49 protein-coding genes (1 of these 49 cut by a window edge) are annotated in these 57671 nt (G+C 51.0%); 34 read left to right on the forward strand and 15 right to left on the reverse strand.

The features are described 5' to 3' along the window. The first annotated feature begins 257 nt into the window (after positions 1 to 257). Complete coding sequence (mltA, locus tag OGV85_RS20130; protein WP_003034021.1) at positions 258 to 1355, forward strand: murein transglycosylase A; 1098 nt, start codon at positions 258 to 260, stop codon at positions 1353 to 1355. Between the two features lie 134 nt (positions 1356 to 1489). Next, positions 1490 to 2296 (forward strand): tRNA cyclic N6-threonylcarbamoyladenosine(37) synthase TcdA, encoded by an 807-nt coding sequence (tcdA, locus tag OGV85_RS20135; RefSeq protein WP_003034022.1) that lies wholly within the window; start codon positions 1490 to 1492, stop codon positions 2294 to 2296. A 77-nt stretch (positions 2297 to 2373) separates the two neighbouring features. Here the strand turns inward: tcdA and csdE are convergent, their stop codons facing one another. Next, positions 2374 to 2820, reverse strand: a complete 447-nt coding sequence (gene csdE, locus OGV85_RS20140) for a cysteine desulfurase sulfur acceptor subunit CsdE (RefSeq protein ID WP_003034025.1) — start codon at positions 2818 to 2820, stop codon at positions 2374 to 2376. Next, complete coding sequence (gene csdA / locus OGV85_RS20145) at positions 2820 to 4025, reverse strand: cysteine desulfurase CsdA (RefSeq protein WP_061548005.1); 1206 nt, start codon at positions 4023 to 4025, stop codon at positions 2820 to 2822. The genes csdE and csdA overlap by 1 nt, the downstream gene beginning before the upstream one ends. Positions 4026 to 4217: 192 nt before the next feature. Between csdA and OGV85_RS20150 the strand changes: the two genes are divergently transcribed. The 4 genes from OGV85_RS20150 (at position 4218) to rlmM (ending at position 7233) form a co-directional block, all read left to right on the forward strand. After that, positions 4218 to 4445 carry a YgdI/YgdR family lipoprotein gene (locus OGV85_RS20150; protein WP_003840386.1) on the forward strand — a complete coding sequence of 76 codons (228 nt, stop codon included), beginning with the start codon at positions 4218 to 4220 and terminating at the stop codon, positions 4443 to 4445. A 363-nt stretch (positions 4446 to 4808) separates the two neighbouring features. Next, entirely contained in the window at positions 4809 to 5726 is a 918-nt protein-coding gene (gcvA, locus tag OGV85_RS20155) for a glycine cleavage system transcriptional regulator GcvA (RefSeq protein WP_003034035.1), read from the forward strand. Positions 5727 to 5744: 18 nt separating this feature from the next. Then, positions 5745 to 6140, forward strand: a complete 396-nt coding sequence (locus tag OGV85_RS20160; protein WP_003034037.1) for a DUF423 domain-containing protein — start codon at positions 5745 to 5747, stop codon at positions 6138 to 6140. Continuing rightward, positions 6133 to 7233: a 23S rRNA (cytidine(2498)-2'-O)-methyltransferase RlmM gene (gene rlmM, locus OGV85_RS20165; protein ID WP_003034040.1), complete on the forward strand. Its 1101-nt coding sequence runs from the start codon at positions 6133 to 6135 to the stop codon at positions 7231 to 7233. Before OGV85_RS20160 ends, rlmM begins: the two co-directional genes overlap by 8 nt. Before the next feature lie 35 nt (positions 7234 to 7268). Here rlmM and fucR read toward each other — a convergent pair whose 3' ends face one another. The 4 genes from fucR to fucI all read right to left on the reverse strand — a co-directional run bounded on the left by fucR (position 7269) and on the right by fucI (position 11795). Continuing rightward, entirely contained in the window at positions 7269 to 7997 is a 729-nt protein-coding gene (gene fucR / locus OGV85_RS20170) for an L-fucose operon activator (protein ID WP_003034043.1), read from the reverse strand. Positions 7998 to 8054: 57 nt separating this feature from the next. After that, on the reverse strand, positions 8055 to 8477 hold the full coding sequence (gene fucU, locus OGV85_RS20175) for an L-fucose mutarotase (RefSeq protein ID WP_003034046.1): 423 nt from the start codon (positions 8475 to 8477) through the stop codon (positions 8055 to 8057). A gap of 1 nt (position 8478) precedes the next feature. Next, positions 8479 to 9897 carry an L-fuculokinase gene (gene fucK / locus OGV85_RS20180; RefSeq protein ID WP_061548004.1) on the reverse strand — a complete coding sequence of 473 codons (1419 nt, stop codon included), beginning with the start codon at positions 9895 to 9897 and terminating at the stop codon, positions 8479 to 8481. Positions 9898 to 10019: 122 nt separating this feature from the next. Then, positions 10020 to 11795 (reverse strand): L-fucose isomerase, encoded by a 1776-nt coding sequence (gene fucI / locus OGV85_RS20185; protein WP_061548003.1) that lies wholly within the window; start codon positions 11793 to 11795, stop codon positions 10020 to 10022. Between the two features lie 464 nt (positions 11796 to 12259). Here fucI and OGV85_RS20190 point away from each other — a divergent pair, with 464 nt between their 5' ends. From OGV85_RS20190 to fucO, 7 genes are all read left to right on the forward strand, one after another. Beyond that, the gene (locus OGV85_RS20190) at positions 12260 to 13759 is read left to right on the forward strand and encodes a sugar ABC transporter ATP-binding protein (protein ID WP_003034052.1); all 1500 of its coding nucleotides are present in this window, start codon (positions 12260 to 12262) and stop codon (positions 13757 to 13759) included. 3 nt (positions 13760 to 13762) lie between these two features. Then, complete coding sequence (locus tag OGV85_RS20195; RefSeq protein ID WP_003034055.1) at positions 13763 to 14746, forward strand: ABC transporter permease; 984 nt, start codon at positions 13763 to 13765, stop codon at positions 14744 to 14746. A 73-nt stretch (positions 14747 to 14819) separates the two neighbouring features. Next, positions 14820 to 15770: an ABC transporter substrate-binding protein gene (locus tag OGV85_RS20200; protein WP_003034057.1), complete on the forward strand. Its 951-nt coding sequence runs from the start codon at positions 14820 to 14822 to the stop codon at positions 15768 to 15770. A 53-nt stretch (positions 15771 to 15823) separates the two neighbouring features. Beyond that, entirely contained in the window at positions 15824 to 17404 is a 1581-nt protein-coding gene (locus OGV85_RS20205) for an FGGY-family carbohydrate kinase (RefSeq protein WP_061548002.1), read from the forward strand. Between the two features lie 66 nt (positions 17405 to 17470). Next, the gene (locus OGV85_RS20210; RefSeq protein WP_003034060.1) at positions 17471 to 18469 is read left to right on the forward strand and encodes a LacI family DNA-binding transcriptional regulator; all 999 of its coding nucleotides are present in this window, start codon (positions 17471 to 17473) and stop codon (positions 18467 to 18469) included. A gap of 141 nt (positions 18470 to 18610) precedes the next feature. Continuing rightward, positions 18611 to 19258 carry an L-fuculose-phosphate aldolase gene (fucA, locus tag OGV85_RS20215; protein ID WP_003034062.1) on the forward strand — a complete coding sequence of 216 codons (648 nt, stop codon included), beginning with the start codon at positions 18611 to 18613 and terminating at the stop codon, positions 19256 to 19258. Positions 19259 to 19285: 27 nt separating this feature from the next. Continuing rightward, positions 19286 to 20434 carry a lactaldehyde reductase gene (fucO, locus tag OGV85_RS20220; RefSeq protein WP_061548001.1) on the forward strand — a complete coding sequence of 383 codons (1149 nt, stop codon included), beginning with the start codon at positions 19286 to 19288 and terminating at the stop codon, positions 20432 to 20434. A 76-nt stretch (positions 20435 to 20510) separates the two neighbouring features. On the opposite strand, the gene xni is transcribed toward fucO, so the two are convergent. From xni to queF, 5 genes are all read right to left on the reverse strand, one after another. Next, a complete protein-coding gene (gene xni, locus OGV85_RS20225) occupies positions 20511 to 21266 on the reverse strand; it encodes a flap endonuclease Xni (RefSeq protein ID WP_061548000.1) in 756 nt (251 codons plus the stop codon). A 166-nt stretch (positions 21267 to 21432) separates the two neighbouring features. Next, positions 21433 to 22800: an L-serine ammonia-lyase gene (locus OGV85_RS20230; protein ID WP_003034070.1), complete on the reverse strand. Its 1368-nt coding sequence runs from the start codon at positions 22798 to 22800 to the stop codon at positions 21433 to 21435. 53 nt (positions 22801 to 22853) lie between these two features. After that, positions 22854 to 24143: an HAAAP family serine/threonine permease gene (locus OGV85_RS20235; RefSeq protein ID WP_003034073.1), complete on the reverse strand. Its 1290-nt coding sequence runs from the start codon at positions 24141 to 24143 to the stop codon at positions 22854 to 22856. 560 nt (positions 24144 to 24703) lie between these two features. After that, a complete protein-coding gene (ppnN, locus tag OGV85_RS20240; RefSeq protein ID WP_003034076.1) occupies positions 24704 to 26068 on the reverse strand; it encodes a nucleotide 5'-monophosphate nucleosidase PpnN in 1365 nt (454 codons plus the stop codon). A gap of 112 nt (positions 26069 to 26180) precedes the next feature. Continuing rightward, entirely contained in the window at positions 26181 to 27029 is an 849-nt protein-coding gene (gene queF / locus OGV85_RS20245) for an NADPH-dependent 7-cyano-7-deazaguanine reductase QueF (RefSeq protein WP_003034084.1), read from the reverse strand. A 68-nt stretch (positions 27030 to 27097) separates the two neighbouring features. Here queF and syd point away from each other — a divergent pair, with 68 nt between their 5' ends. The 12 genes from syd (at position 27098) to OGV85_RS20305 (ending at position 39467) form a co-directional block, all read left to right on the forward strand. Then, positions 27098 to 27643 carry a SecY-interacting protein gene (gene syd, locus OGV85_RS20250; RefSeq protein ID WP_003034087.1) on the forward strand — a complete coding sequence of 182 codons (546 nt, stop codon included), beginning with the start codon at positions 27098 to 27100 and terminating at the stop codon, positions 27641 to 27643. 634 nt (positions 27644 to 28277) lie between these two features. Then, complete coding sequence (locus OGV85_RS20255; RefSeq protein WP_003034091.1) at positions 28278 to 28607, forward strand: YqcC family protein; 330 nt, start codon at positions 28278 to 28280, stop codon at positions 28605 to 28607. Next, on the forward strand, positions 28607 to 29389 hold the full coding sequence (gene truC / locus OGV85_RS20260) for a tRNA pseudouridine(65) synthase TruC (RefSeq protein ID WP_003034092.1): 783 nt from the start codon (positions 28607 to 28609) through the stop codon (positions 29387 to 29389). The genes OGV85_RS20255 and truC overlap by 1 nt, the downstream gene beginning before the upstream one ends. Before the next feature lie 19 nt (positions 29390 to 29408). Continuing rightward, entirely contained in the window at positions 29409 to 29858 is a 450-nt protein-coding gene (locus OGV85_RS20265) for a flavodoxin (protein WP_003034096.1), read from the forward strand. Positions 29859 to 30182: 324 nt separating this feature from the next. Continuing rightward, entirely contained in the window at positions 30183 to 31868 is a 1686-nt protein-coding gene (locus OGV85_RS20270; protein WP_181522696.1) for a DUF8093 domain-containing protein, read from the forward strand. Beyond that, on the forward strand, positions 31837 to 32253 hold the full coding sequence (locus tag OGV85_RS20275; RefSeq protein WP_061547665.1) for a hypothetical protein: 417 nt from the start codon (positions 31837 to 31839) through the stop codon (positions 32251 to 32253). Before OGV85_RS20270 ends, OGV85_RS20275 begins: the two co-directional genes overlap by 32 nt. Before the next feature lie 489 nt (positions 32254 to 32742). Further along, complete coding sequence (locus tag OGV85_RS20280) at positions 32743 to 33267, forward strand: hypothetical protein (protein ID WP_231877180.1); 525 nt, start codon at positions 32743 to 32745, stop codon at positions 33265 to 33267. Continuing rightward, entirely contained in the window at positions 33245 to 33661 is a 417-nt protein-coding gene (locus OGV85_RS20285; protein WP_061547664.1) for a hypothetical protein, read from the forward strand. The genes OGV85_RS20280 and OGV85_RS20285 overlap by 23 nt, the downstream gene beginning before the upstream one ends. A 525-nt stretch (positions 33662 to 34186) precedes the next feature. Continuing rightward, on the forward strand, positions 34187 to 35539 hold the full coding sequence (gudP, locus tag OGV85_RS20290) for a galactarate/glucarate/glycerate transporter GudP (RefSeq protein WP_003034105.1): 1353 nt from the start codon (positions 34187 to 34189) through the stop codon (positions 35537 to 35539). Positions 35540 to 35541: 2 nt separating this feature from the next. Further along, positions 35542 to 36882, forward strand: a complete 1341-nt coding sequence (locus OGV85_RS20295; protein ID WP_061547663.1) for an enolase C-terminal domain-like protein — start codon at positions 35542 to 35544, stop codon at positions 36880 to 36882. 20 nt (positions 36883 to 36902) lie between these two features. Then, entirely contained in the window at positions 36903 to 38243 is a 1341-nt protein-coding gene (gene gudD / locus OGV85_RS20300) for a glucarate dehydratase (RefSeq protein WP_003034111.1), read from the forward strand. An 81-nt stretch (positions 38244 to 38324) separates the two neighbouring features. Then, on the forward strand, positions 38325 to 39467 hold the full coding sequence (locus OGV85_RS20305) for a glycerate kinase (RefSeq protein ID WP_003034114.1): 1143 nt from the start codon (positions 38325 to 38327) through the stop codon (positions 39465 to 39467). A gap of 43 nt (positions 39468 to 39510) precedes the next feature. Here the strand turns inward: OGV85_RS20305 and barA are convergent, their stop codons facing one another. Beyond that, positions 39511 to 42267, reverse strand: a complete 2757-nt coding sequence (barA, locus tag OGV85_RS20310; RefSeq protein WP_003840349.1) for a two-component sensor histidine kinase BarA — start codon at positions 42265 to 42267, stop codon at positions 39511 to 39513. 57 nt (positions 42268 to 42324) lie between these two features. Here barA and rlmD point away from each other — a divergent pair, with 57 nt between their 5' ends. The 5 genes from rlmD (at position 42325) to eno (ending at position 50121) form a co-directional block, all read left to right on the forward strand. Beyond that, complete coding sequence (gene rlmD / locus OGV85_RS20315) at positions 42325 to 43623, forward strand: 23S rRNA (uracil(1939)-C(5))-methyltransferase RlmD (protein ID WP_061547662.1); 1299 nt, start codon at positions 42325 to 42327, stop codon at positions 43621 to 43623. A gap of 100 nt (positions 43624 to 43723) precedes the next feature. Beyond that, positions 43724 to 45958: a GTP diphosphokinase gene (gene relA / locus OGV85_RS20320; protein ID WP_003034123.1), complete on the forward strand. Its 2235-nt coding sequence runs from the start codon at positions 43724 to 43726 to the stop codon at positions 45956 to 45958. A gap of 123 nt (positions 45959 to 46081) precedes the next feature. Continuing rightward, on the forward strand, positions 46082 to 46873 hold the full coding sequence (gene mazG / locus OGV85_RS20325) for a nucleoside triphosphate pyrophosphohydrolase (RefSeq protein WP_061547661.1): 792 nt from the start codon (positions 46082 to 46084) through the stop codon (positions 46871 to 46873). Positions 46874 to 47097: 224 nt separating this feature from the next. Continuing rightward, on the forward strand, positions 47098 to 48735 hold the full coding sequence (gene pyrG / locus OGV85_RS20330; protein WP_003034127.1) for a glutamine hydrolyzing CTP synthase: 1638 nt from the start codon (positions 47098 to 47100) through the stop codon (positions 48733 to 48735). 87 nt (positions 48736 to 48822) lie between these two features. Next, a complete protein-coding gene (gene eno / locus OGV85_RS20335) occupies positions 48823 to 50121 on the forward strand; it encodes a phosphopyruvate hydratase (RefSeq protein WP_003034129.1) in 1299 nt (432 codons plus the stop codon). Between the two features lie 55 nt (positions 50122 to 50176). Here the strand turns inward: eno and OGV85_RS20340 are convergent, their stop codons facing one another. Further along, the gene (locus tag OGV85_RS20340) at positions 50177 to 51001 is read right to left on the reverse strand and encodes a MurR/RpiR family transcriptional regulator (RefSeq protein ID WP_003034131.1); all 825 of its coding nucleotides are present in this window, start codon (positions 50999 to 51001) and stop codon (positions 50177 to 50179) included. A gap of 165 nt (positions 51002 to 51166) precedes the next feature. Here OGV85_RS20340 and OGV85_RS20345 point away from each other — a divergent pair, with 165 nt between their 5' ends. The 3 genes from OGV85_RS20345 to queE all read left to right on the forward strand — a co-directional run bounded on the left by OGV85_RS20345 (position 51167) and on the right by queE (position 54155). Beyond that, the gene (locus OGV85_RS20345) at positions 51167 to 52723 is read left to right on the forward strand and encodes a PTS transporter subunit EIIC (RefSeq protein ID WP_286553903.1); all 1557 of its coding nucleotides are present in this window, start codon (positions 51167 to 51169) and stop codon (positions 52721 to 52723) included. Then, on the forward strand, positions 52723 to 53412 hold the full coding sequence (locus OGV85_RS20350) for an N-acetylmannosamine-6-phosphate 2-epimerase (RefSeq protein ID WP_048218506.1): 690 nt from the start codon (positions 52723 to 52725) through the stop codon (positions 53410 to 53412). Before OGV85_RS20345 ends, OGV85_RS20350 begins: the two co-directional genes overlap by 1 nt. A 71-nt stretch (positions 53413 to 53483) precedes the next feature. Then, positions 53484 to 54155 carry a 7-carboxy-7-deazaguanine synthase QueE gene (gene queE / locus OGV85_RS20355; protein WP_003034139.1) on the forward strand — a complete coding sequence of 224 codons (672 nt, stop codon included), beginning with the start codon at positions 53484 to 53486 and terminating at the stop codon, positions 54153 to 54155. A 39-nt stretch (positions 54156 to 54194) separates the two neighbouring features. On the opposite strand, the gene OGV85_RS20360 is transcribed toward queE, so the two are convergent. Both OGV85_RS20360 and OGV85_RS20365 read right to left on the reverse strand, forming a co-directional pair. Continuing rightward, positions 54195 to 55673 carry an FGGY-family carbohydrate kinase gene (locus OGV85_RS20360; protein WP_061547660.1) on the reverse strand — a complete coding sequence of 493 codons (1479 nt, stop codon included), beginning with the start codon at positions 55671 to 55673 and terminating at the stop codon, positions 54195 to 54197. 27 nt (positions 55674 to 55700) lie between these two features. Then, positions 55701 to 56999, reverse strand: a complete 1299-nt coding sequence (locus OGV85_RS20365; protein WP_061547659.1) for an MFS transporter — start codon at positions 56997 to 56999, stop codon at positions 55701 to 55703. 317 nt (positions 57000 to 57316) lie between these two features. On the opposite strand from OGV85_RS20365, the gene OGV85_RS20370 reads away from it, so the two are divergent. Further along, a protein-coding gene (locus tag OGV85_RS20370; protein WP_016154226.1) for an SDR family oxidoreductase crosses the window boundary here: on the forward strand, positions 57317 to 57671 show its 5' end (the start). 431 nt of this gene lie beyond the right edge of the window; the window shows 355 of its 786 coding nt (coding positions 1-355); its start codon is at positions 57317 to 57319; the stop codon falls past the right edge of the window.

Consider the following 57671-nt stretch of genomic DNA (forward strand, 5'->3'; position numbering starts at 1 on the left):
GACGACCTTCGGGTTATGAGCCCGACGAGCTACCAGGCTGCTCCACCCCGCGTCCGTGGATGCGCACTATACTCTGCTCGTATTTTCATGCAACCCTTTTTTCACCTTGATCACGTTTTTAGGGTGAAAATGAACAAAAACAACGCATTCTGGATTATTTTTTGCTCAAAATTTGCGTTCGGGTATGTATACGCATTTCATTAGGTTCGGGGGTTTGTTATCTTCGTCTCGCATTCAGGCAACATAAGACGAGAACAATGAAAGGACGTTGGGCAAAATATCTTCTGGCGGGAGCTGTAGTCGCGATGCTCGCCGCGTGTTCCTCAAAACCCACCGATCGTGGGCAGCAGTATAAAGACGGGAAATTTACCCAGCCTTTCTCACTGGTGAACCAGCCTGATGCGGTTGGCGCACCAATCAATGCCGGTGATTTCGCCGAGCAGGTTAATCAAATTCGTAGCGCTTCGCCACGTTTGTACGGTAACCAGAGCAACGTCTACAACGCTATCCAGCAATGGTTACGCGCGGGCGGTGATACGCGCAGTATGCGTCAGTTTGGTATTGATGCATGGCAAATGGAAGGGGCTGATAACTACGGTAACGTCCAGTTTACCGGTTACTACACGCCGGTTATCCAGGCACGGCATACGCGCCAGGGCGAGTTTCAGTATCCTATCTATCGTATGCCGCCAAAACGTGGGCGCTTACCATCCCGTGCCGAGATCTACGCGGGTGCGCTAAGCGACAATTATATTCTGGCATACAGCAACTCCCTGATGGATAACTTCATTATGGATGTTCAGGGCAGTGGTTACATCGATTTTGGCGATGGCAGCCCGCTCAACTTCTTTAGCTATTCCGGGAAAAACGGCCACGCCTATCGCAGTATCGGTAAAGTGCTTATCGACCGTGGCGAAGTGAAAAAAGAAGATATGTCGATGCAGGCTATTCGTCATTGGGGTGAAACGCACAGCGAAGCCGAAGTGCGTGAGCTGCTGGAGCAGAACCCATCGTTTGTCTTCTTTAAACCACAATCTTTTGCTCCGGTGAAAGGGGCCAGCGCGGTACCGTTGATTGGCCGCGCATCCGTGGCTTCTGACCGCAGTATCATTCCTGCGGGCACAACGTTACTGGCGGAAGTCCCGTTACTGGACAATAACGGCAAGTTTACCGGCCAGTACGAACTGCGTCTGATGGTGGCGTTGGATGTGGGCGGGGCGATAAAAGGGCAGCACTTCGACATCTATCAGGGTATTGGCGCAGACGCCGGACACCGTGCCGGGTGGTATAATCATTACGGTCGCGTATGGGTACTAAAAACAGCGCCGGGTGCGGGTAACGTGTTCAGCGGTTAATTGCCGGATGGCGCTTCGCTTATCAAGCCTGAATTATTGAGTAGGCCTGATAAGGCGTAGCCACCATCAGGCAGTGATGCAGTCATCAAGGGCGGTATTTGTCCGCCCTTTTTGTTTTCTATATCTGAGGTTCTATGTCTGTGGTTATAAGTGATGCCTGGCGTCAGCGTTTTGGCGGTACGGCGCGTCTGTATGGCGAAAATGCGCTGCAACTGTTTGCTCAATCGCACGTTTGCGTGGTTGGGATTGGCGGAGTGGGGTCATGGGCGGCGGAAGCGCTGGCGCGAACCGGCATTGGCGCCATCACGCTCATCGATATGGATGATGTGTGTGTCACCAATACTAACCGCCAGATCCATGCTTTACGCGATAACGTCGGCCTGGCAAAAGCTGAAGTGATGGCTGAACGTATCCGCCAGATTAACCCGGAGTGCCGGGTGAACGTGGTCGATGATTTTGTCACGCCGGATAACGTTGCTGAATATATGAGTGTGGGATTTTCGTATGTCATTGATGCGATTGATAGCGTGCGCCCAAAAGCGGCACTGATCGCGTACTGTCGGCGTAACAAAATTCCTCTGGTGACCACCGGTGGTGCGGGCGGACAGATCGATCCTACGCAGATTCAGGTCGTTGATTTGGCAAAAACCATCCAGGATCCGTTGGCGGCCAAGCTACGTGAGCGGCTGAAAAGCGATTTTGGCGTGGTGAAAAACAGCAAAGGCAAGCTGGGCGTGGACTGTGTGTTCTCGACCGAAGCGCTGGTGTACCCGCAGGCAGATGGCTCGGTGTGTGCGATGAAAGCGACGGCGGAAGGGCCGAAACGTATGGATTGCGCATCCGGGTTTGGCGCGGCCACGATGGTGACCGCCACCTTTGGTTTTGTTGCCGTCTCCCATGCGCTGAAGAAGATGATGGCCAAAGCGGCGCGCCAGCCCTGATTGTATTGGATGGCGCTATGCTTATCCGACCTACGGTTTGTGCGGTGTTATAAGCCGGATAAGACGTATTAGCGCCGTCATCCGGCTTTCTGAGCAACCTCAAGAATCGCCTCGTTAAGAGCATGTAGCCCCTGGCTACGCGAGGCGCTAAGCTGCGCGCGTAAACCCAGCTCGTCAAATAATTCCATTGGTGAATGCGCCAGTAACTCGGCGGCCGTTTTACCTTCGACCGCGGTGAGTAATACCGCCAACAGCCCGCGTACTATTCGACCTTCGCTGTCACCAAAGAAATGCAGAGTGCCATTCGCATGAAGAGTATGCCCCAGCCAGACGCGGTTTTCACAGCCCGCGATTTCTTTGGCCTGTGCTTTTAGCGCATCCGGAAGTGCCGGCAACTGCTTACCCAGCAGTATCAGCTGACGATATTTATCTTCCCACTGAGTGAGCGGGATAAAGGTATTGCGTAACGTCTCTTCGGTTACGGTTGTGCCAAACGGGTGTCCGGCGAACAAAGGGCTTGTCATTAATCCACCAATATTTCCAGCGCGCGGTCGACGGCTGCGACCAACGCATCCACATCGCTTTGTGTATTATAAGGGGCAAATGAGGCGCGTAGTGTCCCGGATACGCCCAGTTCTGCCAGTAGCGGTTGCGCGCAGTGTTGCCCCGCGCGCAGCGCAATGCCATATTCGGCCAATAGCGTAACCATATCGCTGTGATGAACACCCGAGAAATCAAAGGATAACAGACTGGAATTCTGGCAGCGGAAGGACCGAAAGCCGGGGCGTTTCGCCAGCGCATCTTCTGCCAGCGTCGCCAGACCCCGGCTCCAGTTTTCGGCCTGTGCAACGTCGACGTCCGCCAGCCATTCGAGCGCTGCGCTTAGCCCGATAACGCCAGCAACGTTAGGCGTACCGGCCTCCAGCTTCCATGGGGCTGCCTGGGTGGTGAAACCGTCGAAGCTGACTTCGCTAATCATCTTTCCGCCGCCGAGCCACGGTGACATAGCTTCCAGTAATTCAAGCTTACCGTACAGCACGCCAATACCGGTTGGGCCATACAGCTTGTGGCCCGAGAACGCATAGAAATCAATATCTAACTGTTGTACGTCGGCAGGAAAATGGACAATCCCCTGGGCACCATCAACCATCACCACCATGCCAGCCGCATGGGCGAGCGTGATGGCGCGGGCCAGATCCGGGCAGCCACCGGTGACGTTCGACATTTGCCCGAGTGCCAGAATGCGGCTGCGCGGGGTAATAAGTTGCGTAAGGCGCTCAACGTCTGGCAATAAATCGGGGGTGAGTGGGAGTTTGACGACCTTAGCCCCCGTTTGCTCCGCGACCATCAGCCAGGGCACGAGGTTGGCGTGATGTTCCGCTGCGCTAACGATAATCTCATCACCCGGCTGAAGGCGTGGACGCGCATAGCTTTGGGCAACCATGTTGATCGCTTCCGTTGTGCCGCGGGTCCAGACGATGGTTTTGTCATCCGGCGCATTAATCAGGCTTGCGACTTTTTCTCGCGCGGCTTCATAGCGTGCGGTCAGGCGCTGGGCTTCAGCAAACTGGCTGCGATGGACGTTTCCGGCGCTCAGGCTATAAAACTGGTGGGTAGCCTCAATCACCGCCTGTGGCTTCAGCGCCGTAGCAGCGCTGTCGAGATAGACGCCAGCATCGTTGAGTGCGGGAAATTGTGCGCGAAACTGCGCGGGGTTAAAAGCGTTCATGGTATTCCTCAGTTCAGTAAACCGATCGTGGCGCAAAAAGGGCATTGATACAAGGGTTGCGCTAACCATCGGAATACTCTGGATATCCTGGCAAAGCCCGCTCAGTGTCTTATGCTAAATAGCGTTAGGTGAACAATTTTGCCTGTTACGGAGTGTGTTTTTAATAGCATAAATCGCTTTAAGGAGAAGAAGATGAAAAAGACTGCCGCCATAATTTCTGCCTGTATGCTGACTTTTGCCCTGAGCGCCTGTTCCGGTTCGAATTACGTGATGCACACCAACGATGGTCGATCAATCGTAGCTGACGGTAAGCCACAGACCGATAATGAAACGGGGATGATTTCGTATAAAGACGCTAACGGCAACAAACAGCAGATTAACCGCACTGACGTGAAAGAGATGGTAGAACTGGATAACTAACCGGTCATCCATCGACAAAGAGTCGGACAAAAAAAAGCACCGCAATTTGGCGGTGCTACATTAATCACTATGGACAGACAGGGTAAATGTACAGGAAGTGAAAAAGGGTAGCTTTGCTACCATGGTCTGAATCGCAGACCAATTGCAAACACAACAACACAACATCACAACCGTAAGCCAAAAGCCCACCAGAACACGCATTCCGATAAAACTTTTCGTTCCGGCTTCAGGAAGTGCCGCCACTATAGGTATTTGCTGGTAGAACCTCAACGGACAATTTATAATGGCTCAGATAAAAAAAACTAATAGGTTACAGCCTGTTAGTCAATTGTTAAATTCATTTAACATCAAAGCCTAAAAGTCATGTCAAAACGATTACCACCCTTAAATGCGTTGCGTGTTTTTGATGCTGCAGCGCGTCATTTGAGCTTTACTCGCGCAGCAGAAGAGCTTTTTGTGACGCAGGCCGCAGTAAGTCATCAAATCAAGTCTCTTGAGGATTTCCTGGGGCTGAAGCTGTTTCGTCGACGCAATCGATCTTTGCTGTTAACGGAAGAAGGTCAAAGCTACTTCCTCGACATCAAAGAGATTTTTTCGCAATTAACCGACGCGACGCGTAAACTTCAGGCACGTAGTGCAAAAGGTGCACTTACCGTCAGTTTATTGCCCAGTTTTGCGATCCAATGGCTGGTGCCCAGACTCTCTAGCTTTAACTCAGCTTATCCGGGAATCGATGTCAGGATCCAGGCGGTGGACCGTCAGGAAGACAAACTGGCGGACGATGTAGATGTGGCGATTTTCTACGGACGCGGCAACTGGCCGGGTCTGCGCGTTGAAAAATTGTACGCAGAATATTTATTGCCGGTCTGCTCGCCGCTATTACTCACCGGTGATAAACCGTTGAAGACGCCCGACGATCTGGCTAAACACACATTATTGCACGATGCGTCGCGCCGTGACTGGCAAGCCTATACGCGCCAGCTTGGCCTGAATCATATCAACGTACAGCAGGGACCTATCTTCAGCCATAGCGCCATGGTGCTACAGGCTGCTATCCACGGACAGGGGATTGCGCTGGCGAATAACGTCATGGCGCAGTCCGAAATAGAAGCCGGGCGTCTGGTCTGTCCGTTTAACGATGTTCTGGTCAGCAAAAACGCATTTTATCTGGTTTGTCATGACAGTCAGGCAGAACTGGGTAAAATAGCCGCCTTCCGTCAGTGGATTTTGGCTAAAGCGGCCACGGAACAAGAAAAATTCCGCTTTCGTTATGAACAATAATTTACGTAGGGTATTCACATGACCAGCCGTTTTATGCTGATTTTTGCCGCCGTAAGTGGCTTTATCTTTGTGGCGTTGGGTGCCTTTGGGGCACATGTTCTGAGTAAAACCCTCGGTGTCGTTGAGATGGGGTGGATCCAGACTGGCCTTGAGTATCAAGCGTTCCATACGTTGGCTATCTTTGGCCTGGCCGTCGCCATGCAGCGACGCATTAGCATTTGGTTTTACTGGAGTAGCGTGTTTCTGGCATTAGGAACGGTGCTGTTTAGCGGCAGCCTGTATTGCCTTGCACTCTCTCATTTACGCCTGTGGGCGTTTGTTACCCCCGTCGGCGGTTTCAGCTTCCTTGTGGGCTGGGCGCTGATGTTAGTGGGTGCTATTAGATTGAAACGTAAGGGCGTTAGCCATGAATAAGGTTGTGTTGTTGTGTCGCCCGGGTTTTGAAAAAGAGTGCGCCGCAGAAATTACGGATAAAGCAGGGCGCCGGGAAATCTTCGGTTTTGCCCGCGTGAAAGACAATGCGGGTTACGTCATCTTCGAATGCTATCAGCAGGATGATGCCGAAAAGCTAGTGAAAGAGCTGCCGTTTAGCTCACTGATTTTTGCCCGTCAAATGTTTGTGGTGGGCGAACTGCTGCAATATTTACCGCCGGAAGACCGCATTACGCCGATCGTTGGCATGCTGCAGGGCGTGGTGGAAAAGGGTGGCGATCTGCGTGTCGAAGTCGCCGACACCAATGAAAGCAAAGAGCTGGTTAAGTTCTGCCGTAAATTTACCGTACCGCTGCGCGCGGCGCTGCGTGAAGCGGGCGTACTGGCAAAATATGAAACGCCGAAACGTCCGGTGGTTCATGTTTTCTTTATCGCCCCTGGCTGTTGTTATACCGGTTATTCCTGGCCTGACAATAACTCACCGTTCTACATGGGTATTCCGCGACTGAAATTCCCGGCCGATGCGCCGAGCCGCTCAACGCTGAAACTGGAAGAAGCGCTGCACGTGTTTATCCCTGCCGATGAATGGGATGAGCGTCTGGCGAACGGAATGTATGCGGTGGATTTAGGGGCCTGCCCGGGCGGATGGACCTATCAGCTGGTTAAACGCAACATGTGGGTTTACTCCGTGGATAACGGTCCAATGGCACAAAGCCTGATGGATACCGGACAGGTCACCTGGCTGCGTGAAGACGGATTTAAATACCGTCCGAATCGCAACAATATTTCGTGGATGGTCTGCGATATGGTGGAGAAGCCGGCGAAGGTCGCCGCGCTGATGGCACAATGGCTGGTCAACGGCTGGTGTCGTGAGACGATATTCAACCTCAAGCTGCCGATGAAAAAACGCTACGAAGAGGTATCACAGAACCTGGCTTACATTCAGGCCCAGCTTGATGAACATGGCGTAAATGCCCAAATTCAGGCGCGTCAGCTGTATCATGACCGTGAAGAAGTAACCGTTCACGTACGTCGTCTGTGGGCGGCCGTCGGCGGTCGTCGCGACGAGCGATAAGGCTACAATCCTGGTCGGATGGCGGCGAAATCGCCCTATTCGGCCTGGATTGATTCAATCAGCTGTGTATCTGAAACAATATGCGTCACATCATCCAGATGCCCAATTCTGGCCTCTCCCGAACGATTAAATTTACTTTTATCGATCAACAATAAAGATTGCGATGCGCGCTTAAGCAGAATGGATTTGAAGTCTGCGTTGGTTGCATTTGAGTCCCAGAGCGCACCGTCGCTATTGATCCCTTCGCAGGAAAAAATAAACAGGTCAATATCGAGGGATTTAAGCTGCGAGATAAGCGAGGGATTAACGTAGCAACCGTATTTGCGCTCAAGGCGACCGCCGGAGCTGATAAGCTGAATGTGTTCACGTTTAGCCAATTCCTGGCAGATGGGCTGGCTGTTGGTAAAAACGTGAATGTTGATGTCCGGTAGCTGTCGCGCCAGGTACCAGCAGGTTGAGCTGGCGTCTAAAGCTATCACCATACCTTCTTCGATCCATGCCAGCGCTTCGCGGGCAATATTTGCTTTGTGGGCATAGTGGCTTTTTAGTCGAATATGAAACGGGTCGCCACTGTCCTGATTTTCCCGATGAATAGCCTTGGCCCGCCCGTGATTGCGTAGCACCTTGCCCTGGGTTTGTAATTCACTGAGATCGCGGCGGATGGTCTCTTTGCTAACGTTTAGCTGCAAAGACAGGGCTTCAGTTGTCAGGCTTTTGTGGTGGGTAAGCAGATCTACGATTGCCTGCTGGCGCGCCGCTTTCATGTTCAGATCCTCATCTGATGATAAATGCCCGTACCAGACGGGCATTCTGACCAGAGATTACGGCGTTACCCCTTTTTTTAAAAGAATATTCCCGTACTTTGCCCGCTCTCCTGTGATAACGATCGCAAACGCCTTTTGCGCTCGTTCGTAAAAGGCATAACGGTCAATACGCGTGATGTCTGGACAGGGGGCCTGCAATGAAAGCGCCTGTCGATAGCGAGCCTCGACGTCAGGATCGAGAGAGTCGCCTTCTACTGCGGCCATCATCACCAGCGGTGGGGCGTAGCTGTCCAGTTCAAAAAGCGGAATAATCGCCTGCAGCAGGTCACTGACCAGCAGACCGTCGGCGCGAATCACCTGCGGTCCCATGCTATGAGCCGGAAAATGAGCATCGGAAAAGATAATCTCATCGCCGTGACCCATTTCAGCCAGCACCTTCAGCAGGTCGGGGGAAATTAAGGGGGATATTGTTTTGAGCATGTTACTCGACTCCTGTCAGTTCGGATTCGGTTTGCGGATAGAAGTAACGGTACTGGTAGCGCACCTGTGCACGGGCCTGTTCCGGTGAGGTAAATTCTCTAATGCCTGACCAGGCAAACATCGCGGCGCCTGCGACGGTGGTTTCGGCGTCATCCAGCACTTTGACAGGGATCCCGAGAACATTAGCTTTAATCTGGTTCCACAATGCGTTACGGCTTCCCCCGCCAACCAATAACAATTCAGAGGCCTGGAAATGACCAATTTTTTCCAGCGTGTGTAAATTCCGCTGCAACTGTTCTGTCAGTCCTTCCAGTGCGGCGCGATAAAAATGCCCGCGGGTGGTATTGAGCGTAACCCCTTGCCAGCCCGCATTCTGAGAGGTCAGCAGGTCGCAGTGCATCTTGACGCCTTCTGCGCCAGCAGGAATGGACCGGGCTTCGTCAATCAGCGTCTGCCAGGGCGATTCGGCAGTCCAAAACAGCTTACGCACCCATTCAAGCACGCCGGAAGCCAGCCACTGCATGCCGGGATTATACAGCCCGGCATGACTGTCTAATTCACAAGTGGAACCCGCATAATGGCTGAGCAGAGAGGTGTCCACCTGTGCGCTGCGTACCATCAGAATTTCCCATGTACCGGAAGAGAGCACCGGTTCGTCTGGCTGAGCTCCCGCGCCAAAGAGCGCAAACTGCGTGTCGTGCCCGGCAGATATCACAGGAATACCCACTGGTAGCCCGAGCAGGCTGGCGGCCTCGTGTTGCAGTACCCCAATCTGTTCGCCCGCTTCCACCAGACGTGGAAACAGTCGGCGCGGTATGCCGGTCGCCTGCAAAATGTCATCACTGAAATCGCGCTGCTGGATGTTCAGCATCTGGCTGGTGCCCGCCATGGTGATATCTGTGGTGAACTCGCCGGTTAAACGGTGGTTGATAAGCGATGAGATAAACAGCCAGGCGTGCGCCTGTTCCAGTAATTGTGGATGGTTTTCTTTCAGCCACACCAGTTTATACAGCGTGTTAAAGCTAAACGCGCCGACGCCGGAGATTTCCTGCAACTGCTGCGGTGACATGTAGCGATGGATATTTTCCATTACTGCTGCGGTTCGCGGGCACTTCCAACTGATTACCGGATATAACTGCCTGCCGTGTTGATCGACCAGCGCACCGTCTACGCCGAAGGTGGTGACGGCGATCCCGCAGATACGGCAATTGGCCAGTTGCGTGGAGAGCCGCTGACAGCAGCCGGCGAAGCGTTGCAAAATGGCTTCCAGCGACCACTGATGCCAGATACTGTTCTCCGCGGCAATATCACTGGCGTTGGGCGTAGAGGCGCGGGCGATAATTTTTCCCTGACGGTCAACGGCTATGGCCCGCACGTTGGTCGCGCCACAGTCGAGGACCAGGATAACCTCTTGTTTCATAATTGCTCCTGGGAGATTACCTATTGCCGGATGGCGGCTTCGCCTTATCCAGCCTACAAAACCGTGCGCTTCGTAGGCCTGATAAGACGCGTAAGCGCCACCATCAGGCAATTGCTCGATGTTTAACGCTTATACAGCGGACCGTAGTTCTGGCAGGCACGATAATCCTGGCCTTCCGTATCCATTCCGTGGGCTGCCCAGGCTGAAGGACGGTAAATTTTCTCGTCTTCCACGTTGTGCATGCAAACCGGGATACGCAGCATGGCGGCCAGAGTGATAAAGTCTGCGCCCACGTGACCAATTGTCAGCACTCCGTGGTTTGCGCCCCAGTTAGCCATAACCGAATAGACATCGCTGAACGGGCCTTTACCGGTTAAGCGCGGGGCAAACCAGGTGGTCGGCCAGGTAGAGTTGGTGCGCGCATCGAGCTGGTCATGCATATCTTCCGGTAATTCCACGCTCCAGCCTTCTGCGATTTGCAGTACCGGCCCCAGGCCCTTGATGATGTTGATGCGAGTCATGGTGAACGGCACGCCGCCCTCGGTCAGGAAGCGAGAGGAGTAGCCGCCGCCGCGGAAGTATTCGTGAATAGCCGGACACCATTCGGTTGCCGCCAGGCAATCATCGACCTCTTTTTGCGAGATTTCCCAGTGCGGTTTCATGGTCGGTTTCCCTGCGTCGTCGCGCTGTTTGCAGGAGCCGTCCAGCGCTGCCGAGCCGGAGTTAATCAGGTGAATAATGCCGTGCTCAGCAAGGCCGGTCAGCGGTTTACCCGTGACGCGCTCTACCGCTTCTGGCGACCAGTAGGTGCGCACATCGGCAAAGACCTGCGCCGTGCCGGTGAGTTGATGGCCGAACAGCATCGCCGCGCCGTTCAGGCTGTCGTTTTCGGTGGCGACAACGAACGGTTCGCGTATGCCATTCCAGTCAAAGGAGCTGTTGAGCAGCGCTTCGGCGGTATCACCATTCGGATATTGATCGGTCCAGTGACGCTGGCCCTGGAAGCCTGCGGCAATCGCGTTGTACCCCAGCGACTCTTCAACCCGACCTTTGTCTGCCAGCTTCTGGTTACCCTGCATCATGTCGCGAATGCACATGGCCATCAGCAGGCTCTCTTTCAGCACCGCACGGCTTTGCTCTGCGTTGCGCTTATATTGCTGCGCGTTCTGATCCTCGCCGTAGCGGAAGTTTTTGTCCGCCCACGCCAGCGCCATTTCCAGCTCAGCTTCGTCATAGATTTTTTGGTCGATGCGACGACGCAGTTCGGTCATATCAACGGGTTGAACTTTCATTCCCAGCCAGGATTCAAAGAAGTTATGATCGACAATAGAGCCAGCAATGCCCATTGAAACGCCGCCTACGGACAGGTAGGTTTTGCCTTTCATACCGGCGACGGCTAAGCCCGCGCGGGCAAAGCGCAGCAATTTTTCTTCCACATCGGCAGGGATCGTGGTGTCGCCGGCGTCCTGTACGTCATGACCGTAAATAGAGAAGGCAGGAAGTCCTTTTTGATTATGCGCAGCCAGCGCGGCAGCCAGATAAACGGCCCCCGGACGTTCTGTACCGTTGAAACCCCAGATAGCTTTCGGCCGCATTGGATCCATGTCGATGGTTTCGCTACCGTAGCACCAGCATGGGGTCACTGTGATGGTCACGCCCACATTCAGGCTGCTGAATTTTTCTTCGCAGGCGGCAGATTCCGCCATCCCGGCGATACAGGTGTCGGCAATGACACATTCAATTTGCGCGCCGCAGGCGTGACGAAGTTTCTCAGCGATCAGCGCAGCGGTGGCTTTAGCCATATTCATGGTTTGCTCTTCGAGCGATTCACGAACACCCATACGGCGCCCATCAATCACCGGACGAATGCCAATTTTCGGTAAGCTATTTTTTTTCATTCGAGGTTCCTCATCTCACTTTATGCCGTGCTGCAAAAGCGGATGTTGAACACCACCGTCGCAGTTGGCTGAATAATTCATTTTTGCTAACTCGAGTTAGCTTAGGTATTAGAGAGTTTTTTGCACAACTTTTTTGTTGTGGAACTGTGAGAGGCTTCACGAGAAGTGGTTAAAATTCGATCTGTGTCAAATAAACCAGAACGCATATTTTTGTATAAATTCTTTTAAATTAAGTATTTGCAATAAATTGTTTGTTCAGCGTCACAGATTTAAACCAAATGATTTGGCTAATTTGAGTAGCTAAAATAGCTTTAAAAGGCACTTCGCTAACTCGAGTTAGCATGATTGATGAAACGCATATGAACGTATAAGTAGTATTCGCATTAACGGTGACGATGGCTTCCTGGCAACGTTTTTTCGCCTGATTCACTGATTGCAGTTTCTGTATATTGAGGAAAGCAGCAATGTCTGAAACATTTTTACAGATGAGTCATATTACGAAACGTTTTCCCGGCGTATTAGCGTTGAGTAATGTGGATTTTGCTTTACGCAAAGGCGAGGTTCATGCGCTGCTGGGTGAGAATGGCGCAGGAAAGTCTACGTTGATGAAGATTTTATCCGGTGTTTATCAGCCTGATGAAGGAGATATTATTTTTGAAGGGCAATCTGTTTCTTTTGCGAACCCGTTGAGCGCACAAAGCGCAGGTATCACGATTATTCACCAGGAATTTAATCTTTTCCCTGAACTCACGGTAGAAGAAAATATTTTTATTGGCAGGGAGTTTTGCAAAAATAACCGCTGGCGTCTGGATGAAAAACAACAGCGACAGGCTGCTATCGATATTTTGCAAAAATTAAACCTGAATATCTCCCCAGAAACGCTGGTGGCCGATCTGACCGTCGCGCAACAACAAATGGTTGAGATTGCTAAAGCGATATCGGTGAATGCTAAGATCCTTATTATGGATGAACCGACGGCGGCACTGACGGAAACGGAAATCGACAGCTTATTTCAGGTGACCCGTTTGCTGAAAGAACAGGGAACGGGCATTGTTTATATCTCGCACAGACTGGAAGAACTGGCGCTGATAGCCGATCGCGCTACGGTGATGCGTGATGGTCAGTTTATTGCCACTGTAGATTATGATGCGGTTAAAATTAGCGACCTGATTGCCATGATGGTTGGGCGGGACCTCGGCAATATCTATCCTCGTCGTGGACCTTTGGCTCAACGTAAGCCGGTGTTGGAAGTCAGCGGTCTGACTCGCAATGGTGTACTGAACAACATTGATTTCACCCTGTATCAGGGCGAAATATTGGGTTTCGCTGGTCTGATGGGCGCAGGGCGTACCGAGCTGGCGCGGGCGATTTTTGGCGCGGATCCCATTGATGGCGGTACCCTCAAGCTAAACGGAAAAGTGACGGTAATTAAAGATATTCCTGATGCTATCCAACAGGGTATCAGCTATTTAACCGAGGACAGAAAAAAAGAGGGGCTGGCATTAGGACTGTCCGTTGAGCGTAATATTATGTTGGGCAATTATCCTGAATATTCCGACCGCTATGGCAATGTGGACAGCAAACGTTGTCAGAAAACCAGCGAGGAACAGGTTAAAGCCCTACGGATTAAAACACCACATTTAGAGCAGGCGGCACTGAATTTAAGTGGCGGTAATCAGCAGAAAATTATTATTGCCAGATGGGTATGTAAAGATACCGATATTCTCATCTTTGACGAACCCACTCGCGGTATTGATGTGGGGGCCAAACTTGAAATTTATGAATTAATGAATCGACTGGTGGCAAAAGGGAAGTCAATTATCATGATTTCCTCTGAATTACCGGAAGTGCTGGGTATGTGCGATCGCATTTTGGTTATGCGTAATGGACGTATTACCGGGGAGTTAGCTTCTGATGACGCCACACAAGAAAAAATCATGCAATATGCGACGTTAGAGGACTAATTTATGACTATCTCTGTAACCTCTTCAGACAGCAATAATAAGAAAATAAAAATTAACAAAGAACTTTTAATGCGCCTTGCGCCGCTTTTGAGTCTGATTATTTTAGTAATATTTTTTAGTTTTGGTTCGCCATTTTTCTTTAACACTGAAAACATCATGACAATTGCCTTGCAAACGTCAGTGATTGGCATCATGGCAATTGGCGTTACCTTTGTCATTATCACTTCAGGAATCGATCTTTCTCTTGGCTCGGTAGTGGCCTTTTCTGGTGTTGCGGTAGGCATCAGCGCCACGCTGGGATTGCCTCTGCCTGTATGTATTCTGGCGGGGGTGCTGGCCGGGGGATTATGCGGCTATATCAACGGCCTTCTGGTCACCAAAATGACTATCCCGCCTTTTATCGCCACGCTGGGCCTGATGATGTCAGTCAGAGGCATCAATATGGTGATGACCGATGGTCGTGCGATTTATTTCGCTGATTACCCCACCTTCAAAATGCTGGCCCAGGGACGTTTGTTTGATGTGCTGCCTTATCCCGTTTTTTACCTGGTGGTGGTGGCGTTAATTGCCGCCTACATCCTGAAGAAAACGGTGATTGGTCGCTATGTTTACGCCGTGGGTAGCAATGAGGTAGCCGCACATCTTTCCGGTATTAAAGTTCAGCGCGTCAAAATTTTCGTCTACGCCTTTTGTGGTCTGCTGACTGGGATTGCCGGGGTGATTCTGGCCTCTCGCTTGAACTCAGGACAACCAACGGTCGGCGTGGGGTATGAGCTGGAAGCCATTGCAGCGGTTGTTATTGGCGGTACAAGCTTGATGGGCGGAATTGGTACCATCGGCGGCACGATCATCGGCGCATTCATTATGAGCGTGCTGAAGAATGGTCTGAACCTGATGGGCGTTTCCCAGTTCTGGCAAATGGTAGCCATGGGCGTGGTGGTCATTGCCGCGGTTTATCTCGATACATTACGCAAAAAAATTCGTTGATTTACGCTCCCGGAAGTCACGGGGCATCATAACCCTGACGTTTAGGGTGACTCACTCAGAACGGAGTAAAACAATGAGAACCAGGAATTTTGTCTATGCGTTATCCCTGCTGGCCTGTATGACATCCAGCGTATTGGCTAAAGATATGAACCTTCCGGTGGTCAGTAAAGGTTTCCAGCATGAATTCTGGCAAACCGTAAAAATGGGGACGGAAGCAGCAGCAAAAGAGTTGGGCGATAAAACCAGCTATGTTGGCCCGGCGGATGAAACTCAGATTGCCGAGCAGATTCAGTTGGTTGAAAACGCGATGGCGCAAAAACCCAATGGATTATTACTGGCTGCGTTAGATGCCAACGCGCTTGCGCCATTAGTTGAGACCGCAAATTCACGCGGTATTAAAGTTGTGACGTTTGACTCCGGCGTGAATTCTGATATCCCGGTGAGCTTTGTCGCCACGAATAACCGTAAAGCCGGTGCTGAAGCCGCAGACGCGCTGGCAGCGGAAGTGGGCAGTAAAGGGAAAGTGGGAATTATTGCGCACGTAGCAGGGACCTCTTCTGCGATTGAGCGTTCGGAAGGGTTTATTGCCCGTATGAAGGAGAAATATCCGGATATTCAGGTGCTACCGGTCCAGTACAGTGATGGCGATCCGCAAAAGGCGATGGATAAAACCATCGATATGATTCAGGCCAACCCGGATATTGCAGGGATTTATGGCACGAATGAAGGTTCAACGCTGGGCGTAGCAAACGCTATTGATAGCCAAAATCTGAAAGGTAAAGTGAAGGTGATTGGTTTTGATAGCACCGAGGCAATCATTGCCTTCCTGAAGTCCGGAGTGATTCAGGGATTTGTGGTACAGGACGCTTATCAGATTGGCTACCAGGGTATCAAGACGCTGAATGCAGCGGTATCGGGTCAGTCTGTACCGAAAGAGATTGATATTCCGGTGAAATTTGTCAGTGCGAAGAACATTGATACCCCAGAAATTGACAAATTGTTACACCCATTCGGTAAAAAATAAGACCGTTGGGGCGAGGTGCTCGCCCCATCATTAGCCAGCGTCAGGGAGTTACTATGGGCAGTGGATATTTCCTCGGTGTGGATGTCGGTTCCGCCAGCGTCAGGGCTGGTGTCTTTGATGCCAGTGGCACACGGCTGGCTTTTGCGACACGCCCCATCTCGCAGTTTCGACCCGGTCCTGAGCGGGTTGAGCAGTCATCTGCAGAAATCTGGCAGCAGGTTTGCCATGCGGTGAGAGGAGCGGTGTCGTCAGCGGGGGTTCCCGTCGAGGAGATTCGTTCACTGGGATTTGATGCCACCTGCTCCTTAGTTGCCCTCGATGAACACGGGCAGGGACTGGCGGTTTCACCTGGTGAATCGCCAGACCATAACATCATCATGTGGATGGATCATCGCGCGGTAGATGAGGCCAAACGCATTAATGCCACGCAAGATCCGGCTCTGCGCTATGTCGGCGGCGAAGTCAGCGTAGAGATGGAACTTCCCAAGGTGCTGTGGCTGAAAAATCATTTTCCCGCAACGTGGCAGAGTGCACATCGTTTCTATGATCTTGCGGACTTTCTGGTCTCTAAAGCTACCGCCACTGATGTTGCCGGTTTGTGCACGCTGACCTGTAAATGGAACTATCTGGCACATGAACAACGCTTTAGCCACTCCCTGCTAGACGCCGTTGAATTAACGGATTTGTTGGGCAAAATCCCGTCGCGTATTCTTCCGCCAGGCGCTGGCGTTGGAACGCTTAGCAGCGATTCGGCCCAGGCGCTGGGGCTGACGACTGCAGTGGTCGTCGCCAGCGGTATGATTGATGCCCATGCTGGCGGAGTTGCGCTTGCCGGGGTTGAGCCTGAGGGGACGTTGGCGCTGATTAGCGGAACGTCAAATTGCCATATGCTGTGCAGCGAGCAGGAAATTCATACGCCAGGTGTTTGGGGGCCTTATTGGTCAGCCATGCTGCCAGGCTACTGGCTGACGGAAGGGGGGCAGAGTGCTGCTGGGGCGTTAGTCGACTGGACGCTTCAGGAATCAGGAGCCAGTGCTGAGCTGTTTCACAAAGCTGAGGCCCGGGGCTGCCATCCCATTGTTTTAGTTAATGAATGGGTTGCCGCACTTGAGGAGCAGGAGTCTGAGCCTGGTCGTTATCTGCATGTGCTTGCCGATCACCACGGTAATCGTTCGCCGCGCGCACGGCCCGATGCTCGAGGCAGCATCTGTGGTTTGACGCTGGAACGAGGTGAGATGCAGGTAGCTCGTCTGTACCTGGCGACATTACAGGCGATCGCCTGCGGTACGCGGCATATTATGGAAGTGATGCGTGAAAACGGTCACACCATTTCCCGACTGACGCTGTGCGGCGGCGCAACGCATAACCCACTGTGGATGAGAGAATATGCCGATGCTACCGGATGCGATATTCATCTTATGCAGGAAGAGGATGCGGTGACGTTAGGTGCGGCTATCACTGGCGCGGTAGCATGCGGCGCGTGGGCAACTATACCGTCCGCATGCCGGGCAATGGTTCGATCGGGCGAGGTGATTAAGGCGAACCCGGTGCGGCGGAACTTCTATGATCGCAAATACCAGGCTTATCTGATGCTGTGGGATCAGCAGCAGGCGATTAACCAACTTATGCAGTAAGACAAAAGTTTAAAATACTTTTATGATTGTAGATTGACGTTTTTGGATGTGGACTGGGGCATATAGATGGCTAAAACAGTAGAACAGATAGCCAGCGATCTGAATTTATCGGTTACGACCGTACGACTGGTGCTGAACGGGAAAGCAGAGCAATATCGAATCAGTGTCAAAACCCAAACGCGTATTAATGAATATGTCGAGCGCTATGGTTACGTCATTAACCATTCAGCACGTAGCCTGAAATTAAATAAAACGGATACTTTGGGATTGATTGTACCCAATATTTCCAACGTCTTTTTTGCCACACTCGCAGAAAAACTTGAGCAACGCTGTCGTCGTTCAGGTTATCAGTTAACGATTAGCTGTACCTATGACGATGTTGATTACGAAAATAAACTGACCAAAGCGTTAATCGCCCGTAATGTTGATGGCCTTTTTATTGTTCCCTCAACGTTAGAGAATCAGCAACACCATTTACGTCAGGTCAGAAAACCGATGGTGTTACTTGACCGTGATTTTAAGTATACCGATAACGCACTGGTAGAAAGTCATAACATCTTGGGCGGCGAGAAATTGACGCAGAGTCTGTTTGACGCTGGAAAGTCGCCAATCTGGTTTTTAGTGGGGGATACCGGATTACCCAGCATTGGTGATCGTTTGCAAGGTTATCTTAATGCATTGAACAATAATGGCATTTCACATAGAGATTGGGTGCGTGAAGGTCCGGACAACACTCCTGAAGGTGGTTATCGACTGATGGATGAGTTGATCGGCGAACAGGGCTGTCCGCAGGCGTTTATCGCCTCATCATTACCGGTACTGGAAGGGGCCATTAACGCTATTCGTAATCGTTTGGGCACAATTCCACCGGAAATTAATATTGGGACATTCGATGAACACCCAATGCTGGGATTCCTCGCCAATAATGTCTGGTCAATGCAACAGGATGAAAATGTCTGGGCGGAAAAAGCATTCGATATGATGATGAGTGCTATTGATGATCACCCAATTAAAGAAACTGTAAAAGTTGAGATGAAACTTATTAAGCGCGTAAGACAGCCTTAATATGTCGCTATAAATAAATCGGCCAACTGAATCTGAATAAATACGTTCAGTGGCTGCCTGTACCTGAAACCTGACCCGTCTTATTCTGCGGCTGTATTTTTCGCAATAAAGACGAGGGGAAACTGTACCCGGAGAATCATTATGGAAAGAATGCGTTTGTCGCGAGAAATCATTGAAACCTGTCTGGAAATGACCAGCCTTGGATTGAATCAGGGGACGGCGGGAAATGTGAGTGCGCGTTATGAAAACGGGATGCTGATCACGCCCAGCGGTATTCCTTACGAAAGACTTACTGAAAACATGATCGTGTATGTAGATAACGACGGGAAATATGATAAAGGACAATTACCCTCCAGTGAATGGCGTTTTCACCTGGCGGCATACCAGACGCGTCCGGATGCCAATGCGGTTGTCCATAACCATGCCGTACACTGCACGGCCGTTTCAATTCTTAATCGCCCTATCCCGGCAATTCACTACATGATTGCAGCGGCGGGGGGGAACTCTATTCCGTGTGCGCCTTATGCGACGTTTGGTACACGAGAGCTGTCAGAGCATGTGAGCGTCGCCCTGAAAAACCGTAAGGCAACGCTTTTACAGCACCATGGGTTGATTGCTTGCGAAGCGAATTTGGAAAAAGCACTGTGGTTGGCGCATGAAGTGGAAGTTCTGGCCCGTCTGTACCTGAGCACGCTGGCGATTGTTGACCCGGTGCCGGTGCTGGATGACGAGGAGATCGCTATTGTGCTGGAGAAATTCAAATCTTACGGATTACGCATTGAAGAGTAATTTCGCATAGCGAAAAGGAGAAATACAATGGCGAACAGAATGATTCTGAATGAAACGGCATGGTTTGGCCGGGGGGCTGTTGGCGCATTAACCGATGAAGTTATTCGTCGCGGTTATCGCAAGGCGTTGATTGTGACTGATAAAAATCTGGTGCAGTGCGGCGTTGTTGAGAAAGTGACATCCCGAATGGATGCTGCAGGTCTGGCATGGGAAATCTATTCAGGCGTTATTCCTAATCCAACCATTGCGGTAGTGCAGGAGGGATTGAGTGTCTTTCAGCAAAGCGGCGCAGACTATCTGATAGCCATCGGCGGAGGCTCCCCGCAGGATACCTGTAAAGCGATTGGCATTATCAATAATAACCCGGAGTTTGCGGATGTACGCAGCCTTGAAGGGTTATCGCCGACGCGCAGCCCGAGCGTGCCGGTTATGGCTATCCCAACCACCGCGGGAACAGCGGCGGAAGTGACCATTAACTACGTGATCACTGACGAAGAGAATCGGCGTAAGTTTGTTTGTGTCGATCCACATGACATCCCGCAGGTGGCGTTCATCGATGCTGATATGATGGACGGCATGCCTGCTGCATTAAAAGCGGCTACTGGGGTAGATGCACTGACTCATGCCATTGAAGGTTACATCACCCGGGCAGCGTGGGCGCTTACCGATGCGCTGCACATTAAAGCCATCGAAATTATTGCCGGGTCATTGCGCGGTTCCGTTGCGGGTGACAGCCAGGCGGGTGAAGCGATGGCCCTGGGCCAGTATGTTGCCGGGATGGGCTTCTCCAACGTTGGTCTGGGATTAGTGCATGGCATGGCACACCCGTTAGGCGCGTTTTATAACACGCCGCATGGCGTAGCGAATGCTATTTTGCTGCCGCACGTGATGCACTATAACGCCGAATTCACTGGGGAAAAATTCCGCGATATTGCCCGGGTAATGGGGGTTAAGGTTGAAGGACTGACGTTGGCGCAAGCACGCAAAGCGGCAGTGGATGCTGTCTTCGCCCTTAATCGCGATGTAGGGATCCCACTGCACTTACGCGATGTTGGCGTCCGTAAAGAGGATATTCCTGCGCTGGCGCAGGCCGCATTTGACGATGTTTGTACCGGGGGAAATCCGCGTGAAGCGAGCCTTGGGGATATCGTCGAGCTGTACCATACTGCCTGGTAATCACCTGGCGTTTATCTGGCCTACAGGGTTATACGTTAAGTAGGCCGGATAAGCGCAGCGCCATCCGAAAATAAGACTACCGTGCCAGCCGTAGCTGCTGTAGGTTTCCGTCGATATGTAAGTCCGTTTGCAGCCGCGCGATATCGCGGCACAAAAACGCCATCTCCCGATGTTCTTCGAGTTTCTTACGCCATTTCTCCGGTACGTCATCCAGATGTTCATACAGTGCTTCCAGCGTTGGAAACTGCGTCAGCAATTGTGTGGCGCTTTTAGGACCAATACCGGCAACCCCAGGTATCTTAGAACTGCTGATCCCTGCCAGTCCCCAGTAATCAGGCAACTGTTGCGGCAGTACGCCGAACTCTTTCTCGATAAACGGCGCATCCAGCCAGCGTTTCTGGAAATAATCGCGAATACGCAGCGTTGGGGAGAGTAGCTGACAATAGCCTTTATCGGTTGAGACGATGGTTGCCTGATGTCCGGCCTGGCTAACTTTCACCGACAGAGTTGCGGCTAAATCATCGGCTTCATTCCCGCTGGATTCCCAGCAGCAGACACCGCGCTGTTCAAAAGCGGCGCGTAAGGCGGGCATTTCCTTGTGTAAATCGTCAGGCATTGGCGGGCGACCGGCTTTGTAGTCAGGTAAGCGTTGGTGACGCCAGCCGCTGTTGCGCGCTTCGTCATCAAATACCGCCACGGCGTGTGTGGGCTGACTGTGCACAATCAACTGATCGAGCGCGTGCTGGCACGTCTCCACGCAGGGTGAGCCCTGTACGGCGTGAATTCGGCGGATAAGATTCAGTGCATCGACAATGAGCAGATGGACGGCCACGGTGTTCTCCCTAACAAATCAGTCTGTAGGGTAACATTCACGGCGAGTGGAGGCGAAGATCTGATACAACATTTTGCCGGATGGCGGCTGAAGCCTTATCCGGCCTACAAATGAATACGGCACTGTAGGCCGGATAAGCTTGCGCCATCCGGCAATGGGGTGGGACTTAATCGCAGGTGACAATTTTCATTGCCAAACCGCCGCGAGATGTTTCGCGGTATTTGGCATTCATGTCTTTACCGGTTTCGTACATGGTCTCGATAACTTTATCGAGGCACACGCGTGGCTCACTGGTACGGCGCAGCGCCATACGTGCGGCGTTCACCGCTTTCACGGACGCGATCGCGTTACGCTCAATGCACGGTACTTGTACCTGGCCGGCAACCGGATCGCAGGTCAGACCCAGGTTATGTTCCATACCGATTTCCGCCGCGATGCACACCTGCATTGGACTACCACCCAGCAGTTCAGCCAGACCAGCCGCTGCCATGGAGCAGGCCACGCCAACTTCACCCTGACAGCCGACTTCGGCACCAGAGATAGAGGCGTTCATTTTATACAGTGAACCAATGGCGCTCGCGACCAACATATAGCGTGCCAGCGAGTTAGCGTTCACTTCACGGATAAACTTGTCGTAATACGCCAGTACGGCAGGAACAATCCCGCATGCACCGTTGGTTGGCGCGGTAACCACACGTCCACCAGCAGCGTTTTCTTCGTTCACGGCCAGCGCGAACATGTTGATCCAGTCAACAACCGCCATCGGGTCAGTGGTGGTTTTGTCGCTGCTGACCAGCATGCGACGCAGCGCAGCAGCACGACGCGGAACGCGCAGTTTGCCCGGCAATACACCTTCGGTGGTGATGCCGCGCTCAATCCCGCTACGCATCACTTCCCAGACGTTAGCAAAGTGCTGTTCCAGCTCTTCTTTACTGTGCAGGGCCAGTTCGTTTTGCATCATCAGACCGGAAAGTGACAGGCCGGTTTCCTGGCAATGACGTTGCAAATCAGCTGCGGATTTATACGGATACGGCACGTTTACCGGAGAGTTGTTCGGTAAACCAAAATGTTCTTCATCAACGATGAACCCACCGCCAATGGAATAGTAAGTCTGGCTGTAAATGGCTTTTTCGCCCGCCAGTGCGGTAATACGCATCCCGTTTTCGTGCAGGGACAGATTGTCCGCATGGAAATTCATGCACTTGTCGACCGGGAACTCGACCTCATGTTGACCGTCTGCCAGCAGCAAACGCCCATGAGTATTCACATCCTGGATAAAGGAAGGGATGGCATCAATGTCTACGGTATCCGGCAGATTACCCGCCAGGCCCATAATAATCGCGATGTCGGTATGGTGACCTTTCCCCGTCAGAGACAAGGAGCCATAGACATCAACCACTACGCGGGTTACGTCAGTGAGAATTCCGCGTGCAATCAGGTCATCCGTGAATTGTTTGCCTGCTTTCATCGGGCCAACAGTGTGGGAGCTGGAAGGGCCAATGCCGATTTTGAAAATATCGAATACGCTAATCATGAGGCGTCCATTGTGTATCGAGATGCGCCGCCCCGAAGAGCGGCGCAGGGGAATTAACTGAACAGAGAGTAGAAAATAGCGGAGATAGCGATCAGGCCCATAATCACAACGAAGACGTTGCTGATATGGCCGCTGTACTTACGCATTGCCGGTACTTTCTGGATGGCATACATCGGCATCAGGAACAGAATCATCGCGATGATTGGGCCACCCAGGGTCTCAATCATACCGAGGATGCTCGGGTTCAGTGTCGCCACAATCCAGGTGGTTACCAGCATGAACAGTGCAGTGATTTTGTTCAGTTTGTTGATTTCGATGGATTTGCCTTTGCCGCGCAGAGACTTAATCACCATCCCGTTGAAGCCTTCACGTGCGCCCAGGTAGTGGCCGAGGAAGGATTTGGTGATAGCGATAATCGCGATGATCGGTGCCATCCAGGCAATAATCGGCGCGTTAAAGTGGTTCGCCAGGTAAGACAGAATCGAGATGTTCTGCTCTTTTGCTGCTGCCAGGTCCGCCGGGGTCAGGCTGAATACGCAGCTGAAGACGAAGAACATAACGGTCAGTACCATCATGATGTGAGCGAATGCCAGAATCTTGGAGCATTTCTTCTCAGCTTCATCACCGTACTCTTCACGCTTCGCCACGGCGAAGGAGGAGATGATCGGGGAGTGGTTGAAGGAGAACACCATTACCGGAATCGCCAGCCACAGGGTCAACAGCAGGCCGTTCCCGGTGGTTGCCGCAGAGTCAAAAGACATGGTTTCCAGAATCGCACCGCTCCACTGAGGGATCAGATACAGCGCCAGCAGCATCAGAGCCGCAACGAACGGGAATACCAGGATGCTCATCGCCTTAACGATCATCTGCTCACCGAAGCGCACGATGGTCATCATGCCGACAATCAGGATCAGAGACAGGATTGCACGTGGCGGAGGCGTAATCGCCAGCTGATGGGTCAGGAAGCTTTCAACGGTATTGGTGATTGCTACGCTGTAAACCAACAGAATCGGGTAGATAGCGAAGAAGTAGAGCAGGGTAATCAGTTTACCTGCGCCAACGCCGAAGTGTTCTTCTACAACTTCGGTGATGTCTTCACCCGGATTTTTACCGGACAGCACAAAGCGAGTCAGACCGCGGTGTGCAAAGAAGGTCATTGGGAAGGCAAGGATTGCCATGATGATCAGCGGGATCATACCGCCTACGCCTGCGTTGATCGGCAGGAACAATACACCCGCGCCAATCGCCGTGCCGTAAAGGCCCAGCATCCACATGGTGTCTGTCTTGCGCCATGCGCTGCGGGTCTGGCCCGTAACGATAGTGCTGGTTTGAGTGTTTTCCATCTATTTCTCCTGGAGGAAGCTTAAAAAGCCGGGTTTGAGGTCAATCCAATGAGAAAGTACCCGGCTGTAAATCGAAATTCGTTGAGCGATTTTTATATAATTTTTCGCCGTAATAATTTTCGGGCGGAAAGATACATTTTAGTAATGAATGTATCAGTGATCGGGATCCCAAATGCAATAATCCACCTTTTATGTGGATAAATTTGGGCCATTAATCTGTTAAAAAATAGTCAAAGCGAATTTACGGGCGCGAAGGCTAACATTAACGACATATCTCATGAAAGCGAAGGCGCGAAGATAGGCGTGTTCAGCTGTAAAAACTGTTGTTTTTAGATGATTTCGGCGACTAATAATAATTTACTAAGATAAATCACGGTTGGTTTTTCAAGGTAATCGTTTGCGTGGCACGCTGTTTTTAATGAATCATCACTGGTATTTATGTGATTGTCAGGGCTATGTGACTGGTATCACTAAAAAAAGCCGGGAGGCAAATGCGCCAAACCCGGCTTTGATATGGACAAAACTGTCATCGCTATAGTGCTGCTAGCGGGTGTAGAAGGTTAGGCGCAGATCTCGTAACAAGGGATATACGCAGTGCCCGGTAACTTCATACGATGTTGTGCAACAAAGCCCTGCAGGAGATCGTCCATGCGGCGCATCATTTCGCGGTCACCGTGGATTTTGTACGGGCCAAACTCTTCAATAGCGCGGATGCCGACTTCCTTCACGTTACCAGCCACAATACCGGAGAATGCGCGACGTAGATCGGCCGCCAGTACTTCAACGGGTTGATCCGGGTACAGCTTCAGGTTGGCCATGTTTTCATGGGACGGTTCGAACGGCATCTGCAGATCGGGCGCGATACGAATCGACCAGTTAAAGCTGTAAGCATCACCTGTGTCGCGACGGTTTTCTTTCACCAGCGGCATCGCTTTTTTCATCAGGCGCGCCACTTCCGCTGCATCGTCAATGATAATGCGATAGTGGCGACGCGCATCTTCTCCCAGCGTGTGCACGATAAATTCGTCCAGCACGCGGAAGTAATCCGCACTCTCTTTTGGTCCGGTCAGGATCAGTGGTAGAACCTGATCTTTGTTGGCCGGATTCATCAGGATCCCCAGCAGATACAGCAGCTCTTCTGCTGTCCCTACGCCACCCGGGAAGATGATAATACCGTGGGCGATACGCACGAACGCTTCCAGACGTTTTTCAATGTCCGGCATGATGATCAGTTCGTTTACCAGCGGGTTAGGCGGTTCAGCGGCGATGATTGACGGTTCGGTCATGCCAATAAAGCGGCTGTCTTTGTATCGCTGCTGGGCGTGGCCTACCGCAGCGCCTTTCATTGGCGCTTCCATCGCCCCTGGACCGCAGCCGGTACAGATGTTCAGTTCGCGCAGGCCCAACTGGGTGCCGACGCGACGGGCGTACAGGTACTCATTTTCGTTGATTGAGTGACCGCCCCAGCAGACGACCATGTTCGGCGCTTCACCGACGTGCAGCGCCCGGGCATTACGCAGGATCGAGAATACCAGGTTGGTGATATGGACCGAGCTTTCGAGATCCAGATGCTGAAAACGACCGGCGTTATGGATCTGGCCATTGACGAACAGAATGTCGCGCAGCACGGCAAACAGGTTAGCCTGTAGCGCACGAATAATGCGTCCATCAACAAACGCATCTTCAGGTGGGTTGATCAGTTCCAGCTTCACGCCCCGTTCGCGGCGCAGTACGTTAATATCGAAACTTTCAAAGCGTGACAGCAGTTCTTTACTGTTGTCGGTCAAACTGCCGGAGTTCAGAACGGCAAGCGAACAGTTACGAAACAGTTGATACAGGTCGCTGCTGGCCGTGCGTTTAAGCATATCGACTTCCAGCTGCGACAACATGTCCATTGAGCCAAGCGGGCTAATATGTGTAATCAAGTAAACTCCTTATGGGACGCAACACGTCATTCCCTGTGATTACAATAGCCCTGGCTTATGACCTTTCACAACCTTGTGCGCGGAATCCGACACGCAAAATTGAGAAAAAAGATTACTGACGCACCAGACGACCGGTTGCCGGAGTGAAATCGGTGTTGGTGCGCCATGGGTTAATGTCCAGGCCACCACGTCGCGTGTAGCGTGCGTAAACGCTCAGTTTCTCCGGCTGGCAGAAGCGCAGAATGTCATTGAAAATGCGTTCCACACACTGCTCGTGAAATTCATTATGGTGGCGGAAGGAGACCAGATAACGCAGCAGCTTCTCCCTGTCGATTTTCCGTCCGCGATACTGAATTTGTATGGAGCCCCAGTCGGGCTGATGGGTAATCAGACAGTTGGATTTCAGTAGATGACTGACCAGTGTCTCTTCCACTGCCTTTTCACCGCTCACGGCATTTTCCAGATACGCAGTGCTGAACTGGTAGTTATCGATGACGATATCCTGATTGTCGATACAGGTGCCGTTAAAGTGGGCTATCGGCTGCCCTTCCAGTTCGTCAAGGCGGTACAGCGCCACGCTGACATCGCCCTGAGCGCAGGCGCGAAGATCGTTTTCCAGTGTCTGACGTACCGCATCCCAGGAATCAAAACGCGTCTGATTAAAACTGTTCAGGTAAAGCTTAAAGCTTTTCGATTCAATCAGATTTACGCTGGTGTAATCCAGTTCCACGTGACCGACTGCGACCTGCGGTAAGCCGTTGGTATTCAGCCACGACAGTTCATACAGCGTCCAGATATCTGCACCGTGAAAAGGCAGGGTATCGGCCTTTAAATCCAGCGGATCGCGGTTCAGGCTGCGCGGAACACCCTGCAACAGACTTGCATCGTAATTGTCTCGGTAATCCGTTGATTTACCTAGAGTCAGGCCGTCAAGCGCCTGATGATTTTCATAAGAGGACATGTTTCACCGTCATAAACCAGATACACTATGCGACAAGTGTATCCTGGCTTTTGTGAAGAGAGAAATCAGTGGACGAATTGACAGCGCAGGCGTTGGTAGCCTTTACGACGCGTTATTGCGACGCATGGCATGAAAAAAACAACAGTTGGCCACTCAGTGAAGAGCTGTATGGCGTACCTTCTCCGTGCATCATTTCTTCCACAGACGATGCGGTATTTTGGCAGCCTCAACCTTTTGTCGGCGAAAAAAACCTCAATGCGGTTGAACGGGCATTTGATATTGTGATACAACCTGCCGTTCACGCTTTTTACACCACCCAGTTTGCCGGGGATATGCACGCGCAGTTTGCGGATGAAAAGCTGACGCTGCTGCAGACCTGGAGTGAAGATGACTTCAGGCGCGTTCAGGAAAACCTGATTGGTCACTTGGTTACGCAAAAGCGACTTAAGCTTTCGCCTACGCTTTTTATTGCCACACAAGATAATGAGCTTGACGTCATTTCGGTGTGCAATCTGTCCGGTGAAGTGTGCAAAGAAACGCTGGGAACCCGTAAACGAACGGTGCTGGCGGCCTCACTTGCGGAATTCCTCACTCAACTTAAGCCAGTTCTGTAATCCTGTTTGCCCTGAATCTTGTGAGAGATCTCTTACAAACCCTGTAGGACATTGCCAGGTGATAAGTAAAGACTTAATGAATTAATAAAATAATAATTTATTATTATTCAATTGGTTAGTCTTTTATTGTCAACTTTCATACGAAAATAATCGTAAGGGTAAGCCTGTAAGCATCTTGTAAGACAAAGCGAAACAGGCGATTCTATATCTGTCGACAAGGAGTCGCACAACGAAGAGAACATCAGGATGATGGCTCTTCACCTGGACACACCAGGATGGTGTTGCAAGGACAGGCTTCAGGACGAAGCAAAGAGGAAGACGCTGGATGCGTTAAAGGACACCTCCAGGACGGAGAATGAGAGCCGGTCAGGATGTTCGGCGGGTCAGGATGGCCAGGATACTTCAGGATGAAGTTTTCACATCGGGGTGATGTGAGCAGGATGCAAAAGTTCAGGATGAACAAGGTCGCAAGACCACAGGAAAAGTTGTCACGGATGAGCAGGGAGCACTAAAAGTAGCTGGAATGCTGCGAAACGAACCGGGAGCACTGTTTTTTTTACAGTGCTCCCTTTTTTTATTTCCTTCCACTAGTGCTATTCTTCGCGCCAGATTTTTCATCATTGAGGTTTATTTCATGACGACTCATGACCGTGTGCGCCAGCAGTTACACGCACTTGAAGCGCTACTGCGTGAACATAATCACTGGCGGATGGATGAGCCAGCAGAGCATCTGTTTACCAGTACGCAGCCTTTTTGTATGGATACCATGGAGCCGGTCGAGTGGCTGCAGTGGGTGTTGATTCCCCGCATGCATACGCTACTCGATAACGCGCAGCCGCTTCCGCAGGCTTTTGCCGTTGCACCGTATTACGAAATGGCGCTAGCAGCCGATCATCCGCAACGCGACATTCTCCTGGCGGCATTGCAGGAGCTGGATGCGCTGTTTACCAGTGATAACGCCTGATGCTGGAAATTCTTTATCAGGACGAATGGCTGGTTGCCGTCAATAAACCTTCGGGCTGGTTGGTTCACCGCAGTTGGCTCGACCGGGATGAGAAAGTGGTGGTGATGCAAACGGTGCGAGACCAAATTGGTCAGCACGTTTTTACCGCCCATCGACTCGACAGACCAACCTCCGGTGTGCTGCTGATGGGACTGTCCAGCGAAGCCGGGCGTTTGTTGTCTCAGCAGTTTGAACATCATCAAATTCAGAAACGCTATCATGCGATTGTGCGTGGCTGGCTGATGGATGATACCGTGCTGGATTACCCGTTGGTCGAAGAGCTGGATAAGATTGCCGATAAGTTTGCCCGCGATGATAAAGGCCCGCAGCCTGCCGTCACCCATTATCGCGGCCTGGCAACGGTAGAAATGCCGGTAGCGACCGGACGTTATCCGACCACCCGTTACGGGCTGGTGGAGCTGGATCCTAAAACCGGTCGGAAACACCAGCTCAGGCGCCATCTGGCCCACTTACGCCATCCGATAATTGGCGACAGCAAGCACGGTGATTTACGGCAAAACCGCAGCGCCGCAGAGCATTTTGGCTGTCAGCGGTTGATGCTGCATGCCAGCCAGCTTGCGCTGACGCATCCATTCACCGGTGAGCCGCTGGTTATTCGCGCCGGGCTGGATGACGTCTGGATGCAGGCATTGTCACAATTTGGCTGGCGTGGACTTCTCCCTGAGAATGAAAGGGTTGAGTTCGTCGAGCGGTCAGGTCAGGATGAGCAGATAGATTCTTAAGTCCCAGGAGATTACGGTTATGGCGGAAATTGGAATTTTTGTCGGCACGATGTACGGAAACGCACTGCTGGTTGCTGAAGAGGCCGAGGCCATTTTGACGGCACAGGGTCATAAAGCCACGGTGTTTGAAGATCCGGAGCTCAGCGACTGGCAGGCATATCAGGATAAATATGTGCTGGTGGTGACCTCAACGACCGGGCAGGGCGATCTGCCCGATAGCATTGTGCCGCTGTTTCAGGGGATCAAAGATAATCTCGGTTTCCAGCCAAATCTGCATTATGGGGTAATTGCGCTGGGCGACAGCAGCTACGTTAATTTCTGCAATGGTGGCAAACAGTTTGATGCGCTGTTACAGGAGCAAAGCGCACAGCGCGTGGGTGAAATGTTGCTGATTGACGCCAGCGAACATCCTGAACCAGAAAGCGAATCCAACCCCTGGGTAGAAAACTGGGGAACCTTGCTCAAATAATCTCTCGCCCGGCGGCGATTTGCTAGCACGGGCCTGTAACAAATGATGGACATGGAGAGAACAATCTGATTATAAATAAGGAAAAATTGCTTTAATTTATCTGTATTATAAATACAATCGCATGGTTTTATTTGTAACCCGAATTTATATAAATTAAATTCGGGTTTTTTATTATTTATGAGATCAAAAGCACAAACAAGTAACCCAGTCATCATGTTTTAATAAAAAGCAGACTCAAACAACTGAGAGTTATGAATGAATTAATGAGATGAATAAATGAGATAAAATGATAATAACGGAAATTATTAAGCTAAGGAGGGGAACTTGTTTACTTTATATAACACTCGGGATTTTAGCCAAAGTGCCAGATTAGAGGTCTTTGAAAAAATAGTGTCACCTAAAGAAGGTCTTAGGTTAGCAAGGATATATTATGAACTTGATGATAATAAAAATCAGCGCTCAGCTATAGTTGGCCTGCCACAGAGAAAATGGAATGTAAACCGATATTCTTCCGTTGCGTATGAAAGACCCCCCATTGGTAGATGTAATCCCATTTATGATGAGATACAACACAAATTATATGTGGGCGGGATAATAGCGATTGATTGTGGTGAGCATTGGTCCTGGGACAGAAATCCTTTTTATTTTGATGAGGACGGAGAGTTAGTTTATGAACCATTTATGCCCGATATATTCGACAGCATCTTCGAAGAGAGCGTAAGGAGAGCTTATCAGGAAACGCTCGACAGGGAGCAGGGGAGAAAACCCAGACCTACTCAAAAGATTGAGTATGGCGCACCAGGTTATATTGCACCCACACTAAAACCTCTTACCGTAATACCAGGGCCTTCATGTCCGGTTGAAGAGGATAAATCGTCCCGTGAACCTGTAGATGCGGGATTTTGCGTACTGCCCTATGAGGCCACACCGTCATCTTTCGAATCCAGGTTTTTTATTAATCCTCCGGATGGTACACGTGAGTTATATCACAAGCTCAATCCAGATATAAAAAAACAACCGGGTTCAATTCTGCTTGTAGTTGATCCTGAAAAGCAAGATCAGCAACAGATTGAAACATTGCAAAAAGCGCGTGATAGAATTGATAAAGCGCTTGCACCATTAACACTGCCAGAAGCCCGTGTGTTACACGAAAACAGAGCTTCCGTGGATATTTTTTCTTCACAACTATACAGTGATGCTTTAGGACAAAGTGGGGATATCTTAGGTTACATAAAGGATGCTGGTGGTGGATATTATGAAGAAATAAATAAAACACTCAATGAAATACAGGAGCTTTATAAGAAAACATATAGTAGTAATTCTGGTCGTATTTCTGGAGAGGAGTTTTTTGGTCAACGAGAACGGCTATTTAAAAAATTAGACGGTATTTTGAATAAATTCTCAAAAGAACGGCTAAATTTAAAACAATATGAAGATATAAAGCAGGCATTAGGTTTATCAACCAAATCGATTATGCATAAGTGGGATCAAACAGGTGTAAAGGATATTGAGGGGTATGCAAGCTACATAGAAACATCAGCGAAACTGATAAAAATAATGAGAACAACAGGCTATATAGGTATTGGTCTTGATTTTACGAGTTATACCACTAACGTTTATGAGGCTTGCGCAAAAGGACGTGAAAGCGAATGTAGAAAGGCAGCGATAACGGAGTACAGTAAATTTGGTGGTAAACAAGCAGTGGGTATTACTGTGGGAGGTGTCGCTGGACCAGCAGCAAGAGCAGTTTGCATGTGGGCTTTGGGTCTTCTCACATCAGAGATTGGTGCAGTTGGAGCGGGGTTGTGCCTGGCAACTGGAATCAGTACAGGAATTGTAGCGGGAAAAGTAGCCGAGAAAGAAGGTGAAGGATGGGGGGGATTCTTAGGAGAAGCTATTAATGATGTTATTGAAAATAATCCAGATAAATTAACCCATTATCCCGATACGTTTAATGAAGAATCAGGTCTATTAATTTATGAAAAACTTTTTGATAGAAAATTACCATGATTTAAAATTTTTATTAATAATAGCTATTATGTTTGGATTTGTTATCTTGATTTTTATTTCATATGTGATTAATAAATGCAATTATGAACAAATAGTAAAATTATATGAGAAGAAATTTGATCGTCTACCGCAAACAGCACGTATGGCAAAGGGGGCAAGTTTAATTAGTTCGCCGGCTGCATATCATGCGAAAATTGGGTTTGTAATGGGTAGCCTCATATTTCCATATAATCGCATTACAAATAATGATATGAGTGTCGAAGGGTATAATTTTATCCGGAGTTTACCTGGTTATCTGATTACAGGATTTAGGGTGGAAGCGGTTGTTTGGTTCATATTGATTATCTTAATATCTTGCTTGATTTTCATGGAGAATATAGTGTAAAAATAAAGAAGGGATTCTTGTAGAGTTCCTTCTTTACTTTTATTTCAATTCGCCATGTATTTAATCAACAATCCAGGTGTACCAAAACTGCTACACATTATCTGGCTATGATCTACCCTACTGCAGGGCTTCGTCAATGTCTTTGGCGACTTCGGTATAAACTAGGGAACCTTGCTTAAATAATCTCTCGCCTGGTGGTGTTTTGCTTGTACGGACCTGTAACAAATGATGGACATGAAGTGATCAATAAGGAAAATTTGCTTTAATTTATCTGTATTATAAATATAATTGCATGGTCTTATTTGTAACACTAATTTATAAAAATTAAATTCTGGTTTTTTATCATTTATGAGATCAAAAGCACAAACAAATAACCCAGTTATCATGTTTTAATAAAAAACAGGCTCAAAAAACTGGATTTTGTGAATGAATTAATGAGATGAATAAGTGAGATAAAAGAAGGCATTAGGTTTATCAACCAAATCGATTATGCATAAGTGGGATCAAACAGGTGTAAAGGATATTGAGGGGTATGCAAGCTACATAGAAACATCAGCGAAACTGATAAAAATAATGAGAACAACAGGCTATATAGGTATTGGTCTTGATTTTACGAGTTATACCACTAACGTTTATGAGGCTTGCGCAAAAGGACGTGAAAGCGAATGTAGAAAGGCAGCAATAACGGAGTACAGTAAATTCGGCCTCAAACAAACAGCAAGTATTGCTGGCGGAGCTGCCAGGGGAATTATGGGAAGAGCCGCTTGTACATGGGTTTTGGGATTGATTACATCAGAAGCTGGAGGTATTGGCGCAAGTGTATGTCTGGTAAGTGGCATTGCTTCAAGTATTGCAGGAGGTATATATTTTGAAAAAGTGGGTGAGAAACTAGGTGATAGGTTTGGTGGATTAGTGAATGACGAACTTGATAATTCAGAATTCAAACTATATGACCCAGATTCATTTAATGAAGCAGCAGGTATTCTAATATATGAAAAAGTTTTTAACAGATAATCTAGATGTCATTAATATTAGCCTTGGCATAATGCTGGTTATTATAACGTTGATTTTAATACTTATGTCTTATGTGATAAATGATGAGAAGTATAAAAAAATAGTAATATTATACGAGGGCAAACTTGGTCGTCTTCCTATCACTGCAAGTTTGGCGAGAACAGCAAGTTTAATTGGTACTCCCGGTATCTACTTTGCAAAGATAGATTTCATTATGTCTAGTCTGATTTTTCCCTATAATAGGGTTTTTAATAATGATATGAGTATTGAGGCATATCATTTTATTCGTTCCTTACCCAAAGAGTTAACCACGGGGTTTAAAGTTGAAGCGGCGTTCTGGTTTGTTGAATTTATTGTTCTGGCTTTTTTGGCGATCCTTTATTATTTTTTCTGAGAAACTGAATGTTAATAGTGGCTCGAATAAACTAGAGTCCTTTTTTATTTCAATGCTCCATATTCCTGAACAACAATCTCATCATAAGTAGTGGCAGGTGATAACCCACTAAAAAAATTTGAGTTCACGTTAGGAGTTGGCGCGCAATCTAAGAGATCAGCTTCCCAAACTGTTAGTCATCATAAGCAGTAGCGCCTTAAACCCAGATGGGTACCGCCGGTTAGATATTGCCGCCACGCGGCAACAAAACGCCCACCAAACGCCAATTTCGTGAAGCATCTTCCATTCCATTAGGCTTATGCCATAAACAACCTCATTCACCTCTCGCAATGTTGTGTTTTTGCACGGTGAGGGTAAGTGGCACTCCTTCATATACTTTTCCCGTCAGTTCCCGAAAAGGCAGCGAGTCAGAATAAAACGGCCCTGAGCTGTACCAAAACTGCCACACACTAACCTCTCATTCTGATCACCCTACAGGTGCTGTACAGAATGAACTGGCGACAGCCAAGATTCAGGAGTGCAACAATGAGTTCATTAAGTCAGGCGGCGAGCAGCGCGGAAAAACGCACTAACGCTCGCTACTGGATAGTGGTGATGTTGTTTATCGTCACATCCTTCAACTACGGCGATCGCGCCACCTTATCCATTGCCGGTTCGGAGATGGCCAAAGACATTGGTCTGGATGCGGTAGGGATGGGTTATGTATTCTCCGCTTTCTCATGGGCCTATGTTATCGGCCAGATCCCTGGCGGCTGGTTGCTCGACCGCTTCGGTTCAAAACGTGTTTATTTCTGGTCCATCTTTATTTGGTCCATGTTTACCCTGCTGCAGGGCTTCGTCGATATCTTTAGCGGCTTCGGCATTATCGTTGCGCTGTTTACGTTGCGATTCCTTGTCGGTTTAGCTGAAGCTCCTTCCTTCCCCGGCAATAGTCGTATAGTTGCGGCATGGTTCCCGGCACAGGAGAGGGGCACGGCGGTCGCAATCTTTAACTCTGCGCAGTACTTTGCCACCGTTATTTTTGCGCCAATCATGGGGTGGCTGACCCACGAAGTGGGCTGGTCGCATGTGTTCTTCTTTATGGGCGGCCTCGGGATTGTTATCAGCTTTATCTGGCTGAAGGTGATTCATGAACCAAACCAGCACCCGGGCGTAAACCAAAAAGAGCTGGAGTACATTGCTGAAGGCGGGGCGCTGATCAATATGGATCAGGCGGCCGCCAAAGCTAAAGTGCCGTTCAGCGTGAAGTGGGGGCAAATCAAACAGCTGCTGGGCTCACGGATGATGATCGGTATTTACATCGGGCAATACTGCATTAATGCGCTGACCTACTTCTTTATCACCTGGTTCCCGGTTTATCTGGTGCAGGCTCGCGGTATGTCGATTTTGAAAGCAGGTTTTGTCGCTTCGGTCCCGGCCATTTGCGGATTCGCCGGCGGCGTGCTCGGCGGCATTATTTCCGACTGGCTGATGCGCCGTACCGGTTCGCTAAATATCGCCCGTAAAACGCCAATCGTACTCGGCATGCTGCTGTCGATGGTGATGGTGTTCTGTAACTACGTCAACGTGGAGTGGATGATCATCGGCTTTATGGCGCTGGCCTTCTTCGGCAAAGGTATCGGTGCGTTGGGATGGGCGGTGATGGCTGATACTGCACCTAAAGAGATCAGCGGTCTGAGCGGCGGTTTGTTCAACATGTTTGGCAACATCTCCGGCATCGTCACGCCAATTGCTATCGGCTACATCGTAGGGACCACCGGCTCGTTTAACGGCGCGTTGATTTACGTCGGGGTGCATGCGTTGATTGCGGTGGTGAGCTATCTGGTACTGGTGGGTGATATTAAACGTATCGAACTGAAACCTGTCGCAGGACAATGATGATGACAACACAATCGAGTCCCGTTATTACCGATATGAAGGTCATCCCGGTGGCCGGTCATGACAGCATGCTGCTCAATATTGGCGGTGCGCACAATGCATATTTCACCCGCAATATTGTGGTTCTTACCGATAACGCCGGCAATACCGGCGTCGGTGAAGCGCCGGGCGGCGAAGTGATTTATCAGACGCTGGTTGACGCTATCCCGATGGTATTGGGTCAGGAGGTTGCGCGCCTGAATAAGGTGGTACAGCAGGTGCATAAAGGCAACCAGGCCGCTGATTTTGACACCTTCGGCAAAGGCGCCTGGACGTTTGAGCTACGGGTAAATGCGGTAGCGGCGCTGGAAGCGGCGCTGCTCGACCTGCTGGGCAAGGCGCTGAACGTGCCGGTTTGTGAACTGTTAGGGCCGGGCAAGCAGCGCGATGCGGTCACCGTACTCGGCTATCTGTTCTACGTGGGCGATCGCACAAAGACCGATTTACCGTATCTGGAAAGCACGCCGGGAAACCATGAGTGGTATCACCTGCGTCACCAGCAAGCGATGAACAGTGAGGCGGTGGTACGTCTGGCTCAGGCTTCGCAGGATCGCTACGGCTTTAAAGATTTCAAACTCAAAGGTGGTGTACTGCCTGGCGAGCAGGAAATCGACACCGCTCGTGCGCTGAAAAAATGCTTCCCGGATGCGCGTATTACGGTTGATCCCAATGGTGCCTGGTTGCTGGATGAAGCCATCTCCCTGTGTAAAGGGCTGAACGATGTTCTGACCTACGCCGAAGATCCATGCGGCGCTGAACAGGGTTTTTCTGGCCGCGAAGTGATGGCCGAGTTCCGCCGTGCCACAGGCTTACCGGTGGCAACCAACATGATCGCCACCAACTGGCGTGAGATGGGCCATGCGGTGATGCTGAACTCAGTCGATATTCCGCTGGCCGATCCGCACTTCTGGACCCTTTCCGGCGCGGTGCGCGTGGCACAGTTATGCGATGACTGGGGGCTGACCTGGGGCTGCCATTCTAATAATCATTTTGATATTTCGCTGGCGATGTTCACCCATGTTGGCGCCGCAGCGCCTGGCAACCCGACGGCTATCGACACCCACTGGATCTGGCAGGAGGGCGATTGCCGCCTGACCAAAAATCCGCTGGAGATTAAGAACGGGAAAATTGCTGTTCCTGACGCGCCTGGACTGGGCGTAGAGCTGGACTGGGATCAGATTAACAAGGCTCATGAAGCCTACAAGAGACTGCCCAGCGGCGCGCGTAATGACGCAGGCCCAATGCAGTATCTGATCCCCGGATGGACTTTTGACCGTAAACGTCCCGTTTTCGGCCGCCACTAATTTTGAATAAGGACTTAATTATGAGCGCACAATTTTCTACCCCATTGGTTACCTCTATGCAGGTTATTCCGGTTGCGGGTCATGACAGTATGCTGATGAACCTGAGCGGCGCACATGCTCCATTCTTCACGCGCAATATTGTGATTATTAAAGATAACTCCGGTCATACCGGCGTGGGTGAAATTCCCGGCGGAGAAAAAATCCGTAAAACGCTGGAAGATGCGATCCCGCTGGTGGTAGGCAAAACGTTAGGTGAATACAAAAACGTGCTGAATGCGGTACGCAATACTTTTGCCGATCGTGATGCGGGCGGTCGCGGTTTGCAGACCTTTGATTTACGTACCACCATTCATGTGGTTACTGGGATCGAAGCGGCCATGTTGGATTTGCTCGGCCAGCATCTGGGCGTGAACGTGGCTTCCTTGCTGGGCGATGGTCAGCAGCGTAGCGAAGTAGAAATGCTGGGTTATCTGTTCTTCGTAGGTAACCGTAAGGCAACGCCGCTGCCGTACCAGAGTCAGCCGGATGAGAAATGCGACTGGTATCGTCTGCGTCATGAAGAGGCGATGACCCCGGATGCGGTAGTGCGCCTGGCGGAAGCTGCGTATGAGAAGTATGGTTTCAACGACTTTAAACTGAAAGGCGGCGTGCTGGCCGGGGAAGAGGAAGCAGAATCTATCGTTGCGCTGGCGAAGCGTTTCCCGCAGGCCCGCGTCACGCTGGATCCGAACGGCGCGTGGTCGCTAAATGAAGCGATTAAGATCGGCAAATATCTGAAGGGTTCTCTGGCCTATGCGGAAGATCCGTGCGGCGCCGAGCAGGGCTTCTCTGGTCGTGAAGTGATGGCGGAATTCCGCCGCGCTACCGGTCTGCCGACCGCCACCAACATGATCGCTACCGACTGGCGTCAGATGGGGCATACGCTGTCGCTGCAGTCCGTGGATATCCCACTGGCGGACCCGCACTTCTGGACCATGCAGGGTTCTGTCCGCGTGGCGCAAATGTGCCATGAGTTTGGGTTGACCTGGGGATCGCACTCTAACAACCACTTTGATATTTCGCTGGCGATGTTTACGCATGTCGCGGCAGCGGCTCCGGGCAAAATTACCGCGATTGACACCCACTGGATCTGGCAGGAAGGCAATCAACGCCTGACCAAAGAGCCATTTGAAATCAAAGGCGGCATGGTGCAGGTTCCGGCAAAACCGGGTCTGGGCGTGGAGCTGGATATGGATCAGGTCATGAAAGCGCATGAGCTGTACCAGCAACATGGACTGGGGGCGCGTGATGATGCGATGGGAATGCAGTATCTGATCCCGAACTGGACGTTTGATAATAAGCGTCCGTGCATGGTACGCTAAGTGGGCTGGGACCGCTCCCATTGAGGGGCGGTTTTTATCCTGGTATATGCTTAACACAGTCAACATGCGTAAGGATGCTTTATGAAAATAGTAATCGCACCGGATTCCTATAAGGAAAGTTTGAGTGCGCTTGAAGTGGCAACGGCTATTGAGCAGGGGTTTCGTGAGATCTGGCCTGATGCGGATTACGTGAAGATTCCGGTTGCAGATGGCGGTGAAGGAACGGTCGAAGCGATGGTTGCCGCAACGCAAGGTCACCTTGTGCATGTTGATGTTACCGGCCCTTTGGGCAACACAATTCAGGCATTTTATGGTTTATCCGGTGATGAGCGCTCGGCGTTTATCGAAATGGCGGCCGCCAGCGGACTGGAACAGGTTCCTGCGGGGTTACGCGATCCGCTGAAAACGACATCCTGGGGAACCGGGGAGTTAATCCGTCATGCGTTGGACGCTGGCGTTGAGCATATCATCATTGGAATTGGCGGAAGTGCCACCAATGATGGCGGTGCCGGGATGGTGCAAGCGCTGGGAGCAAAATTGCTGGATACGCAAAATAACGATATTGCCCATGGCGGGGCTGGCCTCGAATCGCTCGCTCGGATTGATATTTCTCAGTTAGACCAGCGACTTGCTGCGTGTCGTATTGAAGTGGCTTGCGACGTGACTAATCCGTTGACCGGTGAAGAGGGCGCTTCTGCGGTTTTTGGCCCGCAAAAAGGGGCGACGCCGGAGATGATTTCCCGCCTGGATCGGGCACTCACGCACTATGCGCAACTCATTGTCCGCGATCTGGACGTCAACGTGCTGGATCTGGCCGGCGGTGGCGCCGCTGGTGGTATGGGGGCGGCGCTATATGCGTTTTGCGGCGCACAGTTGCGCTGCGGTATTGAGATAGTAACGGATGCGTTGCACCTTGACGCCTGCGTTGCGGATGCGGATTTAGTGGTAACGGGTGAAGGGCGCATTGATAGTCAGACCATTCACGGTAAGGTTCCGGTTGGCGTGGCGAAGGTCGCAAAGCGTTACAACAAACCGGTTATCGGCATTGCCGGTAGCCTGACGGCGGATGTCGGTGTGGTCCACGAGCATGGGCTGGATGCGGTTTTCAGTGTCATCTATACCATCTGTACCCTGGATGAGGCGCTAAAGAACGCGAGCGACAACGTACGAATGACGGCGCGAAACGTGGCCGCAACGCTTAAAGCCGGGCAGCAATTACGCTGAGTTGTAGGTTGGATAAGGCGGTCACGCCGCCTTCCTGCGAATATTACCCCAACAACTTCTTCGCTTCGCGCGCAACGTTGTCCATTTCATCCAGAAGCTCTAAAAACTCAGGCTCCAGCTCTTCTTCCTTGGTCCCGCTACGTAATTGCTGCTCAATAAGCTGACACAGGTTTTTCATGCGGGGAACGCCGCTATAACCGCAGCTGCCGTGCAGCTTGTGGATCATATCCACCAGCCCTTCAGGGTTTTCACCGACCAGCTGTTCTTCAATTTTGTTACGTACTTCGGGCAGAAAATCGAGCAGCATTTGCAGCATATCCCGCGCCAAATCGTTCTTACCCGCAGCTTGCCTTAATGCCAGTTGCCAGTCGAGCGTTGTATTCGGATTGACGACCGGCTCAACGGGTTCAACGGCGATCGCCCTAAGCGCTGTGCTTGCGCCGGGTTTGTAGCGTAACAGCAGATTATGCAGCTTATCTTCCTCGATAGGCTTCGCCAGGTAATCGTTCATCCCGGCGCTGAGCAGCTTCTCTTTCTGCCCGGCCATGGCGTGTGCGGTGACCGCAATGACCGGTGTCTGCTGTTGATGAGGAAGCTGGTGGATTAGCTCACAAGCGCGAATGCCGTCCATGTCTGGCATCTGAATATCCATTAGGATCAGATCAAATTGCATTTGTCTGGCGCGATCCACCGCTTGATGCCCACTGTCGCAGAGCACGACGTGCTGCACCTTATCTTCCAACAGTGCGCCAATCAGCTTGAGGTTCGCCGGGTTGTCGTCTACCGCCATAACGGTCATCGCGATTTTGCTATCGTCTAACAGCAGCGGATCCGCGCTGTGATTCACCTGACAATACTCTGTCAGCGCAGGCAGTAAGCGAGTTGAGGTGAGAGGTTTCAACAGACATGCCGCCGCGCCGCCCTGTTTTAACTTCTCGGCGTTAATCTGCGCATGGCAAGGCAGGGCCAGTAACAAAAAGTCGGTCATCGCCGCAGCGTTTGCCAGCCGCTCATGCTGCATGGTGAGCGGTTCGCGTAAAGTGACCGGAATGCCGAGCAGCAGAATATCGTAGTGATCCTTCGGCAGCCCAGAGAATGAAGGGCTGTAAATCACCTCCAACGGCGTTTCGCTCAAGATATCTAACGTGCACTGTGCGGCAGTGGCGTTCGGTTCGACGTAGGCCAGTCGTTTACCGGCCAGGCAGAGCGTGGTTGAGCGGTCAACGAGAACGTTAGGGTTAAGATCGAGGCTGATATGGAACCAGAACGTGGAACCCCGGTTCGGTTGACTATGGAAGGAGATATCCCCGCCCATTTCGTTGACCAGTTTTTGCGTAATGACCAGGCCCAGCCCGGTACCGCCGTGGCGGCGGGAAATACTGGCATCCGCCTGGCGGAAGGCCTGGAACAAGCGTGACTGATCGCGCTCAGGAATACCAATTCCGGTATCGCGGATTTGTACTTCAATCTGCACTTTCGTGTTACTAAGGGCGCGCTTCTCGACCAGAATGTCGATATTGCCGCCTTCGGTAAATTTGATGGCATTGCCAACCAGATTAGTGATTACCTGCTGTAAGCGCAGCGGATCGCCGATGACGTTGTCCGGCACGTCATTCTTAATATTTAGCGTCAGCTCAAGCCCTTTATCATGGGATGAATGCGCTAACAGCGTAACGACGTCATCCAGCGTGCTGCGCAGCGGGAAGGGAATGCTTTCCAGAATCAGCTTGCCCGCCTCAAGTTTGGAGAAGTCGAGTACATCATTGATGATAGCCAGCAGATTGTTAGCCGAGCGTTCAATGGTATTCAGGTGATCGCGCTGCGTGGTGTTGAGCTCGGTTTTTAGCGTAAGACGGGTGAAGCCAATCACGCCATTCAGCGGTGTTCGCAGTTCGTGCGACATGTTAGCCAGAAACTCAGACTTAATACGCGCCGCTTCCTGGGCGCGTTTCTTCGCCAGATCCAGTTCGACGTTCTGGATTTCCATCTGCTCCAGCGTTTCACGCAGGTCAGAGGTGGCCTGATCGATGTTGTGCTGCATCTCTTCATGGTAAGCCGCAAGTGACATCGCCATCGAGTTGATACCATTTTTGAGCATATCCAGCTCGCCCAGCATGAAACCTTCCACGCGGCTGTCGAGCTGTCCTCTACGTATTCGGTCAACGGTATTCACCATATTGCGAATCGGGCCGGTTACGTCGCGCATCAGACGCCAGCCAAAAATTAACGCAATACCAATACAAAACAGCATCATTACGCTGGAGATAAAGATCTCTTTGTACTGCTGCAATCGCACGGACTTAAGATCCAGCTCAAGCGCCACATACCCCAGCATATTTTTGGTGTTTTTCGCATCGCTTACGGCGGATTCATCTGGTGAATAGCTTTCCGATATAATCGGGGTACGCAGGATCATGATATCCCCGTGCCGGGTGACGCTCAGCTTACGGGGAAACGGTGAACCTGTCGCCAACTGCATTTCAGACGGATCGAGATGAAAATTAGAGGTGACGAACAGTCGGTTATTTTCGTCATAAACAGAAATTGCCCGCACGATATCGGAATGGCGACGATGCAGCACGCTGATAAGCTGGCCGATGGATTCCCTGTTTTGCAGGTTCATGCCATATTCGCTGGAGACCGCGAGTGGTTCTATGATGCTGGCACCAGCATCTTCCAGTTGACGCTGCAAGTCGTTATAGCGATGCACAACAAAAAAGATACTGAGCAACAAACCTATCAGGACGGTCGGGGCCAGGATCAGAATCATCATGCGTGCGCGCAGGCTGTAGTTGGTCATGGAGTTCCGTTATGGGACAATTAGGGTCACACTGTTAAATAGAGAAATATCTCGTCGATGGCGCAATTCTACTCTGCAAAACGACGCGTGACGACGCGTCAGATCATAACCGTTACCGTCAATGACCTCGATCCTTTTGGTCAGGGCGTCGCTCGCCATAACGGAAAAGCGTTGTTTATACCGGAATTGCTACCCCAGGAAAGCGCCGAGGTGGTGATTACCGAAGATAAAAAACAGTTCGCCCGCGCGCAAGTAAAACGACGTTTGAACAACAGCCCTGAGCGTGAAGTGCCACGTTGCCCGCATTTTGGCGTATGCGGCGGTTGCCAGCAGCAGCATGCCAGCATCTCGTTACAGCAGCGTAGTAAAAGCGCGGCGTTGTCGCGTTTAATGAAATGTGACGTGTCAGATGTTATAGCTGATACGCCGTGGGGCTATCGTCGTCGTGCCCGATTGAGCCTGAACTATCGGCCAAAAGAACACAAATTGCAGATGGGGTTTCGCAAATCAGGCTCCAGCGACATTATCGATGTCAAACAATGCCCTGTTTTGGTGCCCCAACTTGAGGTGCTATTGCCCCGCATCAGGGCGTGTCTGGAAAGTCTTCAAGGGTTACGCCATCTTGGACATGTTGAACTGGTGCAGGCAGGGAGCGGAACCCTGATGATTTTGCGCCACACGGCGCCATTAAGTGCAGCGGATAAAGAAAAACTGGAATGCTTTTCGCATTCTCTGGGGCTGTCTTTGTTTCTGGCCCCGCAAAGCGAGATACTGGAATCAATATCAGAAGAATCGCCCTGGTATGACTCAAATGGACTACGGTTAACCTTCAGCCCGCGCGATTTTATTCAGGTTAACGAAGGGGTAAACCAACAAATGGTGGCTCGTGCGCTGGAATGGCTCGATGTGCAACCTGAAGATCGCGTGCTCGATCTGTTCTGCGGAATGGGTAATTTTACCCTGCCGCTGGCAACTCGGGCAGCAAGCGTGGTTGGCGTGGAAGGTGTTCCGGCGCTGGTTGAAAAAGGTCGGGAAAATGCACTGAATAACGGATTACACAATGTGACATTCTTTCATGAGAACCTTGAGGAAGATGTTACCCGGCAGCCGTGGGCGAAAAACGGATTCGACAAAGTTTTGCTCGATCCTGCGCGTGCGGGGGCTGCTGGTGTGATGCAACATATTATAAAATTAGAACCTATGCGCGTTGTTTATGTATCCTGTAACCCGGCAACGCTGGCTCGTGACAGCGATGCTTTGCTCAATGCGGGATATGCCATCCGGCGGCTGGCGATGCTCGATATGTTCCCGCACACTGGACACCTGGAATCAATGGTCCTGTTTGAGCGTTTGTAATGAACTTAATACCCATTGGATTTCGCCTTGTAATGCTGTGTGAAAGACAATGGGTTCGGCTTGTCGACTTCGACAGGCCATGCCCCTTAAGGAGAGGACGATGGTTGCGGTAAGAAGTGCACATTTAAATAAAGCTGGTGAGTTTGATCCCAAGAAATGGATCGCGAGTCTGGGGATCTCCAGCCAGCAGTCGTGTGAACGCTTAGCCGAAACCTGGGCGTACTGCCTCCAGCAGACACAGGGGCATCCGGATGCGGATCTGCTGCTGTGGCGTGGCGTGGAGATGGTAGAAATTCTCTCCATGTTGAGCATGGATATCGACACGCTGCGTGCAGCAATGCTGTTCCCTCTGGCTGATGCCAACGTGGTAAGTGAAGACATCCTGCGCGAGAGCGTGGGCAAATCCATTGTTCATCTTATCCACGGCGTGCGTGATATGGCGGCGATACGCCAGCTTAAAGCCACGCATACCGATTCAGTTTCTTCCGAGCAGGTCGATAACGTCCGCCGCATGCTGCTGGCAATGGTAGATGACTTCCGCTGTGTGGTCATCAAGCTGGCAGAGCGGATTGCCCATCTGCGTGAAGTGAAAGACGCGCCGGAAGATGAACGCGTTCTGGCGGCAAAAGAGTGCACCAATATCTATGCACCGCTGGCCAACCGTTTGGGAATCGGGCAATTAAAATGGGAGCTGGAAGATTATTGCTTCCGTTATCTGCACCCGGCTGAATACAAACGCATTGCCAAGCTGCTGCATGAACGTCGTATCGACAGGGAGCATTACATTGATGAGTTCGTTGGTCATTTGCGCTCAGAGATGAAAACGGAAGGCGTCAAAGCTGAAGTGTACGGGCGTCCGAAGCATATCTACAGCATCTGGCGCAAAATGCAGAAAAAGCAGTTGGCCTTCGATGAACTGTTCGATGTGCGCGCAGTGCGTATCGTGGCAGAGCGTTTACAGGACTGCTATGCCGCGCTCGGGATAGTACATACTCACTATCGCCATCTGCCGGATGAGTTTGATGACTACGTCGCGAACCCGAAACCCAACGGCTACCAGTCAATCCATACGGTTGTGCTGGGGCCGGGCGGGAAAACCATTGAAATTCAGATCCGTACCAAACAGATGCACGAAGATGCCGAACTGGGCGTCGCGGCGCACTGGAAGTACAAAGAGGGCACCGCTTCAGGCGCGGCGCGCTCTGGTCATGAAGATCGCATTGCATGGCTGCGTAAGCTGATCGCCTGGCAGGAAGAGATGGCAGATTCCGGTGAAATGCTGGATGAAGTTCGTAGCCAGGTCTTTGATGACCGCGTGTATGTCTTTACGCCGAAAGGCGACGTTGTGGATCTGCCTGCAGGCTCCACGCCGCTCGATTTTGCTTACCACATTCATAGTGATGTGGGGCATCGTTGCATTGGCGCGAAAATTGGTGGACGCATCGTACCGTTTACCTACCAACTACAGATGGGCGATCAAATTGAAATTATCACCCAGAAACAGCCAAATCCAAGCCGCGACTGGTTGAACCCTAACCTTGGCTACGTAACCACCAGCCGTGGGCGTTCGAAGATCCACGCCTGGTTCCGTAAACAGGACCGTGATAAGAACATTCTTGCAGGTCGCCAGATCCTCGACGATGAACTGGCGCATTTAGGCATCAGCCTGAAAGAAGCTGAAAAACATCTGCTGCCGCGCTACAGTTTCAATGAGCTGGATGAACTGCTGGCGGCGATTGGCGGAGGAGACATCCGCCTCAACCAGATGGTGAATTTCCTGCAGGCGCAGTTTAATAAGCCAAGCGCTGCCGAACAGGATGCCGCCGCGCTGAAACAGCTTCAGCAGAAAACGCACGCACCGCAGAGTCGCCGTAAAGACGACGGTCGTGTCGTGGTAGAAGGGGTAGGTAACCTGATGCACCACATCGCTCGCTGCTGCCAGCCGATTCCAGGCGATGAGATTGTCGGGTTTATTACCCAGGGACGCGGTATTTCTGTGCACCGGGCGGATTGTGAACAGCTGACTGAGCTGCGCTCCCATGCGCCGGAACGTATTGTTGATGCGGTCTGGGGCGAAAGTTACTCTGCAGGGTATTCGCTGGTGGTTCGCGTCCAGGCCAACGATCGCAGTGGCTTGTTACGTGATATCACCACGATTCTCGCCAACGAGAAGGTAAACGTGCTGGGAGTTGCCAGCCGGAGTGATACCAAACAACAGCTTGCCACCATTGATATGACCATCGAAATCTACAACCTGCAGGTGCTCGGGCGCGTGCTCGGCAAGCTGAACCAGGTACCGGATGTGATCGACGCACGTCGTCTGCACGGTAATTAATCATTATGTAGGCCGGATAACCTTTTAGGCCTGATAAGACGCGTTAGCGTTGCCATCAGGCATTGCTATGTTGCCGGATGTTGCCTTATCCGGCCTACTGTATTGAAATTTCAGGATATTCCAATGAATCAAATCAACCGACTGCTCGGTATTATGCAGCGCCTGCGCGACCCGGAGAACGGTTGTCCGTGGGACAAAGAGCAGACATTCGCCACTATTGCTCCTTACACCCTCGAAGAGACTTATGAAGTGCTGGACGCGATTGCGCGAGAAGACTTCGACGACCTGCGTGGAGAGTTGGGGGATCTGCTGTTCCAGGTGGTGTTTTACGCCCAGATAGCTCAGGAAGAAGGGCGCTTCAACTTTGATGATATCTGCGCAGCGATAAGCGATAAGCTTGAACGCCGCCACCCGCATGTTTTTGCTGACGTTTCTGCCAGTAACAGCACCGAGGTGCTTACCCGTTGGGAGCAAATCAAAACCGAAGAACGTGCTGAGAAGGCACAGCATTCCGCGCTCGACGATATTCCCCGTAGTTTACCGGCATTAATGCGCGCCCAAAAAATCCAGAAACGCTGCTCAAATGTTGGCTTCGACTGGAAAACATTAGGACCGGTTGTCGACAAGGTTTACGAAGAGATCGACGAAGTCATGTTTGAGGCGAAGCAGGCTGTTGTCGACCAGGCTAAACTGGAGGAGGAAATGGGCGATCTGCTGTTTGCCACGGTCAATATGGCCCGGCATTTAGGCACTAAAGCAGAGACTGCTTTGCAAAAAGCGAACGAGAAATTTGAGCGACGTTTTCGTGAGGTTGAGCGAATTGTGGCTGCTCGCGGTCTGGAAATGACTGGTGTTGATCTGGAAACTATGGAAGAAGTCTGGCAACAGGTAAAACGGCAGGAAATTGATCTCTAAGGGATTTCGTCGGTCAAGGGCGATTTGTGTGATTTTTTAAATAACAAGCGCTTGATTTACGTCAAAAACATTTACCCCAAAGGGGCTATTTTCTCACTCCCGATGTTAATGTGAGCCTGGTGAAGAGGAGGAATAATGAAAGTTTGTGGCGCTCGTCATGTTCGGGTATACTACTTTCCCGTCTTGGTAATTCCATCGTTTCACCCTAACTTCTCAGGTCCAGCATGACAACGAACTATATTTTTGTGACCGGCGGGGTCGTATCCTCTCTGGGAAAAGGCATTGCCGCAGCCTCCCTGGCAGCCATTCTTGAAGCCCGTGGCCTCAATGTAACCATGATGAAACTGGATCCGTACATCAACGTCGATCCAGGTACTATGAGCCCAATCCAACACGGGGAAGTGTTCGTTACCGAAGACGGCGCTGAAACCGACCTGGACCTGGGTCACTATGAGCGCTTCATTCGTACCAAAATGAGCCGCCGCAACAACTTCACTACGGGTCGTATCTACTCCGACGTTCTGCGTAAAGAACGCCGTGGCGACTACCTGGGCGCGACCGTTCAGGTTATCCCGCACATCACGAATGCCATTAAAGAGCGTGTTCTGGAAGGCGGTGAAGGTCATGATGTTGTTCTGGTTGAAATCGGCGGAACCGTTGGGGATATCGAATCTCTGCCGTTCCTTGAAGCGATTCGCCAGATGGCCGTAGAAATTGGCCGCGAGCACACGCTGTTTATGCATCTGACGCTGGTTCCGTACATGGCGGCGGCAGGTGAAGTCAAAACTAAACCGACTCAGCACTCTGTAAAAGAGCTGCTTTCTATCGGTATTCAGCCAGATATCCTGATTTGCCGCTCCGATCGCGCAGTTCCGGCTAATGAACGTGCAAAAATTGCATTGTTCTGTAACGTTCCGGAAAAAGCGGTGATTTCTCTGAAAGATGTCGATTCCATCTATAAAATCCCGGGCCTGTTGAAATCTCAGGGCCTTGACGATTATATTTGTAAACGATTCAGCTTGAACTGTCCGGAAGCTAATCTGTCAGAATGGGAACAGGTTATCTACGAAGAAGCTAATCCGGCAGGCGAAGTGACTATCGGTATGGTCGGCAAGTACATTGAACTGCCGGATGCCTATAAGTCAGTTATCGAAGCGCTGAAGCATGGCGGTCTGAAGAATCGTGTCACCGTCAATATCAAGCTGATCGATTCACAAGATGTCGAAACGCGTGGCGTTGAGATCCTGAAAGGTCTTGATGCCATCCTGATCCCTGGCGGCTTCGGCTACCGTGGTGTTGAAGGTAAAATCGCGACGGCGCGCTTTGCGCGTGAGAACAATATTCCTTATCTGGGCATTTGCCTGGGTATGCAGGTTGCGTTGATTGAGTTTGCACGTAACGTAGTGGGTATGGACAACGCCAACTCCACGGAATTTGTGCCAGACTGTAAGTACCCGGTGGTGGCCCTGATTACCGAATGGCGCGATGAAGACGGCAACGTCGAAGTCCGTACCGAGAAGAGCGATCTGGGCGGCACTATGCGTCTTGGTGCGCAGCAGTGTCAGTTGAGCGACGATAGCCTGGTTCGTCAACTGTACGGCGCGCCGACAATTGTTGAACGCCACCGCCACCGTTACGAAGTCAACAATATGCTGTTGAAACAGATTGAAGCTGCGGGTCTGCGTATTGCAGGCCGTTCCGGTGATGATCAGTTGGTCGAGATCATTGAGGTACCGAATCATCCGTGGTTCGTGGCCTGTCAGTTCCACCCGGAATTTACTTCCACGCCACGTGATGGGCACCCGCTGTTTGCCGGCTTTGTGAAAGCCGCCAGTGAACATCAGAAGCGTCAGGCGAAGTAAGAAGTAAATAAGTTAGAACGGCAATGCACCCATCAGGGTGCATTGTTTGTCTGGAGTTTTAGTTTAACTTGTACTGAGGAAAATCTAATGTCCAAAATCGTTAAAATCATCGGTCGTGAAATCATCGACTCCCGTGGTAACCCGACTGTTGAAGCCGAAGTACACCTGGAAGGTGGTTTCGTTGGTATGGCAGCAGCTCCGTCAGGTGCTTCTACTGGTTCCCGCGAAGCACTGGAACTGCGCGATGGCGACAAATCCCGTTTCATGGGTAAAGGCGTACTGAAAGCTGTTGCAGCTGTTAACGGCCCAATTGCTCAGGCTCTGCTGGGTAAAGATGCTAAAGATCAGGCTGGCATCGACAAGATCATGATCGATCTGGACGGTACTGAAAACAAATCCAACTTCGGTGCAAACGCCATCCTGGCTGTGTCCCTGGCGAACGCCAAAGCAGCAGCAGCTGCTAAAGGCCTGCCGCTGTATGCACACATCGCTGAACTGAACGGTACTCCGGGTAAATACTCCATGCCGGTTCCGATGATGAACATCATCAACGGTGGTGAGCACGCTGACAACAACGTCGACATCCAGGAATTCATGATTCAGCCGGTTGGCGCTAAGACTCTGAAAGAAGCCGTTCGTATGGGTTCTGAAGTGTTCCACAACCTGGCTAAAGTTCTGAAAGCTAAAGGTATGAACACTGCAGTTGGTGACGAAGGTGGCTACGCGCCGAACCTGGGTTCCAACGCTGAAGCTCTGGCTGTAATCGCTGAAGCGGTTAAAGCAGCTGGCTACGAGCTGGGCAAAGACATCACTCTGGCGATGGACTGTGCAGCTTCTGAATTCTACAAAGACGGTAAATACGTTCTGGCTGGCGAAGGCAACAAAGCATTCACCTCCGAAGAATTCACTCACTTCCTGGAAGAACTGACCAAACAGTACCCGATCGTGTCCATCGAAGATGGTCTGGACGAGTCTGACTGGGACGGTTTCGCATACCAGACTAAAGTACTGGGCGACAAAATCCAGCTGGTTGGTGACGATCTGTTCGTAACCAACACCAAGATCCTGAAAGAAGGCATCGAAAAAGGCATCGTTAACTCCATCCTGATCAAATTCAACCAGATCGGTTCTCTGACCGAAACTCTGGCTGCGATCAAAATGGCGAAAGACGCTGGCTACACCGCTGTCATCTCTCACCGTTCTGGCGAAACTGAAGATGCTACCATCGCTGACCTGGCTGTTGGTACCGCTGCAGGCCAGATCAAAACTGGTTCTATGAGCCGTTCTGACCGCGTTGCTAAGTACAACCAGCTGATTCGTATCGAAGAAGCTCTGGGTGAACAAGCACCGTACAACGGTCGTAAAGAGATCAAAGGTCAGGCGTAATCCTGTTCTTTAACTCTTAACTTAAAAACCCGCTGCGGCGGGTTTTTTTATGCTTTTAAAGCAGTAGAGGAAGTGTTGCGCTGGCGGTTTGCTGGCTCACATCACTGTACTTTTCATCCAGCGCAATCAGCGACGTGGTGAGAAGTTCTACCAACAGCATCACACCCACCTTGGCGTTTAGCGCACCAGCACTCAACGGACCTTCTGGTTTGGCTGCGACCAGTTGAATATCGCTCAGCGAAGCCAGCGGACTGCGTGGTGTATTACTTAGCGCCAGTACGCGCACGCCTTGCTTACGCGCCAGTTTCACGACATGCAGCAGATCGCGCGTGGAGCCTGAACTGGAGATCGCTACCACGAGCGTATTTTTGCTAAGCGTAGTGGCATTCATGGCTGCGCGGTGCATGTCGCTGAACAGTTGCGCGGGTTTGCCGAGGCGCAGGAGTTTGTAATGTAAATACTCCCCCAGAATAGCGCTGGCCGCTACGCCATAAATCTGTACCGACTGAGCCTGATGTAGAGCCAGAGCGGCGGATTCCAGTAATGTCCTGTCGAGTAATTTTGCTGTGTCCTGCAGCGCTTGCACGGATTCATTGACCACATTGTCAATTTCATCCCCGCTGTGCTCTACCGGCTGTCCTTGCTGGAGATCGAGAGCCAGCGCCATTTTGAATTCGTTATAACCCTTACACCCAAGCGTGCGGCACAGACGTGTGACGCTCGCCTCGCTGGTGTCGCTTTCACGCGCCAGTTCGGTAATCGTCAGGTAGACAACTTTTGCCGGATCACTAAGCACAAACTCTCCCAGCTTCTGCTGTGTTCGGCTATATCCGTCAACGCCCTGGCGCAATCTCAGCAGCAGGTTTTCATTTTCTGACATGCAAAATCCTTAATGCGTTTCTCTGCTGATAGTGTGGCGGAAAGCAGGGGAGAGATGCCAGTCATTTTAAAAAAGTATGATCGGCTTCCTGGTTTTTGATGATAATTTTCATTTATAAAATTAATTATGGTAAAAATTTTCATCATTAATCGGGGAGATGAAAAAATGATGCAAATGTTTAGCGGCGCCTCATCGGGCGCATGGTTTGAAAAGGCACAGCGGTTTGGCAAATCGTTCATGCTGCCGATTGCGGTACTGCCCGCTGCGGGGCTGTTGTTAGGGATTGGCGGTGCGCTGTCGAATCCAAACACATTGACGGCGTATCCGTTTTTGGACGTTGACTGGTTACAGGCAATCTTCACGATCATGACCAGCGCAGGTTCTATTGTGTTTGCCAACCTGTCGGTACTTTTTGCGGTGGGTGTGGCAGTAGGATTGGCGAAAACGGACAAAGGCACCGCCGGGCTTGCTGCATTGCTGGCATTTCTGGTGATGAACGCCACCATCAACGCTTTATTGACACTCAACGGAACGCTGGCGCACGAGAATCCCGGTGCCGTAGGCCAGGGGATGACGCTGGGTATTCAGACGCTGGAAACAGGCGTATTTGGTGGGGTGGTGATTGGGCTTGTCACCTGCGCGCTGCATAGCCGTTTCAATAAAGTCTCGCTGCCTCAGTTCCTTGGTTTCTTCAGCGGTTCGCGCTTTGTGCCGATTATTAGCTCCCTTGCCGCGATTGTAGTGGGTGCGGTCATGACGGTGGTTTGGCCGCATTTCCAGAAACTCATTTTTGGACTGGGTGGTCTGGTGGATGCGACCGGTTATCTGGGTACGCTGTTGTACGGCTTCATCCTGCGTATGCTTGGCCCACTGGGGTTACACCATATCTTTTATTTACCGTTCTGGACCACAGCGCTTGGCGGGAGTGAAATCGTCAACGGCCAGTTGGTTGAAGGTACGCAGCGTATTTTCTTCGCGCAACTTGCCGATCCGAATACGCAGCAGTTCTATGCGGGCACCTCGCGCTTTATGTCCGGGCGCTTTATCACCATGATGTTTGGCCTGCTTGGCGCATGTCTTGCGATGTACCATACTGCAAAACCAGAGAACAGAAAGCTTGTCGCCGGACAGCTGTTGTCTGCGGCCCTGACCTCTTTCCTGACGGGGATCACTGAGCCTATCGAGTTCTCCTTCCTGTTTGTCGCACCTGTGTTATACGTCATTCACGCCTTCTTCGATGGTCTGGCGTTTATGATGGCGCATATTTTACATATCACCATCGGGCAAACCTTTTCGGGGGGGCTTATCGATTTCCTCCTCTTCGGTGTGCTACAGGGGGAAGCTAAAACCAACTGGATGTACGTACCTATGGTGGGGATCCCGTGGTTCTTCCTTTACTACTTCACCTTCCGCTATTTGATTAACCGCTTTAACTGGTTGACGCCTGGTCGTGAAAACGCAGCACCGACTGAATCCGGCCTGCCGCAAAGTGAGCGTGCTGCGGCTGTGATTGCCGGACTGGGAGGTAAAGAGAATCTGGAAGAGGTGGACTGTTGCGCCACACGTCTGCGCGTGACGGTAAAAGAGAGTAGCAAGGTCGATGAAGCGGCGCTGAAAGCGACCGGAGCGCGTGGCGTAATTATTCGCGGCAACGGGGTTCAGGTGATTTATGGACCGCATGTCACCATCATCAAAAACGAAGTCGAAGAGATCTTATCGTAATGAAAACTGTACTGGATTCCCTGAAAGGTAAATTAATCGTCTCCTGCCAGGCGCTGGAAAATGAGCCCCTGCACAGTCCGTTTATTATGTCGCGTATGGCGCTGGCGGCAGCGCAGGGAGGTGCTGTAGGTATTCGTGCGAACAGCGTGGTGGACATTCGCGCGATCAAAGAGAGCGTCTCCCTGCCGGTGATTGGGATTATCAAGCGCGATTATCCGGGTAGCGATGTGTTTATCACGGCCACCCTCAAGGAAGTGGATGAGCTAATGACCGTTGAGCCGGAGATTATTGCTCTGGATGCGACAGCGCGCCCGCGCCCAGGAGGACAAACGCTGGAAGAATTAGTTATGCAAATCCGCGCTCGCTACCCGTCTGTGCTGCTGATGGCGGATATCGCCACCATAGACGAAGCGGTGACAGCTGAGCGTCTGGGTTTTGACTGCGTGGGCACCACGCTCTACGGCTATACCGCTGACACTGCCGGGCATGTGCTGGCGGAAAACGACTGCGGTTTTTTACGCGAGGTATTGGCGGCGGTCAGCGTACCTATCGTGGCAGAAGGAAACGTCGATACTCCGGAACGTGCCGCACGATGCCTGGAATTAGGTGCCCATACCGTGGTGGTTGGTGGCGCTATCACGCGTCCGCAGCAGATAACGGCACGCTTTGTCGCGGCGATCGCCTCGTAAAGCATCGATGGGGCATGATACTTTGGCGGGGATCTGCGATAATTATCGTTTATCCCCATATTGAGAGCGCTATGCAGTACCCGATTAACGAGATGTTCCAGACCCTGCAAGGTGAGGGTTACTTTACCGGCGTCCCCGCCATTTTTATTCGTTTACAGGGATGCCCGGTTGGCTGTGCCTGGTGCGATACCAAACACACCTGGGATAAGCTTGAGGATCGGGAAGTCTCCCTGTACAGCATCCTGGCCAAGACCAAAGAAAGCGACAAATGGGGGGCGGCGAGCAGTGAGGATCTGCTGGCGGTCATTTCGCGTCAGGGGTATACCGCCCGTCATGTGGTGATCACCGGCGGCGAGCCCTGCATTCATGACCTGATGCCGCTGACTGACCTGCTGGAAAAGAACGGCTTTAGCTGCCAGATTGAGACCAGTGGTACCCACGAAGTACGCTGTACGCCGAATACCTGGGTGACCGTATCGCCGAAGGTAAATATGCGTGGCGGTTATGATGTGCTGTCGCAGGCGCTGGAGCGCGCGAATGAAATCAAACATCCGGTTGGTCGCGTTCGCGATATTGAAGCGCTGGATGAACTGCTGGCGACGTTGAGCGACGACAAACCACGAATCATCGCCTTACAGCCAATCAGCCAGAAAGAAGATGCGACGCGTTTGTGTATTGATACCTGTATTGCGCGAAACTGGCGTCTGTCGATGCAAACCCATAAATATCTGAATATTGCCTGATAATTCTGCCGGGTGGATTTCATCCGCCCGGCGTACTGATTACGCGTTTGACCAGCTTTGAATGGCGTCAACGTTATCCAGATTACCGTGAGTGACCTCATACGACTTTTTCAAAATCACATCGGTATACTGAGTTAAATCCCTGAAGATTCCTTTATTTAGCGCCTCATAGCGTTTGGCGTTTTGTTCAACTGGCATAAACACATCTTTGACCCGGACCATATTTTCGATGGCCGCCTCGTAGGAAGGATACAGACCCAACCCTACCGCGGTGTTGATCGCCGCTCCGAGGCTCGCGCAGCCGTTAATGGCGTTACGCCTGGCCGGGAGGTTGAATACATCTGCAAAGATTTGCATAAACAGGTCGCTGTTTGACCCCCCACCGGTAATGATGATGTGCTTAGCGAAATGGTTCATTTCATTGCACATATTGTCGTAGTTATTCTTTAACGTCAGCGCCACGCTCTCCAGAATCGAGCGGTAAATCCACGCATAGTCCATGCTGGAGTCAAAGCCTATCATAATGCCGCGTTTGTAGGGCTCCCATGGGTTGGTCAGCCAGTCGAGCACGGTCATCAGGCCGTTACAGCCCGGAGGGACAACTGAGGCTTTTTTGTTGAGCAGATCCTCCGGTGAGAGCCCCTGCGATTTGGCATCCTGAATCAAGGATTCGCCCAGCATGTCCCGCAGCCAACTGACCGTCCACATCCCTTTACGAATGCCATACCCTTCATACAGCAACGTTTCAGGAATGGAAGACATAATCGGCCAGTATGCGACGGGATCCTTCGGCAACGCTTTACCGTTCATCATCAGAGCGATATAGGTGCCTAACGAAATCACCGCTGTTTCATCGTCCAGCAACCCTGCGCCGAGCGCTTCGACCGGCTTATCGCTGGTGGTGCAGACAACGGGTAAACCCGCCGGAAAACCGGTAGCGAAAGCCGCCTGTTCGGTAAGATGACCTAAGATTGTCCCCGGCATCTGCACATCGAATAGCATGTGGCGGGGAATGTTAAACTTCTTCATGACCTCATCATCGTCGCTCCACGACCAGGTTTTATAATCCACCGGCCACTGGCCAAAGTAATTGGCGATGTTGTCTTTAAACTCGCCGGTTAAGCGGTGCGACAGGTAGCCCGAAAATGAGGTAACCCAGGCCACATCAGGATTGGTATGCTCATAAGGTCGGGTGACGCGGGCGTCCTGCCAGCTGATTAACGGTTCCGCAGGTGTGCCGTCAGCTTTGAGTAGCGCGCGGCAACAGCGGATAGAACCCAGCCCGATGCCGACAATATCTTCTTTATGGCCTGCAAATTGATTCATCAGATCTTTTCCGGCGAAGCATAAAGAGGTCCATAAATCATCGTCGGGATGTTCTGCCGTATCAGCATCCGGGGTGTACATCTGCTGTAACAGGCCTTTTCCTTCACAGACCACATTCCCCTGCAGATCGTACATCACTACTTTAGTGCTTTGGCTCCCGCCATCGATTCCAATGATGTATTTCTTTGACATGATTATTTCTCCTTTAAATTGTCATCATCACTCGCCGGTTGTTTCAGCGGCCTGTGATGTCATCTTTTCCGGTGCGGTGTTAGCGGTGCGAATTTTGCGAAACAATAAGAAAGTGAACAGGATGACCAGGCATAGCGCCGCCAACCCCATTAACCACATGTTGCGATAGGCTTGTGCCGCCGGGAGCGTGTCCTGCCAGTGGCCTACGATCGGATAAACAAACACGTCGGGTAGAAAACCGATCACTGAACAGATCCCCACGGTGGTTCCCATGATGTAAGACGGCGTTCTGGCTTCGCCGGGACAGGCCCAGTAGAGTCCACGCGAGGCGTAACAGGTGAATCCCAGTAACAGAATCAGGCCGATACCCATGGCGACGGACTGCGGGTTCGAGTTGGTTGCCAGCAGCGCGATAAGCGCCAGCAAGCCAACGATAGACAGTAACTGAATGACGCGGGTCGGCGATTTCACCTTGCTATAGGTGGTAATAATGCCGCCCAACGGCCCGCAAATGGCACGGAAAATCTTGTTGATGACAATGCCCATGTAGCTGGCCGCGACCAGCGACATACCGTACATTTCGGTCAGATAATTAGTGGAGTAGCTGAGGATGGCGTAGATCGTAAAGACGCCAAAAATGACCATGCTGCAATACCAGGTTGTACTGATGCGCAGCACCGCGAGAATATCGCTGAGCTGGAAGGAGTGCTTTTCTTCTTTCGCCGCGATGCTGTGGCTGTTACCGTCGCTGACGAAGAACCAACACAAAATTCCCAGTAGGATGTAGACCACGCTATAAATCAGGATCACGGCTTTCAGGCTATTGCTGTCATCGGGGGCGAAACGAGAAAAGACCCACATGGTAAATACGGCCAGTGACATGACCCCAACACCGCGCAGGCCTTCCATCCAGCCCATGATCTTCCCTTGTTCGCTGTGATCGCCCAGCAGCGAAGCGGCTTTAATGGATACCGACCACAGCATCAGGATGGTAGTGATGGCAAATGCAACCTGAATACAGAGCATGACCCACAGCGGTGGATACGTCATCATCAGCAAACCGAGCAATCCGGTAATAATCATCGCTAAAGTAATCATTTTGCGATGCGAGAACTTATCGGCAATAACCCCGCTGGGCGCATACAAAATAATAGCTGCAATACCAAAGGTACTCATTATTAATCCGATTTCGGTATTGCTAAACCCCATGAATTTTGCCATGGGAATTTGATATATATAACGTAAATAAGCCAGATCAAAACTAACACCGCCGCTGAAACTAATAATTGCGAGGGTTATCCAACGGCGATATGAATTGTTATGCATATTGAATTCTCATGTTTAACAGACAAAAAAAAGAGAAAAGTAAACCGCCCTTTCAGGTGGATTACTTTTCTCAGGTCTCTAGTAATTGCGCTTAGAAATAACATGGACAGGTTGATTATAGTGTGAGAATAATCACGATTCTTGTTTTTGGCTATCATGACAAAATTAACGAGTATCTGTGATTTTGATCACGTTAGATAATTTATGGTTGTGCTAAAAATTTAGTCCAGTTACCAGAGATAATGAGAAAGGTGACTTCCCTCTTGCGGGGGAAGTTGCCTTTCTTTTTTTTTGCCTAAAGGAATTTGGAGCTAACTATGTCAATCGAATCTCTCAACGCATTCTCAATGAATTTTTTCTCCCTGAAAGGGAAAACGGCGATCGTTACGGGCGGCAACAGCGGTCTCGGTCAGGCTTTCGCGATGGCGCTGGCGAAAGCGGGGGCAAATCTGTTTATCCCAAGCTTTGTAAAAGATAACGGCGAAACGAAGGAAATCATTGAGAAACAAGGTGTTGAAGTTGAATTTATGCAGGTAGATATTACCGAAAAAGGCGCGCCGCAGAAGATTATCGCCGCCTGCTGCGAGCGTTTTGGCACCGTCGATATTCTGGTGAATAATGCCGGAATTTGTAAGCTGAATAAGGTGCTGGACTTTGGTCGTGCGGACTGGG

The sequence above is a fragment of the Citrobacter sp. Cf132 genome (assembly GCF_030333885.1).
GTDB lineage: Bacteria > Pseudomonadota > Gammaproteobacteria > Enterobacterales > Enterobacteriaceae > Citrobacter > Citrobacter freundii.

Coding starts and splice junctions, on each gene's coding strand:
- OGV85_RS20275 (WP_061547665.1), top strand. CDS start 31,837: ATGAAAAACTTTTTGATAGAAAATTACCATGATTTAAAATTTTTATTA.
- queF (WP_003034084.1), bottom strand. CDS start 27,029: ATGTCCTCTTATGAAAATCATCAGGCGCTTGACGGCCTGACTCTAGGT.
- fucK (WP_061548004.1), bottom strand. CDS start 9,897: ATGAAACAAGAGGTTATCCTGGTCCTCGACTGTGGCGCGACCAACGTG.
- fucA (WP_003034062.1), top strand. CDS start 18,611: ATGGAAAGAATGCGTTTGTCGCGAGAAATCATTGAAACCTGTCTGGAA.
- gudD (WP_003034111.1), top strand. CDS start 36,903: ATGAGCGCACAATTTTCTACCCCATTGGTTACCTCTATGCAGGTTATT.
- mazG (WP_061547661.1), top strand. CDS start 46,082: ATGAATCAAATCAACCGACTGCTCGGTATTATGCAGCGCCTGCGCGAC.
- OGV85_RS20280 (WP_231877180.1), top strand. CDS start 32,743: ATGCATAAGTGGGATCAAACAGGTGTAAAGGATATTGAGGGGTATGCA.
- rlmD (WP_061547662.1), top strand. CDS start 42,325: ATGGCGCAATTCTACTCTGCAAAACGACGCGTGACGACGCGTCAGATC.
- OGV85_RS20200 (WP_003034057.1), top strand. CDS start 14,820: ATGAGAACCAGGAATTTTGTCTATGCGTTATCCCTGCTGGCCTGTATG.
- tcdA (WP_003034022.1), top strand. CDS start 1,490: ATGTCTGTGGTTATAAGTGATGCCTGGCGTCAGCGTTTTGGCGGTACG.
- OGV85_RS20255 (WP_003034091.1), top strand. CDS start 28,278: ATGACGACTCATGACCGTGTGCGCCAGCAGTTACACGCACTTGAAGCG.
- OGV85_RS20350 (WP_048218506.1), top strand. CDS start 52,723: ATGAAAACTGTACTGGATTCCCTGAAAGGTAAATTAATCGTCTCCTGC.
- pyrG (WP_003034127.1), top strand. CDS start 47,098: ATGACAACGAACTATATTTTTGTGACCGGCGGGGTCGTATCCTCTCTG.
- OGV85_RS20305 (WP_003034114.1), top strand. CDS start 38,325: ATGAAAATAGTAATCGCACCGGATTCCTATAAGGAAAGTTTGAGTGCG.
- OGV85_RS20235 (WP_003034073.1), bottom strand. CDS start 24,143: ATGGAAAACACTCAAACCAGCACTATCGTTACGGGCCAGACCCGCAGC.
- OGV85_RS20150 (WP_003840386.1), top strand. CDS start 4,218: ATGAAAAAGACTGCCGCCATAATTTCTGCCTGTATGCTGACTTTTGCC.
- relA (WP_003034123.1), top strand. CDS start 43,724: ATGGTTGCGGTAAGAAGTGCACATTTAAATAAAGCTGGTGAGTTTGAT.
- OGV85_RS20295 (WP_061547663.1), top strand. CDS start 35,542: ATGACAACACAATCGAGTCCCGTTATTACCGATATGAAGGTCATCCCG.
- OGV85_RS20365 (WP_061547659.1), bottom strand. CDS start 56,999: ATGCATAACAATTCATATCGCCGTTGGATAACCCTCGCAATTATTAGT.
- OGV85_RS20195 (WP_003034055.1), top strand. CDS start 13,763: ATGACTATCTCTGTAACCTCTTCAGACAGCAATAATAAGAAAATAAAA.
- OGV85_RS20345 (WP_286553903.1), top strand. CDS start 51,167: ATGATGCAAATGTTTAGCGGCGCCTCATCGGGCGCATGGTTTGAAAAG.
- gudP (WP_003034105.1), top strand. CDS start 34,187: ATGAGTTCATTAAGTCAGGCGGCGAGCAGCGCGGAAAAACGCACTAAC.
- OGV85_RS20210 (WP_003034060.1), top strand. CDS start 17,471: ATGGCTAAAACAGTAGAACAGATAGCCAGCGATCTGAATTTATCGGTT.
- csdE (WP_003034025.1), bottom strand. CDS start 2,820: ATGACAAGCCCTTTGTTCGCCGGACACCCGTTTGGCACAACCGTAACC.
- OGV85_RS20360 (WP_061547660.1), bottom strand. CDS start 55,673: ATGTCAAAGAAATACATCATTGGAATCGATGGCGGGAGCCAAAGCACT.
- fucO (WP_061548001.1), top strand. CDS start 19,286: ATGGCGAACAGAATGATTCTGAATGAAACGGCATGGTTTGGCCGGGGG.
- OGV85_RS20190 (WP_003034052.1), top strand. CDS start 12,260: ATGTCTGAAACATTTTTACAGATGAGTCATATTACGAAACGTTTTCCC.
- gcvA (WP_003034035.1), top strand. CDS start 4,809: ATGTCAAAACGATTACCACCCTTAAATGCGTTGCGTGTTTTTGATGCT.
- OGV85_RS20205 (WP_061548002.1), top strand. CDS start 15,824: ATGGGCAGTGGATATTTCCTCGGTGTGGATGTCGGTTCCGCCAGCGTC.
- queE (WP_003034139.1), top strand. CDS start 53,484: ATGCAGTACCCGATTAACGAGATGTTCCAGACCCTGCAAGGTGAGGGT.
- fucR (WP_003034043.1), bottom strand. CDS start 7,997: ATGAAAGCGGCGCGCCAGCAGGCAATCGTAGATCTGCTTACCCACCAC.
- fucI (WP_061548003.1), bottom strand. CDS start 11,795: ATGAAAAAAAATAGCTTACCGAAAATTGGCATTCGTCCGGTGATTGAT.
- OGV85_RS20340 (WP_003034131.1), bottom strand. CDS start 51,001: ATGTCAGAAAATGAAAACCTGCTGCTGAGATTGCGCCAGGGCGTTGAC.
- barA (WP_003840349.1), bottom strand. CDS start 42,267: ATGACCAACTACAGCCTGCGCGCACGCATGATGATTCTGATCCTGGCC.
- OGV85_RS20265 (WP_003034096.1), top strand. CDS start 29,409: ATGGCGGAAATTGGAATTTTTGTCGGCACGATGTACGGAAACGCACTG.
- OGV85_RS20230 (WP_003034070.1), bottom strand. CDS start 22,800: ATGATTAGCGTATTCGATATTTTCAAAATCGGCATTGGCCCTTCCAGC.
- truC (WP_003034092.1), top strand. CDS start 28,607: ATGCTGGAAATTCTTTATCAGGACGAATGGCTGGTTGCCGTCAATAAA.
- eno (WP_003034129.1), top strand. CDS start 48,823: ATGTCCAAAATCGTTAAAATCATCGGTCGTGAAATCATCGACTCCCGT.
- rlmM (WP_003034040.1), top strand. CDS start 6,133: ATGAATAAGGTTGTGTTGTTGTGTCGCCCGGGTTTTGAAAAAGAGTGC.
- fucU (WP_003034046.1), bottom strand. CDS start 8,477: ATGCTCAAAACAATATCCCCCTTAATTTCCCCCGACCTGCTGAAGGTG.
- csdA (WP_061548005.1), bottom strand. CDS start 4,025: ATGAACGCTTTTAACCCCGCGCAGTTTCGCGCACAATTTCCCGCACTC.
- OGV85_RS20285 (WP_061547664.1), top strand. CDS start 33,245: ATGAAAAAGTTTTTAACAGATAATCTAGATGTCATTAATATTAGCCTT.
- mltA (WP_003034021.1), top strand. CDS start 258: ATGAAAGGACGTTGGGCAAAATATCTTCTGGCGGGAGCTGTAGTCGCG.
- OGV85_RS20160 (WP_003034037.1), top strand. CDS start 5,745: ATGACCAGCCGTTTTATGCTGATTTTTGCCGCCGTAAGTGGCTTTATC.